Source organism: Paenibacillus lupini (genome assembly GCF_011761355.1).
GTDB lineage: Bacteria > Bacillota > Bacilli > Paenibacillales > Paenibacillaceae > Pristimantibacillus > Pristimantibacillus lupini.
This window is the reverse complement of the sequence record NZ_JAASRW010000016.1, coordinates 1-56944: the sequence shown is the minus strand read 5'-3', so window position 1 is coordinate 56944 and position 56944 is coordinate 1. Positions and strand designations below refer to the sequence as shown.

The window sequence follows — 56944 nt, the reverse complement described above, 5'->3', positions numbered from 1 at the left end:
ATCCGCTCGACTTGCATGTATTAGGCACGCCGCCAGCGTTCGTCCTGAGCCAGGATCAAACTCTCCATGAAATGGTGTTTGACTTGCTCAAACTTTGTTTTATCGCTTTTTCCGTTATTTCTAACGGGGCAGTTTTGCTCGTTGTTCAGTTTTCAAAGAACAATTTTTTTCAACAACGCTGTGTATCTTATCACGTTATCGAATTCAGTGTCAATCCTTATTTTTCATTGATTTCAATTTCTATCTATCAATGATATTCAGCTTTCCGTCCCAACCGCTTGTTTCTCTCGGCCAGAAATAGAATATACCATATGCATCTATCTCATTGCAAGACTTTTCTTGAAAAACTTTTCCGAAAACATATTGTTTTGTTCTAAACACAAGCCAAAAAACTACCCCTGCAATCACGTAAACTGTAACTCAAAATAATTACTTCATTATAAGCAATCATTTCAGAGCGTATATGGTGGCGGCGAATTGTGGCTGTGTGAATCCATAATTAAAAGAGCCTGGTCACTGAAGTACAGTGACCAGGCTCTTTTGCATCCGCGTGAGGACGGGGCTTCCACTTGCTCACTTGCTAATTCACCGTAATGACCAATGGATCACTAACTACCTTTTGAGCTTCTTTCGCTACCACTTTTATCGTCTTGCCAGTGACCAACTGAATCAAAGAAACATTGATCGAGAATAAACCGTCAGTCCAACATAGCTAGTTGCAATTGCATTGCCTTTATCATTGACTATCATAAATTATTGTCGGTATCCGTTCATCGACACTTGGACCATCGTTAGTTCCTTGTATATTTACCGTTTCGCCGCTAACATTACTTGAAACAACGGGCACTGTGCTTTTAGGCACTCGTTGAATTGTAATGTATACCGGATCGCTTGGCAGCATTCCTGCCTCGTCGGTGATAACATATTTTCGATCTCTGCCTCGCAGAACAGTAAACGCTAAACCGATCGACCAGTTACCTGAATTCATTTCGGAAAAGGTACCCGTATAATCTGCGTGCCATCTTCAAGATAGGCGCTTATTAAACCTGTCCCGTAATAGTAGGTGTACTGGACTTCTCTACTGACATAACAGTCGTGAGCACCAGCGCATTGCTCATTACTTTACCAGGCGCATCAGCTTTGAGCTGCAATGTTTCTCCAGCCTGCAACGGAGGATATGACGGCATCATAAAGCTAAACGTTCCGTCTTTATATATAGAAGAAGAAAGTAGCATGTGGCTCAATAACACCTTTTAAAATATAATTTGTATCCGTGTAGGCTGGAGCTGTAACAGAAGGAAAAGGTGTCTCTTCCATCGGAACGATGGTGGTAAACAAGAACGGCTGGCTGGCTTTCTTCCCTGCTACCTTGGCTGTTAATTGATATTGGGTTTCGGATTCCAAAGCCAATTTGTGTACAAATGTTGTTCCGCCAGCACCTGAATAAAACTCTCTAATTACGTTTTCGTAGCTTATAATCTACCAAATTTATAATAACAAAAATATCCAGATTTATATACTAACAATCCATTTACTAGAAATTAATATGTAACTAGGAATTTGCGAAAATCCACTATCTAATGAGGCTAAAAAGAATATCGAATACGCCCATCCTCTTCCCTCCGCTCTTACATACAATGTTTTAGCCCATCAAATAAGGAGTGACAAGATCATGTCATTTTTCCCACCTCCCGGCCCCCCAGGATTCCCTGGACAGCCGGGACCTCCAGGAGGACCACCAGGAGGACCTTCGGGACCGTCAGGGCAGCCAATGGCACCCAGCTCACCTCCGCCGGGATTCATCCCTCAACAACCTCAGTTCTCACAGTTTGCTGTTGACCCTGGCGCAATTTCTCGTTGTATGTTTAGGAATACGTACATTTGGCTCAGAAATGGAAACCAATTCTGGTTTTTCCCAGTATTCTTAGGGCGCACATCAGTTGCGGGTTTTCAGTGGAACGGACGGTTTTGGATGTACACTGGGCTGAGCTTGCAGTCCATTCAATCATTCACGTGCGTCTAACCAAACCACGAGAAAGAGCTCCGTCCCTCTAGGGATGGGGCTCTTTTCGATACAACCCATTATATGGGATATTGTATGGAGTTATCTCACCATCGGTCTTACAGGCGTCCGAATAGGCGCGGCTCCATCCTTAATGTTATAATGGCGGCAAATCCTAACTATCAACGAGAGAGGGCACGGGCGCTTGAGATTCCGGAAAATCTACCGCAGCTATATACAGAACAACCTGTTCGTCAAAGTCATTCTCGTCTTCGCGGTCATCGTGCATTTGACGATCATCACGCTCTCATACCTGCTCTTTGGTCTCATTTCCGATTCTATCGTGAACAGCGAGCTGAATAACCAGAAGCAGGCAATGGAACGGGTGAACCGCTATATGGAGCAGAAGTACGACTGGGTGCAGAACACGGTGCAGGACATCTACCGCAACAGCCTGCTCGCGAGCAACGCGTCCTACTTTCTCCGTCATTCCTACAGCGAATACGCGCAGTACATGCTCGACCAGAACTACGCGGGCGGCAACGAGAGCGCGGTCGATATCCTGAGCTATCTCGCGGACCGAATGGATGCCGATCCCGACATCCAGAACATCCTGCTGTACAGCACGGACATGCAGCAGTTGTATGCTTTCAATCGGAACGGCCCGCGACGGCTGTACAAGACCAATCCGACCCGCTCCTACATTCCCGAGATCATGGCAGCGGACGGGCCAGTTGCGGCGACGCCGAACATCTGGATCCGCGGGCTGATCGGCCAATGGAACTCGCAGCTGTATTCCATGCGCGTCCAGGTGAACGATAAGAATACGCTCAAGAACATCGGACAGCTGCTCATATACTTCGATTCCGGCATGGTGAGCCGATCACTTGACCAGCAGCGGACGCCGCTTAAGGGCGAGATTCTGGTACTGTCTCAGGACGGGCAGGTGCTGTCCGATTCGGCGAACCAATACTATGGACAGCTCTTCCCGTACATGAAGCAAATCGGATCCCTGAAGGAAACCGAACTGCTCGACGAGCCGTCGTACATCTCCACGCTGACGCAGAACAAAGCCGGGTACTTCGTGGTCGGCATTATGCCTAAAAGCGTGATGGCCGAGGCTTACGCAGGCCTCAAGCGGACGATCATTCTGATCAGTTCGATTTGCATCGTCGTCGCGGTGATCATTCCATCCATCCTGATTGTCAGTATCTCACGGCGGACGAACCGGATCGTACATTTCATGCGGAAGGTGGAGGGGGGCAACTTCACCGCCCGCCTGCAGGACGCCCGCGAGGACGAGCTTGGGCAGATCTCCCAGAGCTTCAACGAGATGCTCGACGAGCTGGGCCGGCATATCGACCGGGAATACAAGGCGGAGATACGGCATAAGCAGACGGAACTTGCCGCTCTGCAGGCCAGGGTAAACCCACATTTTCTTTACAACACGCTTGAGGTCATCCGAATGCGGGCGATGTCGCAAGGAGCGGTCGACGTAGGCGAGATGATCTACAGCCTCGCGGCGCTGTTCCGCAACTCGGTCAGTGCGAAAGCGGAGAACACCCTGGGCGAGGAGCTCGAGATGTGCAGGCTGTACCTCGAGCTGTTCCGAATCCGTTACAAAGACAAATTCACCTATGAGGTCGAATGCGACCAGGAGCTGCTGCGGGTTCCAGTTGCAAAGCTCCTGCTGCAGCCAATCGTAGAGAACTATATCGTGCACGGGATGGATTCCCGTCGTAAGAACAACAGCCTGACTATCGAAGCCGTGCAAGAGCATGGCCTGATCCGGGTTCAGATACGCGACAACGGCAAAGGCATCGAGCCGGAGAGGCTCGCGCGCATCATGCACCGGCTGAGGATGCCAGAAACCGAGGAACAGCAGTCCTTCGGGCTGCGCAGCGTGCACGAGCGGATCGAACTCGTGTATGGACCCGGCTACGGGATTAGCATAGAGAGCATGCCCGGGAAGGGGACATCGGTGACGGTGACCTGGCCCGAGGCCACACAAGGGGAGGAAGCTGGCGATGTATAAAGTATTACTCGTGGACGACGAGCCGTTTATCACGGAAGGGTTGAGCGACGCGATCGATTGGTCCGCTTTCGGTCTGGAGGTCGTCGGCAGCGCCGAAGACGGTGAGGAAGCGTTGGAGCGACTGCGCGAGTTGCCAGTCGACCTGCTCATCACTGACATCTCCATGCCGATCATGACCGGACTGGAGCTGATCCGCAAAGCGCGGGAGCTGCAGCCGCAATTGAAGGTGATCATCCTGAGTGGGTTCAACGAATTCAATTATCTCAAGGAAGGTATGCGCCTTGGCATCGAGAACTACCTGCTCAAGCCGATTAACTTCGGGGAGCTTGAGGCGACGCTGACGGATACGGTACGGAAGCTGGAGGCGGACAAGCCAGAAAAGCCGTTGGGGGAAGATGAGATTGGCATCCTGCGGGACAATGTCATGACCCGATGGGTAAACGGGCGGATCGCGTTACCCGAGCTGACTGAACGGACAACACTCCTCGACATCGATCTTTCGAAGCCATATGTGGCGCTGGCGATCATCCGTTTTCGCCCGGAACAGAGTGCCACAGGTTACGGCCCGGACGACTGCGTCGCGGATCTTCTGACCGAGGAGACTGACCGCCTGACTTTTGTTCCCTTTCGCAACGACGAGGACGAGCTGGTCGCCGTCTGCTGCATAAACGGAGACGAGCAGAATCAAGCTAAGGTAACGGAAGCCTTGGAAAGAGTAGCGGACAAATGGGAAACCAGGCAACTCGGCCCGCAGATCGCGCTCGGTGGGATCATGTCGACAGCCGACGCCCCTGCTAGCTACATCCAGGCTCGTAAAGCGCAGCAGTTTTTCCTGGTGCGGCAAGACCGGCATTTACTCGACTATACGGATATTTCCGCAGAAACGGCAGCTCTTCCTTCGGGATTATTCGAATGGGAGGCATATGCAAAGTCCATCCTCGCCAAGGACAAGGATGAGCTGGCGGAGGTTATCGACCGCGATTTCGCGGCTATACGGATGGCGGAGAGCTTGCATCCCATCCGGGCGAGAGGCGCCGCCATCGAGCTGATGATCCTGATGAAGATCGAAGTTGACAAGCTCGGACGCACGGATGCCGCGGAGGTGTTCCAAAGCGCACTCGACCAAGCGGTGACCGCGGCAACGCTCGAAGGCGTGGAGAAAGCCGTGCGGACGGCGGCATTCTTCACTGCCGATTCGTTCTCCGGGGAAGACATGAGTCCCGTCATCAAGCAGGCGTTGCGATACATCCACGAGCACTACACGGAGGCGCTGACGCTCAAGTCGCTTGGGTTGCAGTTCCACATTCACCCCAATTACCTTGGGCAGCTCTTTCACAAGCAGACGGGGGATACGTTCACGGATTACCTGAATAAATTTCGTATCGACAAAGCTAAGGAACTGCTGGCGGACAGCCGGCTTAAGGTGAATGAAATCGCAAGACAGGTCGGGTACTGGGAGACAGGCTACTTCTACAAGCAGTTCAAGAAGCATGTCGGGATGGTGCCGGGCGATTTTAAGGAGCTGCTATGACGCCGAGGCGTCATTCGTGGTTCCTTTCTTTATTTTGTACACTTATTCTTTGTTTTCTATTATTTTTGAAAATGTTTTCATCTTCTAAGATGAAGTAGCAAGAAGTCGCGACTACTGAAATGCTACACAGACAAAAGGGAGGAAACACAAATGGGAATCATCCGTAAAAAGGCAGCAATCGGCCTGACGTCCGCGATGGCCGTCATGCTCTTGCTGAGCGCCTGCGGAAGCAACGGCAACACTGCCACGAACAACAACACTTCGTCCGGCAACACAGGCAGCAACGCCAAACCGGTCGAATTGAACTGGTACACAATCGGCACGCCGCAGAAAGACGTCGACAAAGTTATGGAAGCGGTTAGCGAATACACGAAAGAAAAAATTGGCGCAACAGTCAAAATGACGATGATCGACTGGGGCGATTACAACCAGAAGATGCAAGTACTGACGGCTTCGGGCGCAGACATGGACATCATGTTCACTGCGGCATGGGCATTCGATTACGTACAAAACGCGCGCAAAGGGGCTTTCGCACCAATCGACGATCTGCTGACGCAATACGGCAAAGGCATTACCGATACGTTGAACCCTGCCTTCCTGAGTGGCTCTAAAGTCGACGGCAAAAACTACGGCGTACCGGCGAACAAAGAGCTTCCGACATCCGAGGTATGGCGCTTCAATAAGAACATCCTTGATGAGAATAAGCTGAGCATCACGGACGTGCGCTCCCTGGAAAGTCTGGAGCCGTTATTGAAGACGGTTAAACAAAATAACCCGGACGTGACGCCGCTGCAAGTGGACAAGACCTTCACGCCGTACATTCCATATGACTACCTGATTGAGAAATTCCCGCTGGCCGTTAAGCTCGACGACTCCAGCTACAAAATTGTAAACGTGTTCGAAACGCCGGAAATGAAGCAAGCGCTCGAAACCATGCACAAATACTACCAAGCTGGCTACATTCCTACGGAAGCCGCGACGCTGGAATCGTCTTCGGACGTGCAAGCGACGGGCAAATGGTTCACCGACAAAGCTACGACGCAGCCGTTCGCAGACAACGTATGGTCGACCAGCTACGGCTACCCGATCGTCTCGACGCCGATGAGCGACGCGCTGATCTACAACCAATCGGTTATGGGCTCCATGCAAGCCATCTCCGCAAACTCGAAGCATAAAGAGAAGGCGATGGAATTCCTTAACCTGCTGAACACCGATCCAGTTCTTCGCAACATGGTTGACTCCGGTATCGAAGGCACGCACTACAAGGTAACCGACGGCGACTACATGGAGAACCTGCCTGAGTCCAAGAACTACGATATGCCAACTTTCGCACTTGGCAACATTATGATCACGCACCTGAACCCAGGCGATCCTGCCGACAAATGGGAACAGTTCAAGACATACAACGATGCCGGCAAACCTGCGGCACTACTCGGCTTCAACTTCGATCCGACGAAAGTGTCGAGCGAGATTGCGGCCGTGCAAAACGCGAAGGAATCCTTCTGGGCACCGCTCATGACGGGTACCGTCGATCCGGATAAATACTTGCCGCAAGCGATCAAAAAATTGAACGACGCGGGTCTTGGTAAAATCCTGACCGAAGCGCAAACACAACTCGACGCTTGGAAAGCTACGCAAGGCAAGTAAAGCACTTATAGCACCGAAGGGCGAATGCGAACATTCGCCCTTTTTTCAAAAACAAGGAACCGAATGGGATGAGACATCCCGTACATTGTTTCTCGTTCTAAGGGATGAAACTTGCGCCGCCAATGGACGGCATCTGCCGTTTCATCTTGAATTCTAAGAGTCTATAAGTGTTTTTTTATAAACATGGCTTAGAATTCTCCGGATTGAAACGCGCGCCACCCCGCCTTGAGGACGGGGAAGCCGTTTCACCTTGGGACGAATTGCCGCAGGCCCTTGGTGCTGCAAACCGACTTCGCTTAGAAAGGGTGAACCCCATGAAGGCCTTTGGGCGTTTCTTCAAAGACATCAACCGTAATAAAGCCCTGCTCCTGATGGTGCTTCCGGCTAGTATCTGGTTTATTTTCTTCTCGTACCTGCCAATGCTCGGCACGGTGATTTCCTTCAAGGAATACCGCGTGCACGGCGGATTTCTCTCCAGCATCATCCACAGCCGCTGGGTCGGCTTCGATAATTTCAAGTTCCTGTTCAGCACAAACGACGCGTACATCATCACCCGCAATACCTTACTCTATAACATCGTGTTCATCATCATTGGTCTAGTTCTGGCAGTGGCCATGGCCATCGTCCTTTCCGAAATCGCAAACAAGCGGCTGGCGAAATGGTTCCAAACGGGGATGTTCATGCCTTACTTCCTGTCCTGGGTCATCGTCGGTTATTTCGCATATAGCTTCCTCAGCTACGACCGCGGCGTGATGAACAAGATCGTCCTGGCGTTCGGCATGGATCCGCAGCAATGGTATTCAGAGCCGAAGTACTGGCCGTTCATCATCGTCATCGTGTTCCTATGGAAGTCGCTCGGCTATAACAGCGTCGTTTATCTGGCCGCAATCATGGGTATCGACAAATCTCTATACGAAGCGGCAATGATCGACGGCGCGAACAAATGGCAGCAGATCCGCAACGTCACGCTGCCGATGCTGACACCACTCATGACCATTTTGACCTTGCTAGCCATAGGCCGCATTTTCTACGCAGATTTTGGCTTGTTCTACCAAGTTACCCGCGATTCCGGGACGCTCTACAACGTCACGAACGTTATCGATACTTACGTCTACCGTGGCTTGAAAACAACCGGGGAGATCGGCATGAGCACTGCAGCTGGCCTGTATCAATCTTTCGTCGGATTCGTACTCGTCATCACGTCTAACTGGATCGTCCGTCGTTTCAATAAGGACAACGCGTTATTTTAGGAAGAAAGGAGCATCATCATGGCATCCCTTACGAAATCCAAGGACTTCCACCGGCTGACGCCGGCCTGGAACATCATCTTCAACCTCATTGCCGGACTGTTCGCGCTAGCTTGCGTGTTTCCGTTTCTGCTCGTCATGGTTATCTCGTTCACAGATGAGAAGACACTGGCGCAGGACGGGTACTCGTTATTTCCGAGCAAATGGAGTACCGACGCCTACAGCTACCTATTCAAAGCGGGCGACCAACTATTGCGCTCCTACGGCGTGACCATTCTCGTCACGGTTGTCGGCACGGCGATCAGCTTGATCTTTATCTCACTTTTCGCGTACGCGATCTCCCGCAAAGGATTCAAATACCGTAAATTTTTCTCGTTCCTTGCCTTCTTCACGATGTTGTTTAACGGCGGACTCGTGCCGTCCTACATCGTGACGACGAAGCTGCTTGGCCTCGGCAATTCCCTGTGGGCGCTCATTCTGCCTCTTGCAGTCAACGCCTTCTACATTATGATCATGCGTACGTTCTTCTCGACCATGATCCCGGACGCAATTATCGAATCCGGCAAAATTGATGGCGCCGGCGAGTTCGGCATATTCTTCCGACTCATCGTACCGCTCGCGCTGCCGGGCCTCGCGACAATCGCGCTGTTCAACGTGCTAGGCTATTGGAACGACTGGTTCAACGCCCTGCTGTACATCGAGAACCCCGACCTGGTGCCGCTGCAATCGATGCTGATGCGGATCGAGAACAGCATGCAGTTCATTCTTGCAAATAGCAACAACGCCTCCTTGGGGACTTCCGTGCTGCAGTCGATGCCGCAGGATACATCACGGATGGCGATGGTCGTCCTGGCAACCGGTCCGATCGTGCTCGCGTATCCATTCTTCCAGCGCTATTTTGTGCAGGGGCTAACGGTTGGTGCCGTGAAAGAGTAATACCTTTTAGCATTTGAAGGTTAGAGAAGCGAAAGATCAACATCATCACGAACATTTCACACCGCAAGCGGCCCGCGGCGCGGACAACCGCCCACGGGCCGTTTGTGGTACGCATAAGTACGTATAAGCAACAACGCAATAAAGTAACGACAAAGGGGAAAAACACCATGGAACAATTCAGATTACCAAAAATCGACATGCCTCACCTCCCGCTCCCGCAATCCGTGCAAGCGGTGCTAGCAGAGGCAGAGACGCGCCTCGCGCACCGGCCGAAGCTGCTTCAGCTGTTTAAGAACTGTTTTCCGAATACGCTGGAAACAACAACCAAGCTGCTGAACGATGGCACGACTTTCGTCATTACGGGAGATATCCCCGCGATGTGGCTGCGTGATTCCGTCGAGCAGGTCATGCACTACGTACCGTTTGCCAAGGACGACGCCGACCTGCAGCGGATCATCGGCGGCCTGATCAAGCTGCACATGCGCAATATCGTCATCGACCCATACGCAAACGCGTTCAACGAGATGGCAAATGACTGGCACTGGAACACCGACGACAAGACGGACATGTCCCCTTGGGTATGGGAGCGCAAATTCGAGCTCGATTCCATCTGCTTCTCGATGCGCCTTGCATTCGCGTACTGGAAGGAAACCGGCCGCGCCGACATCTTTGACGCGGACTTCAAGATCGCCATGCGCGCCGCAGTTGACCTGTGGAAACGGGAGCAATACCATTTCGAGCGTTCGCCATACCGCTTCGAGCGGGACAATGGCATCATGACCGACTCACTCATGAACGACGGCATCGGCATGCCGGTCAACTATACAGGCATGGTCTGGTCCGGCTTCCGGCCGAGCGACGACGCCTGCGATTTCCATTACAACATCCCAGACAACATGTTCGCGGTTGTTACCCTCCGCCAAATGCGCGAGATCGCAGAGTTCGTCTTCCGCGACCTGTCGTTCGAGAAGGAAATGGCGAAGCTGGAGCGCGAGATCAACCATGGCATCCAGTTGTATGGCATCTACCGGCATCCGGAGTTCGGGCCGATCTACGCGTACGAGACCGACGGCTTCGGCAACTACTGCTTGATGGACGACGCGGGTACGCCGGGTTTGATCTCGATTCCATACCTTGGTTACGTGGATGGGGACGATCCGATCTACCAGAACACGCGCCGTTTCGCGCTGAGCAAGGAAAACCCGTTCTATTACGAAGGAACGGCCGCGAAAGGCATCGGAAGCCCACATACGCCGCCGGGGTATATCTGGCATATGGCCTTATCCATGCAAGGGCTGACGGCCAAGACGGACGAGGAGAAACTCGCTATGATCGCGGTCTTGGAAGCGACGGACGCCGATACCGGCTTCATGCATGAAGGCTTCCATTCGGACGATCCAACCGTATTCACGCGTAAATGGTTCGCTTGGTCCAACAGCTTGTTTTCGCAGCTGGTCTATAAAGCGATGAAAGCAGGATTACTCGATGCTAAATAAGACAATTATTTTCTACGATGGCGCCTTTCCGGGCGCCTCTGCCATTGGCGGGCCAGATTTGGAACAGCTGCGGGGCGTCGGCGAGGTGTGTGGCGCCGATGCGCTGGCATCGAGGCTGGAAGGTGCGGACGGCGGCGTATTCGTGTCGCTGCATGCGCCTTATTTTCCCGCCGCGGCTTGGGAAGCGCTGCTCGGGTTCTTGAAACGTGGCGGTGGCTTGATCAGCTTGGGTGGCGCACCTTTCCGAGTGCCAGTCCGCAAAGAAGCCGGTGAGTGGCTCCCAGAGCCGGAACAAACGGCGTATCACCGTCAGCTGCGCATACATGAGATGCTGCCTGTGAAGGCGGCGCCAGTCGCAAAGCTGGCATCTGTCGAGGAAATCCCTCTATTCAAGGGCCGGGAGTCGCTGCTCGACGTCACGGATACGTGGAACCTCGTGCCGCATGTGACCAAATCGAGCGACCTGCCGCAGCAGATGGGCTCGGCCGGTCCGATGGACGCGCATATTTACCCCGTGCTGAAGGGCATCTCCTCCGAAGGACGGGAAGTGGCTGCACCAGCCGTGCTGTGGGAGAACACGAAAGGTGATTTCGCCGGCGGACGCTGGCTCTTCGTCAACCAACCGCTTGGTGCGGATTTCTTCGCGCGCGGCGGAGCCGAGGCGCTGCAAGCGTGGACGGCATTCTGCGCGGCTGGCGTGACCGAGCTGTGGCTGAAGCCGAGCTATGCTTCCTACGAGCTGCATGAGCGTCCGATGCTGACGCTGCAGTCGCAGAAGCTGGGTCGAAGCACGGCGGGCAAAACGAACTGGACGTTTGACATCAAAGTCCGCCATGGCGATGACTCGGACGTGTTCACCTGCCGTCACGAGGCGGAAATCGGCCCCGAGCTCGAATTGAAGCGCATTCCGCTGCTCGGCGACATCCACGCGGGTTATTATCATGTGACTTGTGTCGCTAAATCCTCGGACGGCGAGACGCGCCTGCTTCACCAAGGCTTCTGGGGGATGGACGCCGATTTACTGAACGCTGGCGGTCTGCTGTCACGCGGCCGGGATTATTTCGAGAAGGACGGACAGCCGATGCCTGTCGTCGGCATGACCTATATGACCTCAGACGTTGCGCGCAAGTTCCTGTTCCTGCCTAATGTATCGGTGTGGGATCGCGATATGGCGCAAATGCGCAAGGCGGGCATCAACTGGATCCGCACGGGCATCTGGACGGCGTACCGCAACATCATGCAGGTGGACGGGCATGCGTCCGAAGAAGTACTGCGCTCGATCGACGCGTTCTTCATGACCGCGAAGCGGCACGGCCTGCAAGTAACGTTTACATTCTTCTCCTTTACTCCGGAGACATGGGAAGGCACAAACCCGTACCTTGATCCGCGCAGCGTGGAAGCGCAGAAGCGGTTCATCCGCTCCATCGTCAGCCGTCACCGCGAGACGACGAACGTCGATTGGGACCTGATCAACGAGCCGTCGATGTTCGATCCGCCGCGGATCTTCTCAGATGGTCCGCGTTCGAGCCGTGACCGGTTCGAGAAGGCGGCGTACGCGGAGTGGCTAGCGGAGCGCCACGGAGCCATCGAGAAGCTGCGCGAGCGCTGGGGCATGACCCCGGGTGAACTGCCGAATTTCGCATCCGCTGTCATTCCGGAACCGGAGGACATCAACTTCGACGTGCAGGACATGCACCAAGGCAAACGGGGCACGCGTTGGCTCGATTACGCGCTGTTCTCTATGGACATGCACAACCGCTGGGCAAAACAGCTTGTCAATGCGATTAAGGAAAGCAATCCGTCGCAGCTTGTGACAGTCGGTCAGGACGAAGCGCTTGGTGCGCAGCGACCGTCGCCGTTCTTTTACGGGGAAGCGGTCGACTATACGACCGTGCATTCCTGGTGGCTGAACGACCATCTGCTGTGGGACGGTATCTTCGCGAAGACGGCTGACAAGCCAAATGTCGTGCAGGAGACGGGTATCATGTACGTTGAAACACCGGCTGGATTCGCGAAACGGTCCGAGGAAGAGCTTCGCGCGATGCTTGAGCGCAAGTACGCGTATGCCTTCGCGGCTGGCGGAGCCGGCGCCGTACAGTGGATCTGGAACACCAACTTCTACATGGACAACGCAAATGAATCTCATATCGGCGCGCTGCGGGCGGATGGAACCGAGAAACCGGAGGCGGACGTGTCCTACCGGTTCGGCAGCTTCATGGAGCGGATCCGCGATTTGTTCCGGGACCGCGAGCTGGAAGATGTCGCCGCTGTGTTCCCGTACTCCAACGACTTCTCTAACCGCAAGCTGGCGTTCGACGCGACGACACGCCTGACGCGCGTTCTCGGCTACGAGTTGAAGACTCCATTTCGCGGCGTGTCGGAATACCATCTGGATGCGCTGGAGACAGCGCCGGCCAAGCTAATCATTGTACCGTCCGCGCATAACTTCGCCGACGAGGCATTCGCGCGGTTGCTGGACATCGTGGACCGGACGGCAGCGACGCTCTTGTTCACGGGCCCACTCGGGCTCGACGCCTACTGGCGGGAAGCGGACCGGCTCGCGGATACGTTCGGCCAGCGGAAGTCAGCCAACGTCGTCCGGGAAGAACGGCTCGCGATTGGGGACAAGGAGTATCCGGTATCATACGGTCACCGAAGGATCGCCGAAGTGTTCAAGGAAGCTGGCTACGGTGCCCCTGCGGGAGCGGACCAGGTCATGGAAACGGCCTACGGACAAGGACGCCTGATCTGGTGCCCGCTGCCCGTGGAGCTGAACGAACGCGCAGAACCGGTCGCTGCGCTCTATGCGCACGCGCTGGAAGTTTCAGGCGGGCGCCGAGAATTAGAATGGCTGAGAGGCGGCCACCTGGCCGGCGTATACGGCCGGAGTCTTCGTTTCAAGGAAGGCGAGCTCTTCGTGTTCGTGTCCGAATACGCGCATGACGCGCAGATCGAAGTGAGGTCCACCGTGACGGGTACGACGTATTCGTTCGTGTTGGAACGGGAGCGTGCGGTGCTGTTTGCCGTCGACCTGAACGGCTGCGTAACGGAAGTCTATCGCCCGGACGAAGTGGAAGTGCTGGCGCAGCCAGCCGAAGAAGGCTTGAAATCGAAAGGAGACGATCGCCATGGCGAACGCTAATAATAGAAAAACAGCACATATCATCTCGCACACGCATTGGGACCGCGAATGGTATCTGCCTTACGAGAAACACCACGTGCGGCTGATCGCACTCATGGATACATTGCTGGACACGCTGGAGAACGACGCGGAATACCGCAGCTTCTATCTCGATGGGCAGACAATCATCATCGAGGACTACCTGCAGGTACGCCCGGACCAACGGGAGCGCCTGGAGAAATGGATCCGCGAGGGCCGCATTCATATTGGTCCATGGTATGTCCTGCAGGATGCGTTCCTGACGAGCAGCGAAGCAAACGTCCGAAATCTGCAGATCGGGCATCAAGATGCCTCGCATTACGGCACGATCGCGAAGGTCGGGTATTTCCCTGACACCTTCGGCAACATAGGCCAAGCGCCGCAGCTCATGAAGCAGGCGGGCATCGACAACGCGGTGTTCGGCCGCGGCGTCAAGCCGACGGGGTTCAACAACATGGTCTCGGACTCCGCTTATGAGTCATCCTTCTCGGAGCTCGTATGGGAAGGACCGGACGGTTCGCAGGTGCTCGGCATTCTGTTCGCCAACTGGTACAGCAATGGTAATGAGGTGCCCGTGGATGAAGCGGAATCCAAGGAGTACTGGGACCGCAAGCTGGCCGATGCCGGCAAATACGCATCGACGGGACAGCTGCTGTTCATGAACGGGTGCGATCATCAGCCGATCCAGACGGATCTGGCCGAAGCGATCCGCGTCGCGCGCAAGCTGTACCCGGATATGGATTTCGTCCATTCGAATTTCCCGGATTACCTGGCGTCACTGAAGTCGTCGCTCGAAGACAAGCAATTGTCGGTCGTGCGCGGCGAGCTGCGCAGCCAGCGGACGGACGGCTGGTCAACGCTCGTGAATACGGCATCCGCCCGCGTCTACCTCAAACAGATGAATCAGGTCGGCCAGACGATCCTCGAGAAGGTCGCCGAGCCGCTTGCCGCGTTTGCGCATGTGACGGGCCGGGCCAAGTACCCGCATCATCTATTGAAGTACGCTTGGAAAACGCTCATGCAGAACCATCCGCACGACAGCATCTGCGGCTGCAGCGTCGACGAGGTGCACCGCGAGATGGTCACCAGGTTCGATAAGAGCCGTCATGTGGCGGAGACAATCGTCGACGACAGCAAACACGCGGTCGCAGGTACGGTCGATACAAGCGTATTCGCGGGCTACGGTCAGGATCCGCTGCCGCTCGTCGCGTTCAATACGACGGGATGGACGCGCAGCGGCGTCTTGGAAATTGAGCTGGACATTACGCGCGTGTATTTCCGTGAAGGCATCGCCCCGAATGATATGATTCGTATGATGAAGGAAATGTCCATCGAGGGCCGGACGCTCGTGGATGCGGACGGCAACGCCGTTGCTCATACGGTCGAGGATCTAGGCTTGCAGTTCGGCTACGACCTGCCAGATGACAAATTCCGTCAGCCGTATTGGACACGCCGCGTGAAGCTGACGTTCGAAGCGACCGCCGTGCCGGCGCTTGGCTTGAAAACTTACGCTTGGGTGCTCGGAGCTGCAAATGACGCTTCGTCGCCGTCAATGGTGACCGGTCCCCGTACGCTTGCGAACGCCAACCTGTGCATCGAAATTGCCGAGGACGGAACCTTGGCGGTAACGGATATCGCCAGTGGACGCACGTACCGCGATCTGCTTATCTATGAAAATGTCGGAGATATCGGCAACGAGTATATGTTCAAGCAGCCGGACGGCGAGCCGGTTCTCACGACCAAGGGCCTAGCTGCTGACATTCGCGTCATCGAAGACAGCGCGTTCCGCGCCGCGGTCGAGATCGTGCATCATTGGTCGATCCCGGCATCTGCCGATGAGCTGTTCGAGCAGGAGAAGCAGGAAGCTGTCTATTATCCCGAGCGCAAAGCCGGCCGATCGACAACATTCGTGCCGTTTACGATTCGCACCGTCGTCAGCTTGGAACGCTCCGGGCGCGGCGTAGGCATCAGCACGACGTTCAATAACCAAGCGAAGGACCATCGCGTGCGCGCCTTGTTCCCGACCGACCTGGCTGCGTCCGTCCATCGGGCTGACGCGATCTTCGAAGTGGCGGTTCGGGGCAACGAGCCGGCCGTCGAATGGGAGAACCCGAGTAACGCGCAGCATCAGCAAGCCTTTGCCGATGTCAGCGACGGTACGCAGGGCCTCACGATCGCGAATCTGGGCTTGAACGAATACGAAGTGCTTCGCGACGGCCGCAATACGATTGCCGTCACGCTGCTTCGTTCCGTCTCCGAGCTGGGCGACTGGGGCGTCTTCCCGACGCCGGAAGCGCAATGCCTCGGTGAGCATACGACCCAACTGTTGATTCTTCCGCATGGCGGCGATGGCGCGGCAACAGGCGCGTACGCGGACGCGTATCAGTTCCAAGCGCCGTGGACAAGCGCGCAGACCGGCGTACACAGCGGAACACTATCGCCGACGCACTCGTTCCTGGCATGGGAAGGAGAAGGCATTGCGTTCTCCTCTGCCAAGATCGCGGAAGCGACGGGCGACCTCATGCTGCGCTGGTTCAACATGCGGCCTGAAGCCGCGAAGCTGCAGGCGCAGCCGAACGTCGGCGCGGCCGCAGTGGCGTATGCGAGCGACGTGCTCGAACAGGCAGGCGAACGCCTGCAGCCGTCCGGTGAAAGTGCGAACGGCTCGTACGCAGCGGAGCTCGGGCCTTGCGAGATCTATACGGTAGGCATCACGGCAGCGAAGTGACGCCGTTGTGAACTGGCTTTTAACGAAATGAGAAAGAGGATGAACCGGCCATGGCTGGTTCATCCTCTTTTTTACTTGCGCTCGCTTGTTGAATGCTAATCGGACCGATTCGGTATCCATTGCCTTGGCAATCATCCTTAAATATATAGTTCTCTATGGCCCACTCTAACCGTTATAAACGCCTTCTACAACTCCAATGAGAGTTTCAGCCGCCTCATTACCCATACCCGTCATATCGCCGTTCTAGAAGGCACTACAACGCTTCTGTGCCAAATTGATTAAAATACAAAAGGTCGACAGAAAAATTTTGCCGAACTTTTAGAGGCTAGGACTCAACACCTTGCCCTAATGATTTCGCACGAAACCTCGTTCTCGACGGTATGATAATCTTTGTATTATATCCACTCTCACAAGCAGTTAAATTAGCTTACGACCTTCTCAGACAATAATAAAAAACATTCATTTTTTAATATTAACAATCCAATTATTAGGAATATTTATCAATTTAAAACAAAGCAAAAACCCGACCTCATGCGGTCGGGTTTTTCATGGTGGAGGCGAGGGGATTTGAACCCCTGTCCGAAGACAACGCCACACAGGCTTCTACGGGTGTAGTCACAGTATTGATGTCACCCGAGCGTCGTCCCGTAACCGACTACGCGTTGGGTCAGCCTGATTATCTTCTTCCGTCGACCCCAGGCGGAGACCGAACGGCGTATCCCACTACTTGTTAGCCCCTAGTCTAGTCACATGGGCGATGCTAGGTAGGAGCACGCTCACAGGTTATTAAGCTGCGAAAGCGTAAGTTTGTTGTTGTTTGCCATTTAATAGGCTTTAGCGTTGATGAAGCAGACGACTCCCTGCTACCCGCAACCCATGCTCGTACTATCCCCGTCGAATCCATAAACGCCCCCAATATCGCATAAACGGCATATTGCCGATTAGCTTCAAGAACGCCTGGAATGAGGTGTAGCGCACTTACACGCTATTTCATTACAAGCAAGCATTACCTTACCTTGTATAACTTCTAGATCAGCGCCTCGTCTTTCCTTTAGCGCTTCTCTAGTATAACACGAACTCAATGACAATTGCTTAGCTTCTTGATACCAGTACATACAGGATGCACCATAAAAGGTTATCTTGCAACCTTCTGCTTCTCACGAAGCACACGCTGGATATCACGCTGTGCATCACGCTTGGCAGCAGTCTCACGCTTATCATACTGCTTCTTACCTTTACCAAGGCCAATCAGCAGCTTCGCGTAGCCATTGCGTACATAAATCTTAAGCGGTACGATCGAATAGCCTTCCTGCTTGGACTGGCCGAGCAGTTTGTGAATTTGCTGCTTATGAAGCAACAGCTTCCGAGCGCGTGTTGGATCGGTTGGATTGTGGCGGTTGCCTTGTTCAAAAGGACTGATGTGCATATTATGAATGAACATCTCGCCGTTCCGGATCGTCGCGAACGCATCACCAATATTCGCCTTGCCCATTCGGAGTGCTTTAATCTCCGTACCCATAAGCACGATTCCCGCTTCATACGTATCCTCAATGAAGTAATCATGGGAAGCTTTCTTATTCTGAGCGAGTTGCTTTCCGTCATTTTTCTTACTACCCACAGTCTTTCACCTCATCTTTGTTTACGTCATTCAGCTCTAAATGCGCGCTATTAGGAATTCATTGTAACAACTTTAAAAGCCTAAAGCAAGAGACCTGTCCGCGGAAATACATCGCTTACATAAATAAAAAGACCGCCCCATTAAGGGCGGTCTCCGTTCGTTAAATTAAGCTATTACAGCTTAACAACGTTCTCAGCTTGTGGTCCACGGTTGCCTTGAACAACGTTGAACTCAACGCGTTGGCCTTCTTCAAGAGTTTTGAAGCCTTCGCCAACGATTGCGGAGAAGTGAACGAATACGTCATTGCCGCCTTCAACTTCGATGAAGCCGAAACCTTTCTCAGCGTTGAACCATTTAACAGTACCTTGTTGCATGTGTATTACCTCCAAAAATGTATTAATATGCGCCTATTTCGTATCGAAACAAAAAATTCACACATTGAAAAAGGTCCATGACTTTAATGACACCCTTTTCAATATGTGAATTCAGGTTCATATCATCAATTGCTTTGAGTGTACTATACCCAAATTCAAAATGCAAGCGACAAGCTTAAATATATTTTCCCAGCTTATCCTAAGAAACGGTGCTGCTTACTCGCAGACCGCGCCGCTTCTGGCAGCACCATTTTCCCAGGTTTAGTACTATATATGTTCCATATTTATTTACTTTTATTTACGTTTCTTGCGGACAAACGCTGCGGTGGAGTTGCCTCCTCCGTTGTTATTACTGCCGTCTCCGCTATTTCTTTTTCTTTTCTTATTTTTCCCTTCTTCGCTGGAATTATTCACTCCACTCGAAGAATTTGTGCCGCCGCTGCGCTGACCAGTACCACGCTGGCCTCCACTGCGATCTCCGCGTTGACCTCGGCCACCACGATTACCGCCTGAGCGCTGCCCTTGATCCGGATCTTCGCCCGTATCGGCATCGCGACCTCGGCTGCCGCTAATCGGCAGCCCCCACATATCCGTGCGCGATCTTGCTCCGCGCACTTGACGCCCTTGCTCGAGCGGCTTCGCCGGCTCTTGCCATGGCGTGCGCTCCGCCGCGCCTTCGGCTGGGCGATTCGCGCCCTGCGCCGCTCCGCGGTCAGCGCCTCCGCGCTTCCGCTGCGCGCCACCGGCTTCGCCGGCCTTGCCGCGGCCCGCATTTGCGCCGCCGCGAGAACCACCTTGCGCACTGTTTTGCCCGGCGCGCTTATCTCCGCCGCGGCGTCCGCCGCTAGCGCGGTCGCCTCCGCGACCAGCCACAGCTCCCGCATCACCACCGCGGCCAAAACCTCCGCGTTTGCGGCCATTGTTGCCTCGGCCAGCACCAAAGCCTGCATCCGCTACGCCTTTGAAATCGCTGCGCGGCTTCATATCAACCATCTCAAAGTCGATCGTATGGTCGTCCATATTTACCCGCGAGACGCGGATTTTCACTTCATCACCAATACGATAGACCTTCGAGGTACGTTCGCCGATCAGCACCATATGAAGCTCATGGAAGTGGTAATAGTCATCCGACATATCGCTTAGACGAATAAGCCCTTCCACCGTATTACTCAATTCGACAAACATGCCGAAGCTTGTCACACTGCTGATAATACCGTCGAATTCTTCTCCGACTTTATCCAGCATGTATTCACATTTTTTGAGCTTATCCGTATCCCGCTCTGCATCAACCGCTACACGCTCACGTTCGGATGAATGCTGCGCAATATCCGGCATGCGTGCTGCGAGTGCTTCGTTGCGCGCTTCCGTTAATGCACCACGGTTGTCCAGCACTTCGCGGATCACACGGTGAATCACAAGGTCCGGATAACGCCGGATTGGCGAGGTAAAGTGGGAATAAAACTCAGCCGCGAGACCAAAGTGACCTAGGCTCTCAGCATCATATTTCGCCTGCTTCATGGAGCGCAGCATCACTGTTGAGATAACTGTCTCTTCTTTCGAGCCGCGAATCTCTTCAAGCAGTGTCTGCAGAGCGCGAGGGTGAACCGAATTCCCCTTACCCTTCACGACATAACCAAAGTTCGAAGCGAATTGCATGAAGTGAAGCAGTTTTTCTTGATCCGGATCTTCATGGATCCGGTATAGGAACGGAACGCGCAGCCAGTGGAAATGCTCCGCCACTGTCTCATTCGCCGAGAGCATGAATTCCTCAATAATCTGCTCAGCGACAGAACGCTCTCTTTTCACAATATCAACCGCTTTGCCCTGCTCGTCCACGATTACCTTCGACTCTTGGAAATCAAAGTCAATCGCGCCACGCTTCATCCGTTTCTTCCGAAGCTTCATCGCCAGCTCTTCCATCAAGCTGAACATATCAAGAAGATCTGCATAACGTTCCTTCAGCTCGGTTTGCGGTTCCTCTTCCGTTGCTGTCAGGATCTTCTTCACATTCGTATAGGTCATACGTTCTTTCGTCTTGATCACACTCGTGAACACATCATGACGAACGCGCTTTAGCGTCTTCGCTTCAAATTCCATTTCGCAGGACAGCGTCAGACGGTCAACCTGAGGATTCAGCGAGCAGATCCCATTCGACAACCGATGCGGCAGCATTGGAATAACCCGATCAACGAGATATACGCTGCAACCACGGCGGAACGCTTCTTGATCAAGCTCCGATTTCTCTTTCACGTAATACCCGACATCTGCGATATGAACACCAAGCAGGTAGTTACCATTCTCAAGCCGCTTCACATGAACAGCATCATCAAGGTCTTTCGCATCTTCACCGTCAATCGTAACAATAACTTCACCGCGCAGGTCGCGGCGGCCCTGCTCGATAATCTCTTCCTCAGTAATGGAATCCGGGGCTGCTTCAGCCTCCGCCATTACTTCATCGGGGAAGCTCTCTGGCAGCTGATGCTTGCGAATAATCGACAGGATGTCGATACCCGGATCATTTTTATGCCCTAGAATCTCAACGATCTCACCTTGCGCAGCAGAACGTCCTTCCGGATAAGATACAATACGGACGACAACCTTTTGTCCCGACACCGCACCTTGGAACTCGCCTTTCGCGATAAAAATATCACGGTTAATCCGTTTGTCATCCGGAATCACAAAGCCATAAGCTTCATGACTGTCGAAGGTACCGACAACCTGAGTGACCGCACGCTGCACAATGCGGACAACCTCGCCTTCCATTCGTCCTCCGCCTTCGCTTTGCGAGGTAATCCGTACCAGTACGATATCACCGTTCATCGCACTCTTCTGATCGTTAGCATGTATGTAAACGTCAGGGTGATCCTTCTCATCCGGCAATAGGAATGCGAACCCTTTCGCATGCGCCTGGATTTTACCTCTCAGCAGGTTCATTCTCTCTGGAACGCCATAGCGCTCGTTGCGCGTCCGAATGACCTTACCTTCTTCCTCCAACTGGTTTAACATCTTCAGGAATTGTTTAAACTCCGTCGCATCGGTTATGCCGAAATGCTGTTCCAGCTCCTGATAAGTCATTGGCTTATAAGCCGTTTCCCTCATAAAATCAAGCAGTTCCTGCTCTTGCATCATAATTCTCCTAGTCACCTCATACACCGGAGGCCTTTTCTACCGTTATTTTGACTACCGGCTGATAGAATATCATATACCGTAAGTATACACGAAATCATTCCCCAGCATCCGTAAAACCCCGGAAAAAACAAAAAACGGAGGTATCCCTCCGTTTTCGAGTACGAATCATGAACATTAAACTTTAACGACGTATGCTACAACCAAAGCTAAGATGAAAAATCCAGAAGCCAGGCCTACTGTCAGACGCTGAAGGAACAAGTCCAAACCGCGAGCTTTCTGCTTACCGAACAAATGCTCAGCACCGCCAGAGATTGCACCAGACAAACCAGCACTTTTCCCTTTTTGAAGCAATACGACCGATATCAAGCCAACTGCGAAAATAACGAGCAAAATCTTCCAAAAGATTTCCATTTGATCCACCTCCAGCATAGGAGCTCCGTAAAACACATAAATTTATTTTATCATAGGCGGACAAGTAATTCAATAGTTTCAAATTTAACTACAATTTCCTTCATCTAGCAAAAAAAAAAGGCGTCCGCTAAGCGGAACGCCTTCTTCTATTTTGACCTTTAAAACTTATTTGAAGTTTTTCAGGTTGTAGAATGCCGATTTACCTGCATATTGAGCAACCGAACCCAGTTGGTCTTCGATGCGAAGCAATTGGTTGTATTTCGCTACGCGGTCCGTACGGGACGGAGCGCCTGTTTTGATTTGGCCAGCGTTTGTAGCAACAGCGATGTCAGCAATTGTGCTGTCTTCGCTTTCGCCGGAACGGTGGGAGATAACTGCTGTGTAACCAGCGCGTTTTGCCATTTCGATTGCATCGAATGTTTCAGTAAGTGAACCGATTTGGTTAACTTTAACGAGGATGGAGTTACCCACGCCTTTTTCGATACCATCGGATAAACGCTCTGTGTTTGTAACGAACAGATCGTCACCAACGAGTTGAACTTTGTCGCCGAGTTTATCAGTGAGCAATTTCCAACCTTCCCAGTCGTCCTCGGAGCAGCCGTCTTCGATTGTGATGATTGGGTACTTCTCAACCCACGAAGCAAGCAGGTCAACGAATTCAGCGGATGTGAACGATTTGCCTTCGCCTTCGAGATGGTATTTGCCGTCTTTGTAGAACTCAGTGGAAGCTACGTCCATACCGAGGAATACGTCAACGCCTGGTTTGTAACCAGAACGCTCGATAGCAGAGATGATTGTTGTGATTGCTTCTTCATTGGAACCAAGGTTTGGAGCAAAGCCGCCTTCGTCGCCTACTGCAGTGTTCAGGCCTTTATCTTTCAGAACCGATTTCAGGTTATGGAAGATTTCAGCGCCGATACGAAGAGCTTCTTTGAATGTTGGTGCGCCAACTGGCAGAACCATAAACTCTTGTACGTCAATGTTGTTGTCAGCATGCTCGCCGCCGTTGATGATGTTCATCATTGGAACTGGCAGAACTTTTGCATTGAAGCCGCCCAGGTAAGTGTAAAGGGACACGTTCAGAGCGTCAGCTGCAGCGCGAGCAACAGCCATCGATACAGCCAGGATTGCGTTAGCGCCCAGTTTAGCTTTGTTAGGCGTACCGTCAAGCTCGATCATTTTACGGTCGATTGCTACTTGATCAAGTGCGTCCAGACCGATGATTTCAGGTGCGATAATTGCGTTTACGTTCTCAACCGCTTTTTCTACACCTTTGCCCAGGTAACGGCCTTTGTCGCCATCACGAAGCTCAACAGCTTCGTAAGCGCCAGTGGATGCGCCGGATGGAACGATTGCGCGACCTTTGCCGCCGGATTCCAGGGATACTTCTACTTCTACAGTTGGATTCCCGCGGGAATCCAGCACTTCGCGTGCGTATACGTCAACGATAATAGACATTTTAAGTAACACTCCTTATTAAGGTTTATTTATAGGGTTGAAGCATGGAAAACAACTCTTTTGAGTTTACCTTGAAACTTACTTCTGAATCAATGTTGTACCTGTCATTTGTTGCGGTTTAGCCAGTTCCATCAGATCAAGAACCGTTGGAGCCAGGTCAGCCAGAATACCGCCTTCGCGAAGCTCTCCGCCTGCCACTGTAACAATACAAGGAACAGGGTTCGTTGTATGTGCTGTGAACGGACGGCCGTTCTCGTCAAATACCATATCCGCGTTACCATGGTCAGCTGTAATGATCGCTACGCCACCTTTTGCAAGAATAGCTTCGACCACTTGGCCAAGGCAATCATCTGTTGCTTCTACCGCCTTGATCGTTGGCTCCAGCATGCCGGAGTGACCAACCATGTCAGGGTTAGCAAAGTTCAGAATAATCGCATCATGATTGTCGGCTTCGATTTCTTTCACCGCAGCTGCTGCAACTTCATATGCACTCATTTCTGGTTGCAGGTCATAAGTTGCAACTTTTGGCGAATTAATCAGAACGCGTGTCTCGCCCGGAAGCTCAACATCGCGGCCACCGCTGAAGAAGAACGTAACATGCGGATATTTCTCAGTTTCCGCGATGCGCAGCTGCTTCTTATTGTTCTGAACAAGCACTTCACCAAGCGTGTTATCCAGGTTCTTGGGCGAATAAGCCACATAACCGCCAATTGTCTCACTGAACAGCGTCAGGCAGACAAAATGCAGGTTTTTAGGGCAGCTCTCGCCACGGTCGAAACCACGGAAGTCTTCGTTCGTGAATACTTGTCCAAGTTGGATCGCACGGTCAGGACGGAAGTTGAAGAAGATGATAGAATCTTCCGATTCAACAAGCCCTACCGGCTTGTCATTCTCACCTACGATAACCGTTGGCATAACGAATTCATCATAAACGGATTTCTCATAGGATTCAACTACTGCCTTGATCGGATCCGTGTACTTAGGACCATCGCCGTAAACCATGGCGCGATAAGATTTCTCTGTACGCTCCCAACGTTTGTCACGGTCCATCGCATAGTAACGCCCTTGTACCGTTGCGATTTGGCCTACGCCCACTTCTTCGATCTTCGCTTGCAGTCTTTCGAGATAACCTTTCGCGCTGTCAGGAGCAACGTCACGGCCATCAAGGAAAGCATGAATGAATACTTCGTTCAGCTCTTCCTTCTTCGCCAGATCAAGCAGAGCGAAAAGATGTTCGATGTGACTGTGAACGCCGCCGTCTGACAGGAGACCGTACAGATGAAGCTTCTTGCCGCTTCCTTTCGCATGGCGAACTGCCCCAAGAAGCGTTTCATTGTCGTAGAACTCCCCATCACGGATCGACTTGGAGATCCGTGTCAAATCCTGATAAACGATACGGCCAGCGCCGATGTTCAGGTGACCTACTTCAGAGTTGCCCATTTGCCCTTCCGGCAAACCAACAGCCTCACCGCATGCTGTCAAAGTCGTATGCGGGTAAGTCGACCAATAGCGGTCGTAGTTAGGCTTTTTCGCTTGCGCTACAGCATTACCTGTTACGTCATCACGAAGACCAAAGCCGTCAAGAATAATCAGTGCAACTGGTTTCGGAGCCATCTTACTTGGCCCCCTCAACTAGTGCAATATAGGAAGCTGGCTCAAGCGATGCGCCGCCTACAAGTGCACCGTCGATGTCCGCTTGGCTCATATATTCTGCTACGTTGTTAGGTTTTACACTGCCGCCGTATTGGATACGAACCACTTCAGCTGTTGCTGCATCATACAGATCAGCAACTACGCTGCGGATGTAACCGATAACGTCTTGTGCATCCTCGGAAGTCGAGGATTTGCCAGTGCCGATCGCCCAGATTGGCTCATAAGCGATAACCACTTCAGCAGCTTGTGCAGCTGACAGGCCTTGGAAAGCTGCTTCTGTCTGCACTTTACAAACATCTTTCGTTTGGTTCGCTTCACGCTCTTCAAGCTTCTCGCCTACGCAAACGATTGGCGTAATGCCATGTTTGAAAGCTGCATGCATTTTTTTATTAACGATTTCGTCAGTCTCAGCGAAGTAAGCACGACGCTCGGAGTGGCCGATAATGACATATTTCACGCCAAGATCCTTCAGCATTACGCCGCTGATCTCGCCTGTGAATGCACCATTGTCTTCGAAGTGCAGGTTTTGCGCACCGATTGCAATCGATGTGCCTTTAGCTGCTTCAACAAGTGCTGGAAGTGTTGTGTAAGGTGCGCAAATCACGCTCTCTACACCAGCAACCTCAGCTTTGCCTTTAACTTCGGAGAAGAACGATACGGCTTCGGAAACCGTTTTGAACATTTTCCAGTTACCTGCAATGATTGGTGTTCTGCTCATCGTAATCCCTCTTTTCTATTAATGATAATTCTATAAACTTCTTATTTATCGTTAAGAGCTACAACGCCTGGAAGTGCTTTGCCTTCCATGAACTCCAGGGAAGCGCCGCCGCCAGTCGAGATATGATCCATTTTGTCTGCTACGCCGAATTTCTCAGCTGCTGCAGCAGAGTCGCCGCCGCCGATAACCGTATAGCCAGCTGTTTCTGCACATGCGTTAGCAACTGCAATAGTACCATGGGAGAATGGCTCGATTTCGAATACGCCCATTGGTCCGTTCCAAACAACCAACTTCGAGTTTTTAATTACATCAGCATAGATTTCACGCGTTTTTGGACCGATGTCGATGCCTTCCCAATCAGCAGGGATGCCGTCAACGTCAACGATTTTTGTGTTCGCGTTTTTGCTGAATTCGTCAGTAACTACGATATCTACTGGAATGTAGAAGTTTTTGCCGAGCGATTTCGCTTTCTCGATGAACTCAAGAGCCAGATCCAGCTTGGAGTTATCAACGAGCGATTGGCCGATTTCATGACCTTGTGCTTTGAAGAATGTGTAAGACAAGCCGCCGCCGATGATGATGTTGTCAGCGATCTCGATCATTTTGTTGATAACGTCGATTTTGTCTTTTACTTTCGAACCACCAACGATAGCTGTGAAAGGACGCTCTGGATTGTTCAGCGCTTTGCCGAGTACATCCAGCTCTTTCTCCATCAGAAGGCCGGATACTGCAGGCAGGTAGTGAGCGATGCCTTCTGTCGAAGCATGCGCACGGTGTGCCGCGCCAAATGCATCGTTTACGTACAGGTCAGCCAGCTCAGCGAATTGCTTAGCCAGTTCCGGATCGTTTTTCTCTTCACCAGCATGGAAACGAACGTTTTCAAGCAGCAATACGTCGCCATTGTTCAGAGCGTTTACTTGTGCTTTTACTTCTTCGCCAACCGAATCGTTAGCTTTAACAACTGGTTTGCCCAGAAGCTCGGAGAGACGAGCAGCAGAAGCTGTGTGGCGCAGTTCTTCAACTACTTCACCATTAGGACGACCCAAGTGGCTCGCGAGAATAACTTTAGCGCCTTTTTCGATCAAGAAGTTAATCGTAGGCAGTGTTTCACGGATCCGTTTGTCGTCTGTAATTTTGCCGTCTTCCAATGGCACGTTAAAATCGACGCGTACAAATACGCGTTTGCCTGCTACTTCTACGTCACGAACACTTTTCTTATTCATTGGTGTTGCCTCCCTGATTATGAAGTTGAAAGCATAATGCATATATACAGCAAAAAAGGCGCCCCTTCTCGCAGGAAGGAACGCCTTTGCCTTAAATTCCACCCAAGTGGAGCCGCAGACTAAGCGTATCCCGGGGCATTAACCCCGGGACCTCCATGCCATTGTGGGGAATGCTAGATTATCTTACAGACCTTTAGATGCAACAAAAGCTGCGAGGTCAACTACACGGTTCGAGTAGCCCCACTCGTTGTCGTACCAAGAGATAACTTTAACCATGTTGCCTTCTACTACCATAGTCGACAGAGCGTCGATTGTGGAGGAAGCTGGGTCGGAGTTGTAGTCGCTTGATACCAATGGCAGTTCGTTGTAGTTCAGAATGCCTTTAAGAGCGCCTTCGGAAGCTTCTTTCAGAGCTGCGTTTACTTCTTCAACTGTTACGTTAACTTTCAGTTCAGCAACCAGGTCAGTTACAGAAACGTTAGGCGTAGGAACGCGCATAGCCATGCCGTTCAGTTTGCCTTTCAGTTCAGGCAGAACCAGGGATACTGCTTTAGCAGCGCCAGTCGACGAAGGAATGATGTTCTCAGCAGCTGCGCGAGCACGGCGCAGGTCTTTATGAGGAACGTCCAGAACGGATTGGTCGTTAGTGTACGAGTGAATTGTAGTCATCATACCTTTTACGATACCGAATTTGTCGTTCAATACTTTTGCAAATGGTGCCAGACAGTTAGTTGTGCAAGAAGCGTTCGAGATAACAGTGTGCGATGCAGCATCGTACTTGTCTTCGTTTACGCCCATAACGATTGTGATGTCTTCGTTAGTTGCTGGAGCGGAGATGATAACTTTTTTAGCGCCGCCTTTAAGGTGAAGCTCAGCTTTTTCCTTAGCTGTGAAGATACCAGTCGATTCAACAACGATTTCAGCGCCTACGGAGCCCCATGCCAGGTTCTCAGGGTTACGCTCAGCAAATACTTTGATTTCTTTGCCGTTAACAACGATTGCGCCTTCTTTAGCTTCAACTGTAGCATCAAGAGTGCCATGAGTTGTATCATATTTCAGCAGGTGAGCCAGAGTGCTAGTGTCAGTCAGGTCGTTCACCGCTACTACTTCTACATTAGGGTTGTTCAGCGCTGCGCGGAACACGTTACGGCCGATACGGCCAAATCCGTTAATACCAATTTTAACCATTTTAAATTCCTCCTAAGCTTTTTTAAATGACTATGGTATATATTTCAAAACGGTCTGCAGCAAGACTTGCCGCAAATCGTTAAGATAACGATTGTTGCTGTGCGTCGATAATGGCGGACAACTCAAGAGCAGCCGCTTCATCTGTAATCAGTACATCATCGTGCCCAAACTTCATTATGGCACCTATCGCTTCAGCTTTACTTTTGCCGCCAGCGATACCAATAACAACTTCAGTCTTCACAATATCATCGAGTCGTAATCCTACTGTCTGCATTTTGTGAACAACCTCGCCATTACGGTCGAAATAAAAACCAAATGCCTCCGCCAATGCGCCATCAGCTGCCATTGCATTCACAAACTCAGGCTTCAGCTTTCTGCGTCTGGCCATCACCATAGCGTCCCCGATCCCGTGCACTACGATTCGAGCACTACGAATGACTTCAACAATATCTCGGATACTCGGCTCTTGCATCATGGATGCATAAGCTTCATCACCAAGATGATCCGGCACATGCAGCATACGGTAATTTGCACCCGTGCGCTTGGCCATCGTTGAGGCAATCGTATTCGCCTGATAATCAAGGCTTTCTCCAAGCCCGCCTCTTGCCGGCACGAACCAATTGTTCTTCAGCGGCGTTGTTGACGTTAAGTGGTTGGCAACCTGGGCGATTGTCGTTCCACCGGTTACGGCTACGACATCGTTAGGCTCCATTACTTTGGTGAGCACTTGGCAAGCTGCTCTTCCGAGCTCCCGCTTCGTTTGCTCAGACTCTTCGGAATCGCCTGCTACAATAACAACCTGCGATAAACCGAAATGACTTCTGATCTTCTCTTCCAGATCGGATAATCCGAACAACGTTTTGTAGAAGGGCTCCAATTGCTCAAGCAGTTGTTTGCCTGATTCGCTGATTCGCATTCCAGCCGTATGAATATCGAGCAGGCCCTGCGATTTCAGAAAATCTGTCTCCGCCCGGAGTACCCGTTCCGTCATCCCTAAGGAATTCGCGAGTGTTCGACGACCGATGAGATCAGACAACATAACTTGGCGCAATATCGAGTATCGCTTCTTCATTACGTCAAGCAGATCTGGGAGAAGCTGCTTCTGCAGCTCAATAATGTGACGCATCCTCTACTTTTCACTCCACCCGTCAATAGGCGTAATGGGCTTTCAGGGGATGGACGTTAAACGTCCCGCATACTCACTTTAAGTCCCACCTTTATTCTAGCTAAAAACAGTTCACATGGCAAGTAAGCAAATGTTGATGTAAGCGTTTGTATTCACGATTTGCTCAAATTTATTTTTCTCATCTATCTTGCTTTCTACAAATGATTCGCGTATACTAAGTTTTGCTGTTGCTTTACATTGTGTAATGCGCCCGTGGTCCAATGGATATGACGTAGGCCTCCGGAGCCTGAGATCTAGGTTCGATTCCTAGCGGGCGCGCCATTCAAACTATTAATATCGCCTATACATAAACGATAAACCGCCTTCCTGATGAAGGCGGTTTTTTTATTTGTTTCAGGTTTTAGCTTTTCCAAAACCGAGTTTGACTTTCTTTGACTTTTGAATAGCAATCCGCTATTATGAAATTATTGCAATACCATCTTTTTTATTATGAGGAGGGGACTTGGTTGGATATGAATTTCGTTCCTATGGTCATTGAACAGAACAATCGCGGAGAGCGCGCTTATGACATTTACTCCCGTCTTCTGAAGGATCGCATCATCTTCCTCGGGTCAGGCGTAAACGACATAGTGGCCAACTCCATTATCGCCCAATTGCTTTTCCTGGCAGCTGATGATCCTGAAAAAGATATTTCTCTCTACATTAACAGCCCAGGTGGTTCCATTACAGCGGGCATGGCAATCTATGATACGATGCAATACATTAAACCCGATGTTTCGACGATTTGCGTAGGTATGGCTGCTTCGATGGGTGCTTTCTTGCTCACAGCCGGTGCTAAAGGCAAACGTTATGCACTTCCGAACAGCGAGGTTATGATCCATCAGCCGCTTGGCGGCGCTGAAGGCCAGGCTAGTGACATCGAGATTCGGGCTCGCCGCATTATTAAGATGCGCGATAAGCTGAACGGTATTCTCGCTGAACGTTCCGGCCAGCCGCTTGAACGGATCGAGAAGGATACAGACCGCGATTACTTCATGAGTGCAGCGGAAGCGCAGGAATACGGCTTGATCGACAGAGTTATCGAGAAAGTATAATTTATACAAAAAGAGCGCCCCGGTATTCGAAATGAATACCGGGGCGCTCTTTTGTTATTCGCTATTATTGGTTCTCCAGCTCTTCTTTGCTGACGAGAGCGACTAAAGCGTTTACAGCCTGCTCTGCATCCGAGCCTTCTGCGCTGATGAAAATCTCTGTACCCGAGCTAATAGCAAGGCTCATAATACCCATAATGGATTTTGCATTTACTTTCTTGTCGTCTTTCTCAACAAATACTTCGGAGGAAAATTTGTTCGCTTCTTGAACGAATAATGCGGCAGGTCTTGCGTGCAGACCTGTTTTAAGACGAACGACAACCGGTAGCCTTGTCATGGTAACCATACCCCCTATACTATAATAAGTCCGGCAAGCAGCCCTCCATACAAACGGACATTTCGCTTCATGCTCAGCCTGACATGACTAATAATTTTCAATAAGACTTTTTGTTCATATTATATCATTATACCATCTGATGCACTAGGTTAAAAGTTTAGCCATTGCGTATTTTTTCCGCAAGCTCATCAATCTTCCTAAGCCGATGGTTAACGCCCGATTTGCTCACACTGCCCTTGAGCATTTCGCCAACTTCCTTCAGATTCATATCGGGATGCTGAAGCCTGACTTCTGCAACTTCTCTCAGCTTATCCGGCAAATTATTGAGCCCGATCTCCCTCTGAAGCAATCTGATGTTGTCGATTTGTCGAACGGCTGCACCAATCGTTTTGTTCAAATTCGCCGTTTCACAATTAACAATCCGATTAACGGAATTACGCATGTCACGCATAATACGTACATCTTCGAATTTGAACAGTGCTTGGTGAGCGCCTACAATGTTCAGCAGCTCGATAATTTTCTCGCCCTCTTTGATATAGAACACAAAGCCCTTCTTGCGCTCAATACATCTGGCATTCAGATCAAACTTATTTGCAAGCTCCACCAAAGCCTCACAATGCTCTTCATACATCGAAGAAATCTCAAGGTGGTAGGACGAGCCTTCTGGGTTATTAACAGAGCCCCCAGCAAGGAATGCTCCCCGCAAGTAAGACCGTTTACAGCAAGACTTCTTGATAATACTCTTATCAATGCCATCATTAAATACAAAACCCTCAGATACAATTCGAAGCTCACTTAGTATTTCCTGTACCTTCGTCGGAATTCTGACGATGTATACATTATTTTTTTTAAGCCGCATTTTTTTACGAACGAGCAGTTCCGTATGCACTTCAAAATGCTTTTTCAACAAGGAATAGATCCGACGGGCAATTGCTGCATTTTCGGTTGAGATGTCGAGGACGACTTTGCGGCTGGATACACTGACGGAGCCGTTCATTCGAATGAGTGCAGACAATTCAGCCCGCTCGCAGCAGGTGTCCGCCTCAACCATTGTCAGCTCTTTCTTTGTTTGCGCCGCAAATGACATCGCTAGTTCACCTCTTTCTTAACATCCAGTTTTCCACTAATTTATAAATATGATGACTTAACCGTTCTGCGTCATGCCTTAAGAAAGTCCGATACAGGACAAGGCGGTCGGAGATGACCTCCGGCCCCATTTTGGCAACCTCGTCAAAATCCAGCCCCACAGGGGTTGCACCCATCTCTGCATATTTATCCGATACCTCTGGCGGAATCTCTCCGTCATTAACGAGTACATAATCGAACAGGCTATGTCCAATATGATCATGAATCGCCTTAAGATGATCACTGACGGAATAGCCATCCGTCTCACCAGGCTGAGTCATCACATTGCATACAAACAGTTTAACCGCTGTCGAATCCACGATCGCTTGCGCCAGCCTAGGCACGAGCAAATTCGGAATGATGCTCGTGTATAAGCTGCCGGGACCGATCAGGATCGCATCGGCTTGTTCAATTGCCTCTATCGCTTCCGGAAGCGGCTCTACATCATCGGGCTCAACAAATACCCGTTTAATCTTCTTGCCTGCCTTCGGAATAAGCGATTCTCCGACAATAATCGTACCGTCGGTCATTTCCGCACTTAGCACAATAGCTCGGCCTGCAGCTGGAAGAACACGCCCCCGTACAGCCAGTACCTTGCTAAGTTCACGGATACCCGTTACGAAATCGCCTGCGATATCTGTCATTGCCGCCAGCATGAGATTGCCTAGACTGTGGCCAGCCAAGCCTGTGCCGCTTGAGAAGCGGTACTGCAGCACCTCAGTCAGAAGCGGCTCGGCATCTGCAAGAGCCATAATAACGTTACGAATATCACCAGGCGGAGGGATCTGCAGCTCATTGCGCAGAATCCCCGAGCTCCCACCGTCGTCGGCGACCGTTACAATCGCCGTAATATCAAGCGGCTTCTCCTTAAGTCCACGGAGCATAACCGACAGGCCGGTTCCGCCGCCAACAACGACGATTTTAGGTCGCCTTAATATTTTATGCCTACTCTGCATCCAATCACCCCGTCAATGCTTATCGCGGTCAGCATCGCGGTGGCTGACGCGTACCCGTTCTGTATCACTGCTGCCGAGCATGCGACCTAAATATTCCGCAATCGCAACCGAGCGGTGTTTGCCACCCGTACACCCGATGCCGATAACAACTTGACTCTTACCTTCTTTATGATAAAGAGGAAGAAGAAACTGAAGCATATCGAGCAGCTTGGTTAGAAAGGCTTGCGTCTCCGGCCATTTCATCACGTAATCATAGACGTCCGGATTTTGCCCGGTGTTCGGGCGCAAATGGTCCACATAATGAGGATTAGGTAAAAACCGTACATCATAAATCAAATCGGCATCAATCGGAATGCCGTATTTAAATCCGAATGAGGTAACATTCACCGATAGACTGTTGCTTTCCAAATTAGTAAAGCGGGAAATAATACGTTCTTTAAGCTGCGTAGGCTTAATGCTGCTCGTATCAATAACTTGAGAAGCCGAGCCCTTCAGGTCCTCCAGCATCCTTCTCTCCAGACGAATGCCTTCAAGCGGCATACCTTCCGGAGCAAGCGGATGACGGCGTCGGCTTTCCTTGTATCGCTGAACAAGCACTTCGTCTGTCGCATCCAGGAACAAAATCTCACAGCTGATTGTAAAATGTTCTTTTATAAAATTTAATGATTCCGATAAAGCGGTAAAAAACTCACGTCCACGCAAATCAATAACAAGAGCTACTTTGCCTATTTTGCCGTTCGACTGCTCAATCAGCTCTGCAAATTTAGGAATAAGTACCGGCGGTAAATTATCGACGCAGAAAAAGCCAAGATCTTCAAGGCTTTGAACGGCAATGGTCTTGCCCGCGCCGGACATCCCTGTAATGATAACGAGCTTTGACATTGCTCCCGTTTCCATAGCTGCACCCTCTTTCTCCATCGTAACGCCGCAGTTCATATTCACTACGAACGCAAGATGAGTCCTGCCGCACCTACAACGCCGGCATTATTTCCAAGCGTAGCTGCAACGATCTTCACGCCTTCTTGTGCCTCTTTTTGTGTGTATTTCGCGAACACTTCGCGAATTTGGTCGAACAGGAAATCGCCTGCTTTCGACACGCCGCCGCCAATAATAAAACATTCCGGATTCAGCACAACCGCCATAAGCGCCATTGACTTGCCCAGATAATAAGCAGCACGGCTAACGATACGCGCTGCAACTTCGTCGCCAGCTTTCGCAGCGTCAATAACGTCTTTCGCCATAATATCTTCAACTTGCGTCAGCGATGTACGATCGCCGCGCTCAACAGCGTCTTTTGCCATACGGATGATGCCCGTTGCAGACGATACCGTCTCGAGGCAGCCCATTTTGCCGCAGCCACATTGAATAGCTTCCAGATCAGGCACAATTGCGATATGACCCAGCTCGCCAGCCATACCTGCGAAGCCTTCTACGATTTTGCCGCCGATAATAATACCGCCGCCAACGCCAGTACCAAGGGTATAGCATACGCAATTATCGATGCCTTTGCCCGCGCCAGCCCATGCTTCGCCAAGTGCGGCAACGTTTGCGTCATTATTTACAAGAACTTTTACTTGAAGCTCCTGCTCGAGGTAGTCTTTCAAGTGAACATTCTCAATCTTCAAATTGCCCGAAAATTTCACAATACCGTTCGGGATATCAAGGAAGCCGGCAATACCAACGCCAACGCCTTCTACTTGCTCCCACGCGAACGAAGATTCATCAACGATGTTACGCGCATATTGCGCAATATTATGAAGGATGGTGTCCGTACCTTTACTTGTTTCCGTCGGCCCTTCGTAAGTATGGAGCAACTCTCCCTCTACATTACAAATCCCAACTTTAATAGCGGTGCCGCCGACATCGACTCCAACGTAAATCTTCTCAGACATTACTAGTCCACCTCATTAATATGTTATCTACTCTGTTACCAACTATAAGCCAATGCCCAATTCCGGTCAAGATAACCGCTTACCCAGTGTTTGCCTATGGATCCGTGCCGCTGCGTAAGTTTGGCGTGAAAAAGCCCTCTCCAACATGCAGGAAAGGGCTGACCGAATACGCCTCTTATACTGGATTGCTGCATTTGCAATCAAATGCAACGATTAATGTGAACCGTTGCTCTCGAGGAATCGTTCGCAATCGAGTGCTGCCATACATCCGCTGCCCGCTGCCGTAATGGCTTGACGGTACTTATTGTCCTGTACGTCGCCGCAAGCGAATACGCCTGGTACATTTGTTTCTGAGCTGCCTGGCTTCACTATAATGTAGCCGTGGTCATCAGTATCGATTTGGCCATTGAGGAACTTCGTGTTTGGTGTATGACCAATTGCGATGAAGACACCATCTGTTTCAATAACTTCCTCTTCACCAGAAACGTTGTTACGAACTTTAAGACCAGTAACCCCCATGCCGCTCGCTACAACTTCAAGAGGGGTACGGTTCAAGCTCCAGCTAATCTTCTCATTCTCACGTGCACGGTCCTGCATGATCTTCGAAGCGCGAAGTTCATCACGACGGTTTACCAGCTCAACGTTTGTCGCAAAGCGAGTCAGGAAGTTCGCTTCTTCCATAGCAGAGTCACCGCCGCCAACAACTATAATCTTCTTGTTACGGAAGAAGAAGCCATCGCAGGTTGCACATGTACTTACGCCGCGTCCAACATTGTCTTTTTCGCCCGGGATGCCAAGCCATCTAGCGGACGCGCCAGTCGATATAATAATGGATTCACCAACGAACTCGCCTTTGCCCTCCACTTGAAGCTTGAATGGACGCTCCGACATATCAACGCTGTTAACCCAGCCTGTCACAAACTCGGCACCAAAACGCTCAGCCTGCTTCCGCATATTTGCCATCAGTTCAGGCCCCATAATCCCTTCAGGGAAACCAGGGAAGTTCTCAACCTCTGTAGTCGTCGTCAACTGGCCGCCTGGCTCAGGACCTTCAATAATAAGAGGCTTCATATTCGCACGTGCAAGGTAGATCGCTGCTGTAAGGCCGGCTGGGCCGGTGCCAATAATGATGGATTTGTACATGGTTGTCCTCCTAAATGTGATGTAAGTTTATTGGCTGTTTAATGCCGCTACGCGAAAATAACGTCCTTCCGATCGCTGTTGTCCCCGAATTTCTTCATTTCAATAACCACTATAGTGGTTGAAATTCGGAGACAAAGGCGAGCGCTGCGCTTCTCCAGTACGTTATTTCCACTTCGCTCCCAAATGCCACAACTTACAGGATTTAAGTCGTTTCAACCACTTAACAAGTGGTTGAGTAGGGAAAGATAAGGGGAAGAGCAAAACAAGGGAAAAGCTTATTACTTTATTATATATAAGTTTGCCCGGCAAAGACAAAACGCACTTAGGGAACCATATCCTTCAGTGCGCTGCGATGACAAGGCGTATTTAATGAATGTGCCTATTCGAGATGGTCTAAAGAGAAGACAGAACTGATCGATTTCATCTTTTCTTTAATTCCGCAAATCTCGTCGATTTTTTTGGCGTTCTTGCTGACTGTCGCAATCGAGATACCATAACGCTCTGCTATTTCAGGATACGAAGTCGTTCGACGATGCATCTTAGCCGTTAAATATTCAAGTGCTGCTGCCCAGCCCTCCGGCTTCGTCAGCTTTGGCACTTCCGGATACAGACGTGAGAGGAATTCAACCCACAGTGTCATCAGGTCGTACTGCTGTACGAGGTCAAACCGTTTGTTGACGCGGGATAGCGCTGCCTCAACAACCTCCTGCCATTTGTCTTCCCAAACCGGAAGACGCGATGGAACACGATTAGGTTCAATGACTGTTGCCTTTCCTTCCAGCACAGCATGAAGCGGCTCCTGTACACCGAGTGTACGAAGCACGAATACGGCAATTCGCTTCAAGTAGTCATCTTCGTCAGCCTCAAGCAGGAAGGCGCGAAGCACATCTTTTACTTCATTGTCGGCAATCATGCCAAGCGCTTGAATGACCTGCAGCTTCGTATTCTGATCGCCATGACGAAGCGCCCAGAAGAACGATGAGCGGACTAGCGGATCCCGCTTCAAATGCTCAGGAAGACCATCGGAGGAATTTTCCCACAGTTTAAACTGCTCCTCGAACGGTAAATGATAATGATAGCTCACCGTCGCTGACTGGTCACCGATCTTAATCAACGATAACTGTTCCATGTAATAGCGAGGAATATCCGATTCAGGATCAAGCTTCGCCGCTTGCTTCCAGAGACGCTCTGCTTCCACGTATCGATTAATATTGCATGCCGCTACCGCAGCATAATGGTACAAGCATGGATCTTGATTAAGCTCCGAATCTTTCAGTAAGCGTGTGAAATGGCGATAAGCCGATTCATGTTCGCCCAAGATCCCCATCGTTGTTGCAAGCTTAAACACATGCTCCTGATGGAATGGTGCTGTTTTGCGCAGAAGATCTAGCAATGGGGCAAGGCTCGCCGTATCCCCCGAATGCTGATAGAAGATCCCCAGATTACAAAGGGCATGCAAATTGCCGGGTTCTAGTTCAAGCGCTTCATGAATCGTTGCCATCGCTTTGTCGAACATGCCCATATAGTAATAAGCCAATGCCAAATTATTTCGTGCCGCCAGAAACTCTGGCTGCTCCTCGATAATCTTCTCGAGAATACGAACAGCTTCCGTAAACTTACCTTCCTCAAGCAGCTTACGGGCCTGATCATGTTCGAACATACCTTCACGTGCTTTAATATTCGTAAGCGGCGCAGGGCGCTCCAGCTCATACTGGAGAAGCTCCATCATCTCATCGGCTTCGTCGAGATATTGTCCATCCGCGTCTTCTTCAAGATATTTAACAAGCGAGCCCTCGGCTGCTTCATACATCTCCATATTGGCATAGTTATTGGCCATGTAGAAATGACATTCCGTCATCGTCGGATCCAGCTCATCGACAATCCATTTCAAAATCCGATTGGATTCTTCATAATTGCCCATCTCCGACATGATGCCTGCCATGTTGCAATGATTTACCGGATTTTCCGGTTCATACTCCACGGCACGCCGGAAATATTTGAGTGCCTTGTCATAGTGGTAACGATCCAACGAGCGAACCGCCCGTTCGAAAAAGAACGTGGCGTCCCATTGAATCGGTATGATCTTGGCTGTCTGTTCTATGGCTTCACGTTTCTTTTCTTTCACCTGGCAAGGCACCTCCCGGAACTTGATTTTCTACGATTATACCATAGCAATGCCTATCCTAACACGAAAGAATATGTGGGAAAATCGCGAACGTTAGGTAAAACGCCCGCGATTTTCTGTCATTGCCTTATTTAATTAAACGCCGCCGTTTGTCTTGAAGAGCGTGCTGATCGAACCGCCTTCAATGATAATGCGAGTCGCTTCCGCAAGCAGCGGAGCTACCGACAATACGGTGAACTTCTCCGGATGATCCTCTGGCAGAGAGATCGAATCCGTTACGATTATTTCTTTGATATGAGGATGATTCAAACGCTCAATGGCATTTCCCGAGAACAGCGGGTGAGTTGCGCATACATAGACGTCTTCTGCTCCACGCTCTTTCAAGCTTTCAACAACGTTGACAATAGTAGAGCCCGTATCGATCAAGTCCTCGATAATAATCGCAGTTTGTCCCTCAACATCGCCGATAACGTGAGTAATCGAAGATTCATTGTGTGCAGGACGCTTCTTGATCATAATAGCAAACGATGTGTCCAGGTTGTTCGCAAGTTTCTCTGCGGTGGAAGCACGTCCAGCGTCCGGAGATACGACTACCGGGTTTTTAATGTTCTTCGATTTCAGATAGTCACTGATCAGATCCAGCGCTGTCATGTGGTCTACCGGAATATTGAAGAAGCCTTGAATTGCCGGCGCGTGAAGGTCAATAGTGATAACACGGTTTGCGCCAACCGTAGTCAGTACGTCTGCAACCATTTTAGCAGAGATAGGCTCCCGCGGAGCTGCTTTGCGCTCTTGGCGCGCATAGCCGTAATACGGCATGATGATGTTAATCGTCTTCGCGGATGCCCGCTTCGCTGCATCGATCATTACGAGCAATTCGACAAAATGCTCATTGATCGGATGCGAGAACGATTGAACGAGGAATACGTCACAGTTCCGAATCGTTTCTTCATAGTGAACGTAGATTTCCCCGCTCTTGAAACGGGACATTTTGATGGCGCCGAGTGTCAATCCCAAATCACTGGCGATCTTTTGAGCCAATATCGGATTGGACGAACCCGAAAAAATACGCAACTTGTCGCTAAACATGATACCCTCCTGAGCGTTTTAAACCAATAATTTGACATGAAGTGCTTCTTTGCATGGGCAAAGTCTTCGTCGTTTGCTCAACACTTTCGTACAGCGTCAAGCTTGTTCCATATCATTATACATCTAATTTACTATAATTCAAAAATCGACAAATACCAATTTTCGCCGTTCAAACGTCGCCAGCTGAGAAAAACCGACATCTTTCAACACCGCACGCGCTTGATCTAAATATTGCCCCAGTCGCTGCGGCTGATGCGCATCCGAGCCAATAGTGATTGGAATGTTCAATTGTTTGGCATATTCGAGCATTCTGCGGCTTGGAAACATCTCCTCAGCGGGGGTCCGAAGACCAGATGCATTAAGCTCGATCGCCATCCCATGACGCTTAACAGCATCTAGAGCAGCCCTCTCCAGATGAGTCACATCACCTTCTGGCTTGAAGCCAAAACGCTTAATGACATCGATATGCCCGATGTAGTCGTAGAATCCCGTTGCTGCTGCTTTCGCCACCGCGTCGTAATACTGCTCATATACCTTCATAGGGTCTTTACCTTCCCAGCCATGTGTCTGCCGGAAGTCCGTAATATCCCATTCACCCAGAAAATGAACCGACCCAATCACATAGTCGAATGGATATGCGTTAATAATGGCTTCGATCTTCTCTTCTTGACCTTCGATATAGTCCCCTTCGAGGCCGACACGAATGTCGATCTGGCCTTTATATTTCTCCTTCAGAGCCAGACACTCTTCCACATATCCGGAAAGCTCCTCCATCGGCATCGCCATCTCCGGATAATACGTAGCAGGATCCACATGAAGAAGCGGCATATGGTCAGAAAGACCGATCTGCTGAAGACCGATTTCTATCCCCTTCTGCACGTATTCCTCCAGCGAGCCGACAGCATGCCCACAGCGGGCATGATGGGTATGATAATCGATAAACATGTGCATACCGGCCTTTCTTTTGAAAAAATAGGTTATTTGCCTGCCTGCTCTCTTCTCATCGCATTATTAGTGGCAGGCTTGCCGTGACGGCTTTGCAGCTCATTCATCACATCATCAAGCGGCAAACCGCGTTCACGCAGCAGGACAAGCAGATGGAACAGCAGGTCGCTTGCTTCCGAGCGAAGCTCGTCGTTGTCGCTGTTTTTCGCAGCAATAATCGCTTCCGTAGCTTCTTCGCCGACCTTTTTCAGGATCTTATCAAGACCTTTCTCGAACAGATAAGTCGTATAAGCGCCTTCGGGGCGTTCTGCATAACGCGCAGCGATAACGCTCTCCAGCTCGCCAAGAATCGCAAAGCGATTATCTGCGGATGCCTCAGCCTCTGCTTCCGCTGTGCTATTGTCGGCTACTTCAATCTCGTTGAAGAAGCAGGAGTACGCACCCGTATGGCAAGCCGGGCCTTTCTGATCTACACGTACGAGCAGCGTGTCGGCGTCGCAATCATACGACATCGAGCGAATACGCTGCGTATGGCCGCTTGTTGCCCCTTTGTTCCACAACTCATTGCGGGAACGGCTCCAGAACCAGGTAACACCTGATTCCACCGACAACTTTAGCGACTCTTTGTTCATGTAAGCAAGCATAAGAACTTCTTTGCTCTGCGCATCCTGCACAATTGCCGGAACAAGACCGTCCTCGCTCCATTTGATGCGTTCTGCCAGTTCCGTCATCGTACTTCCACGCCTTTCTGCCTCAGATCATCCTTCACTTCGCGGATCGTCATTTCTTTGTAGTGGAAAATGGTCGCCGCAAGGCCTGCATCGGCATGACCTTTCTCGAATACGTCAGAGAAATGCTCAATCCGTCCCGCTCCGCCGGAAGCGATCACTGGAATGCTAACCGAGTCCGATACTGCACGAGTCAGCTTCAGGTCAAAACCGTCTTTTGTACCGTCTGCATCCATGCTAGTGAGCAAAATCTCTCCTGCTCCTAAACGTTCAATCTCCTTCGCCCATTCGAGAACCTTAATACCAGTCTCCTTGCGTCCGCCGTGGGTGAACACTTCCCACTCGCCCCAAGCCTCGTTGTACTTCGCATCAATGGCTACAACAATACATTGCGAGCCGAATTTGCGAGCACCGTCGCTTACAAGAGATGGATTAAGAACCGCAGCTGTGTTGATTGCGATTTTGTCCGCGCCAGCACGAAGCAGCCGCTTCATATCGTCAACATGGGAGATACCGCCGCCAACTGTGAACGGAATCGTAATCTCTCCAGCCGTTCTTTTAACAACTTCAATCATTGTTGCGCGTCCTTCTACCGATGCCGAAATATCGAGAAAGACGAGCTCATCGGCGCCCTCCTGATCGTAGGTGGACGCAAGCTCAACCGGATCCCCTGCATCACGCAGGTTCACGAAGTTGACTCCTTTTACAACCCGTCCGTCCTTCACGTCCAGACATGGAATAATACGTTTCGCCAGCATATGTGCACGCTCCCCTCTCGTTAATCGCTGGAATCTAATCTATATCGTAGCGAGTAATCGCCTGTTAACGCTGTACAACCGGGCTTCCCGTTAAAGCAAGGAAGTTACCCAGCAGCTTGATGCCAAGCTCACTGCTCTTCTCCGGGTGGAACTGCATCCCATACACATTGCCACGTCCCACAATAGCCGTTACCTGCTGATGATAATCCGTTGTCGCTAGCAGGTCAGAAGCAACCTCCGGCTTCGCATGATAGGAGTGTACGAAGTACACATGCCCTTCCTCGAGGCCTTTGAACAGCGGGCTGTCTTGCAGGAAGTTCAACTTGTTCCAGCCCATATGCGGCACTTTGTAGTCACCTTGGAACCGAATTACTTTGCCCGGGAGCAAATTAAGACCCTCATTTACGCCATGCTCTTCGCTTTGAGTAAACAGCAGCTGCATACCGAGGCAAATACCGATAAGCGGCTTGCCGGAAGCTGCATAAGCTTTTGTTGCCTCATCAAGCTTCGTCTCACGCAAATTGTCCATTGCATCGCCAAACGCGCCAACGCCCGGCAAAATTGCACCGTCCGCTGCAGCAATAACCGCTGGATCAGCTGTTACGACTGCCTCGTAGCCAAGACGCTCAACCGCCTTGCTGACGCTGTGCAGATTGCCCATGCCGTAATCGATGATCGCGATCATACTACAGCACTCCTTTCGTTGAAGGCACTCCTTGTACACGAGGATCGATGCTAGTAGCTTCGTCGACCGCACGTCCCAAGGCTTTGAACACCGCTTCGATCATATGATGCGTGTTCTTGCCGTAGTGAACGATGACGTGCAGCGTAACACGTGCTTCAAGAGCAAACTTCCACAGGAATTCATGAACCAGCTCCGTCGAGAAGCTGCCGACTTGTGGAGATGGGTACTCCGCGCGGTATTCAAAGTGAGGACGGTTGCTGACGTCGATAATGACTTGAGCAAGTGCCTCATCCATCGGTACAAATACGCTCGCGTAACGCTTGATGCCGCGTTTGTCTCCAAGCGCTTCACGAAGAGTTTGACCAAGGCAGATGCCGATATCTTCTACCGTGTGGTGATCATCGATGTCGATATCGCCGCGTGCTTCAACATTCAAGTCGAATTGGCCATGCTTGGCGAACAGGTCCAGCATATGGTTCAGGAAAGGAACATCCGTCTCGAGCTTCACTTCACCCGTACCGTCTACTGCAAAGCTAAGCTTAATATCTGTTTCATTTGTTTTACGTACAAGTTCTGCTTTCCGTTGTGTATCCGCCACTATAATTCCTTCTTTCTATATGAATGGTCTGTTACTTTCCTTCTTGCTCTAACCGAATCTCAATCGCACGGGCATGCGCCTCAAGCCCCTCATGACGGGCCAGCGTCATAATGCTGCTGCCGTTCTTCAGCAAAGCTTCCTTGCTGTAGTAGATAAGACTCGACTTCTTCAGGAAATCATCCACGTTCACCGGTGAGGAGAAGCGTGCTGTTCCGTTCGTCGGGATAATATGGTTAGGTCCGGCAAAATAATCACCAACCGGCTCCGAGCTGTATGGTCCGAGGAAAATCGCACCGGCATTCTCGATGAGACCAAGCAGGCTCATCGGATCAGCCGTCAGCACCTCCAGATGCTCTGGTGCCAGTTTGTTCACAACGTCGATACCTGCTTCGATGGAATCGACTAGCAGTACCGCGCCGTAGCTGTCGATTGACGCGCGTGCAATCGCTTCACGCGGCAGAGTTGCTAGCTGGCGCTCTACTTCGGCAGCGACCGCTTGACCAAGCTTCTCGGAAGGTGTCACAAGAATTGCCGAAGCCATCTCATCATGCTCTGCCTGCGACAGCAGGTCAGCTGCGATATAAGAGGCATTCGCCCCTTCATCCGCCAGTACGATGATTTCGCTAGGTCCAGCAATGCTGTCGATGTCGACTGCACCAAATACGGAGCGCTTCGCCAGCGCTACATAAATATTGCCCGGTCCACAAATTTTATCAACCGGTGCAATCGATGCTGTACCATAAGCGAGCGCTGCAATCGCCTGAGCGCCGCCAACCCGGTACATCTCTTTAACGCCTGCTTCTGCAGCGGCTACAAGAATATACGGGTCAATGCCAGCCTTGCCGCCTGTTGCTGGCGGTGTTACCATCACGATCTCCGGCACGCCGGCTACCTGGGCCGGAATGACGTTCATAAGCACGGACGACGGGTACGCCGCCTTGCCTCCGGGCACATACACGCCGACCCGCTTCAGGGGCCGGAGAATTTGCCCGAGCATCGTACCGTCCGGCTGCAAATCCATCCACGAATTACGCTTCTGCTTCTCGTGGAATACCCGAATATTCACGGCTGCCTCGCGGATTGCCGTGAGGAAATCGGCGTCGACCTTATCGTACGCCGCCAGAATCTCCTCTTGCGTCACACGAAGCGATGACGCATCAAGCTGGACGCGGTCCAGCTGCTCCGTATACCGCAGCAGTGCCGCGTCTCCTTCCGCCTTGATCGCTTCTACGATCTGACGCACCGTTTCATTTTGCTCCGGTGTTCCGTACTCCACCTCACGCTGCAGTCCAAACTGCTCCGCCTGCATAATCCGCATAAGCTTTCGCCCCTTCCTCACCTATATCGCTCTATCTATCGTGCTATACTTTGGCTGTAATCGTATTCTGCAGACGGTCACACAAGCCTTGAATCACTTCATTCTTCATCCGGTAGCTGACACGGTTCGCAATCAGACGGCTTGTAATTGGGAAGATGGACTGCATCTCCACAAGACCATTCTCACGTAGTGTTTGACCCGTCTCTACCATATCTACGATGCGGTCAGCAAGACCAATAAGTGGTGCAAGCTCGATTGAACCATTCAGCTTGATAACTTCAACCTGCTGCCCCAGCTCACGGAAATATTGCGAAGCCACATTCGGATATTTCGTCGCTACCCGTGGATTAATAGCCGGCTTCCAATCCGCAAGACCAATAACCGACATCCGGCATTTTGCGATGCCCAGATCAAGAAGCTCATAGACGTCTTTGTTCTCTTCCATCAGGACGTCTTTGCCCACGATTCCGATATCGGCAACACCGTATTCCACATAAGTTGGAACGTCAACCGGCTTCGCCATGATGAACTCCATGCCAACCTCCGGCAGCTCGATAATGAGCTTACGTGTATCATCGAAGTCGCTTGGAATCGGCAGACCCGCTTCACGGAACAGCTTCGAAGCCTGCTTATAGATGCGGCCCTTTGGCATCGCAACCTTCAAAATATCTTTTCTCGCTTCGCTCATTGTCCGCTGCCTCCTGTCGCCTTTTCTACACCTCTGATGAACGGCATTCCTTTCGTATACGCTACACCTTTATAAGTAAACGAGCCTTCTACAACAAGCCCTTTCCAATCCTCTGCTGCCATACGTTCTGTAACAACAGCTTTTCCCTGCTCACGAAGCTGCTGAGCCGCTCCGAGCGCTTCTGCACGGCCTTGACCATCATAGCCAATTAGGACACGCTCATTACCCGCTGTGTCTTCTTCTGCACCAACAAGCTCCAGAATGCGTGTTGTCTTTAGGGCAAAGCCTGTAGCCGGTGCTGGACGTCCAAATTGGCTGAGCAGATTGTCATAACGTCCACCGCTTGCCACTGGGAATCCTAGATCCGCCGCATAACCCTCAAACGTCATGCCTGTGTAATAAGAGAAGTCACCAATCATCGTCAGATCGATCAGTACATGCTCGCATACGCCATATGCCTTCAGCACATCCCAGATCTCACACAAATGGCGAATGGACTTCTGCGCCGTCGCATCTGCGCTCAGCTCAAGTGCCTGTTCGCAGATTTCCTGCCCGCCGCGTAGACGGAGAATACCTTCCAGCTCACGCTGTACCGGCTCCTCTAGCTCAAGCTCACGCAGGCTCTCACGATAGCCGACATAGTCACGGTTAAGCAGGCAGGACTTCAACTGCTCCTGCGCTTCCTCACGTCCAGCCAGCGTCTCCTCAAACAAACCGTTCAGGAAGCCGACATGACCAATCGCAATTTTGAAACGGTTAACACCAGCTGCCTTAAGGGAAGCAATGGCCAGTGCAACAACCTCTGCATCCGCTTCAGCGGAAGCATCACCAACAAGCTCTACACCTGTTTGGAAAAACTCAGCCTCGCGGCCCGACTCTTCTTCAATAGAGCGGAATACGTTGCCATGATAAGACAAGCGCAGCGGGAATTGCGATTCCTTAAGGAGGGAAGACACCACACGAGCAATCGGTGCTGTCATGTCCGAGCGCAATACAAGCGTCGTACCACGGTTATTGAGCAGCTTGAACAGCTTCTGATCCGAAGTCGAGCTCGCGACCCCTACTGTATCGTAGTATTCCATCGTTGGAGTAATAATCTGTTCGTAGCCCCAGCCCTTCATACAGGCCAGTACATCACGTTCAATATGACGCAGCTTTGCTACTGCGTTTGGAAGATAATCTTTAACGCCAATTGGCTTCTCGAATACTTTTGGTTTAGACATCATTATTCACCTTCGGTTACTTTAGTATATTAAAGTGCTACCATGTTACCATACTAACAAAATAAAGTATTAGACGTAATATTAGCATGAACATTCGCTTCCGTCAAGATAGCTGGGCATCTCTTCCAATAGTGTGCTATCCAGCAAGAAAGCCCCGCTATTCGCGCTCTTTCGAGTGTTCGCGAATAGTGAGGCTTTTCCCCTTGTTATAAAGATCCTGGATCAGTTCAACTCGGTATCCGTCCGCCTAATCTCCCGAATGGGATTGCCTCCAACAAACGTATAGGCTGGTACATCCTTATGGACGATCGAACCAGCAGCGATTACCGCATGATCTCCAATTGTTACACCAGGAAGGATGGTCGTGTTAGCCCCAATCATAACATGAGAGCCTATCTTCACATTGCCCAGCCGATATTCCTTGATTAAGTACTCATGCGTCAGAATGGTCGTGTTATAGCCAATAATCGTATTATCCCCTATTTCAATCTTCTCTGGGAAAAACACATCAACCATAACCATCAGCGCAAACGCGGTCTGCTTGCCGACCTTCATCCCAAGGATCCGGCGGTAGATCCAATTCTTAACCGTAAGCTCCGGACAATAACGAGCAGCTTGAATCGCGATAAAATTCCGTACCGCCTTGAGACGGCTTACCGTATGATATACCTGCCACAGTGCATTTGGTCCTTCCACCGGATAACGCTCAACGTTTCGCAACGGCTATCGCTCCATTCCTGCGAATGCATACAACTCGCGCATATCTTCAATGATATACTGCGCTCCGCTCTCCTTCAGCAGCTCCTGGCCTTTCAGCGACCAGGCAACACCCACGGGGATTACTCCCGCTTCCTTCGCGGAGATGATATCAACGGTACTATCACCAATCATAATCGTAGTTGCCGGGTCAGCCCCAAGCTGCTCTAACGCCATAAGTACTGGCTCAGGATGCGGCTTCGGATTCGTAACATCATCAACCGTAACAAACGCATCGACATAATCATACAGCCCGCAAAATTTCATTCCGCGTTCTGTCGACATCCGAATCTTCGTCGTAACAACGCCAATCTGAATGCCTTGTTCATGCAAATTCTTCATGACCTCATTCGTATAAGGGAATGGCCGGAGCAGCTCGTCATGAAGTCTTGTATTCACCGTACGATAAGCTTTAATCAGGTGGTCAACATCCTCAAGCCCTGTAAAATGTCTAAACTGCGCTTGAAGTGTAAGTCCCATACTCGGGATAATATGTTCTCTGCCGAATCCCTCAGGGACATGGCCCTTCAGTGATTCCAGAAACGAGCGAATAATAAGCTCATTGGTGTCCATAATCGTGCCATCCAGATCGAACAGCATTGTTCGTATATTGCCCGTCATGCTTATCTTCACTCCTACTGCTTATAAAAGCTTACAGGTTGTCCGTCTTTACATCCGTTACAGGCACCGCTGTCTCCTTCGTGGACACAATCGGATCCTGATAGCGGATAGATGCTGCCCCTGTTGAACGGCGCACAACGATGAAGATGATTGCCGCGATGATCAGGATAACCGCGAGAAGCTGCGAGACACGTACATCGCCATAGGCCGGATCAAGGAAGCCTTGTTCAAAGCCAAACCAAGTCATCGGTGTCCATAGTGCATCCATCAGGGAACCCAGTGCCCCTGGACCTTGGAAAGCCAAGCTGTCCGTACGCATTCCTTCAATGAAGAAGCGGCCGATTGAGTACCAGATAAAGTAGTACGCAACAAGCTCACCAGCGCGAAGGAACTTTTGACGACGAATAACCATCAAGAGGATAATACCGACCAAGCTCCAGAGCGACTCATAGAGAAACGCAGGGTGATGGTAAACGCCTTCACTTGCAACATACATTTGATTCACAATGAAGTCAGGCAGATGCAGCGTATTCCGCAGGAAGCTCTCATCCACCGGACCGCCGTATGCTTCCTGGTTCATGAAGTTGCCCCAACGGCCAATCATTTGACCCGCTAGAAGCCCAGGTGCGCAAATGTCTACCATTCGCCAGAAAGAGTAACCCTTATAGCGGAAATAGAAAAAGCCACATGCAAAAGCCCCGATCAAGGCCCCATAGATGGCAATCCCGCCATTCCAAATTTTAAAGACATCTACCCAATTGTTCTTATACTCGTCCCATGTGAATGCTACATAATAAATTCTCGCGCAAATAACGGCCGATGGCACGCCAAGCAGCAAGAGATCCATGAAAAACTCCGGCTTAATGCCGAATCTTTTCCCTTCCTGTACAGCCAGCAGCAAACCGACCAATGCAGCCGTACCAAGAATGATGCCGTACCAACGCACATGAATGTCCCCAAGGGAAAACGCCGTTGGATCAATCAACAGATTCATTGTTCAATGCTCCTTCTATAATAGGTCTATTCCTGCAACTCTTTCAGCTATCAATCGAAATCATCGGTATCTTCCGCAATCGTTTCGGTCAGCTTATTCGTAAACTGCAGAGCCGCATTGTAGCCCATACGTTTTAGACGGAAGTTCATCGCTGCAACCTCGATAATAACTGCTAAGTTTCGGCCAGGACGAACCGGCACTGTAACAAGCGGTATATCCGTATCAATAATCCGAGTCTTCTCCTCGTCAAGGCCAAGACGGTCATATTGTTTATCCTGCTGCCAGTTCTCAAGCTTAATAACCAGGGTAATACGCTTGCTCGTACGTACAGCACCAGCACCAAACAAAGTCATCACGTTGATGATCCCTAAGCCTCGAATTTCAAGCAAATGGCGAATAAGCTCCGGCGCACTGCCGAACAACTGTCCATCCGACGTCTGACGAATTTCAACCGCATCATCGGCTACCAGACGATGGCCGCGTTTCACAAGCTCAAGAGCGGTTTCACTTTTACCAATACCACTTCCGCCTGTAATAAGCATGCCAACACCATATACGTCTACAAGGACGCCATGAATCGTAGCAGTTGGAGCAAGCTTCTTCTCCAGGAAGTCTGTAATCCGGCTTTGCAAAATAGTCGTTGCCACATTACTGCGCAGCACTGCAATTTGTGCTTTGTTCGAGTGTTCCACCAGCTCGGCTGGTGCCTCAAGTCCCCTTGTCAAAATAATACAAGGTGTGTTCTCATGACATAGCTGCTCAAAACGGCTTCTGCGTTCCTCACTCGTCAGCGTATCGATAAATGTAAGTTCTGTCTTACCAAGCAGTTGTACCCGCTCATGTGGGTGATAGTCAAAATATCCTGCCATCTCTAGGCCCGGACGATAAAGATCATCAACCAGAATAGAACGCTTCAAGCCGTCTTCGCCGGAGACAATCTCCATTGAGAAATGTTGCACTAGTTCCGCTACTTTTACTTTCTTAGCCATCGAACGGCCTCCTCACTTGCGTTCCCAATAGGTTATATGAAGTAAGTAAATCTATTTCCAATGACTTCATCGTAAAGGAAAAAAGCGCCGAAAGCAACGTTTCTCCGTCGCTCAGCGCTTTTCGTCATTTTATAACCACATTCACAGGTTCTTCGACATATCCCGGGTATTGATACAGCTCAAAAGTTAATGGCTGCTTATAAGGTTTATTAGGGATTGTGTAGTATGCTTCGTACATGAAGGCCGATCCATCTGCATCGCTTCCTGAAGTACTTTGTGTGCCATCATGATCTAGTAATGTATACTCCTTCCCCGATGCGTCATGGAATACCGCCTTATGATTAAACAACCAGTAGCCATACCCCCGTTCCAGCTCATTCAGTTGCTGTGCTTTAATAGATAACTCAAAACCCGAAGGATTTTTCCGGACTTTTGTCAATTGGATACGGTCATCCGGTGTTTCCAGCGTTTCTCCCGTTTCGGTATTAATAACAAATTCCTGGTCTTTCGGAGATAGTAGCAGTCCATCGGCTACCAAGCGAAGATGCTCCGGCTTCTCGAAGTAATTGCTTTGGAACGTCAGTGTCGTTGTCCCGTCATCCAGCATGCCAAAACCACCTTTTGTCTCCCAACGCCGTCCCTTCTCATCCATCAATGCCAGCTTCAAAAAAGAATTTGCGCGAATCCTTGCATCCGGTTCCCGTCGGATCGTGACTGATGCCTGCAGCGGTGTAACGAGAGCTTTCTCTATGATGAAATGCTGTCCCCCAACCTCTATTTCTTTGTTCAACGTGATCTCTTCCCTTAACTCTTCAAACCGGCTATGATCAATTGGAATATCGACATTATGCCATTCGCCGCCGAGCTTCAAGTTGAACTTTATTATGTCCGGCACTTCGACACCATCACCCAACATAATATCAATCATATCGTGGACACTTGTCGCTTCTTCCTTCTCCGACTCTGTCTGCCCAATACTATAATAGTTACTGCCGATCATAGCTTCCAATTGCTCACCATTACCGTCGGTAATCTTGTAGTCTGAGGTAAGAGCATCTTCGCTCACATTCGGACCATCTGCCGTATAAAAAATCACAATCCTCTGCTGATCCGCCATTATGCCATCAACTGTGAGAGTATAACCATTCTTACTATCTGACTTGTTCACAGGCTGAATAAATTCATGATTCATTGCACTAGTCAGTGTGTTATCGCCTTTTATCAACTCAACGACTCCATTCAACCCCGGAATCTCACGCACCAGATTCGCAAAGGCAGGGGATACCCGAATACATGCTGTAAGAAGAACAAGTACGATAGCCGCCGAAGCTGCCATTTTGAAGGTCAGTCTGCTTCTTCTCCTCCTCCTTCCTTGCTGACGCGCCCTTTCTACTCCTGTCCGAATGGCTGACGAAAAGGAATTCTCCGATGCACTTTCTAATAACAGGTTCACCTGTGCCTTATCCTCTGCAAACATCTCATCCAGTGCTTGCTCGAACTCCAACCTATTCCCACTCAACCGTCATCCCCTCCTTTCCGTAAGACTCATTACTTCTTAATTGCTTCAAAGCTTGATGCAGCCACGTTTTTATCGTCCCGTCCGGCTTCTCCAGGAGCTCAGCAATCTCCGTAATCGTCATGTCCCGATAATATTTCAGCACAATGACCATCCTGTATTTCGCAGTTAACTTCTGCAGTTGAACAGCCAAATCCATTCTATCCACGCCATTTTCCGTGGCAGCTAACGTATCTCTCTCGATAAGCTCGTTATTTAGAGGCTGCTCACGTCGCCGCTTCTTTTGCTCATCCAGACAGACCCGGATAAGAATCCGTGTCATCCAGGTCGTAAAGACCTTGGGATCACGCAAAGTACGGCGTTTATTCCAAACCCTAAAAGTAGTCTCCTGTATAGCCTCGAGTGCATCCGCTTCATTCCGCATATAGGAGTAGGCAATGCCATATAAGCGGCTCTGATCCATCTGAATTCTGGCAATAAGCGCCTCATCGTCACCTTTTATAGCAGCCGCTGCATATTCATCTCTATCCATTTGCCCCTCCTTCCCCAAACCCTCATCTTAAGCTTAATTACGTATTAGACGGCGCTGGTGCCATTTCGGTTTTTTTATTTATAAAAACGTAAAAAAGACTGCCCCCCAATCGGGAGACAGCCTTGTTGTAAATGTTAAGGATTAGTTTTCGAAGATGTTCAGCTCGGACTCTTTGTCGAACATATGAACTTTGTTCATGTCCAGAGCAAGCTTAACGCTGGAACCGTCACGAAGTGTCGAACGACCGTCAACACGAGCGATTACTGTGTCAGAACCGATACCATTCAGGTACAGGTACATTTCATGACCAAGGTTCTCAGCTACTTCAACGTTAGCGTTAACGATTGTGTTCGGGGAAGCTTCCAGGAACACAGGCTCTTCGTGAAGATCTTCTGGACGAATACCCAGAATTACTTCTTTACCAATGTAACCTCTGCCACGAAGATCTGCTGCTTTACCTTCAGGTACAACAACGTCTACGCCAGTAGTTTTGAATTTCACAACGCCGCCTTGATCAACAAGCGTACCAGTAATGAAGTTCATCGAAGGAGCGCCAATGAAGCCCGCTACGAAGATGTTTACTGGGTGGTTGTACAGCTCTTCAGGAGAAGCTGTTTGTTGAATGAAGCCGTCTTTCATAACTACGATACGATCGCCCATCGTCATTGCTTCGATTTGGTCATGCGTTACGTAGATAGTAGTTGTTTCAAGACGTTTTGTCAGTTTGCTGATTTCAGCACGCATTTGACCACGAAGTTTAGCGTCCAAGTTGGAAAGTGGTTCGTCCATCAAGAATACTTGTGGTTCACGAACGATAGCGCGTCCCAAAGCTACACGTTGACGTTGACCGCCGGAGAGTGCTTTTGGTTTACGATCCAGCAAATGCTCGATATCAAGAATTTTAGCAGCTTCACGAACACGTTTGTCGATGTCTGCTTTTTTGAATTTACGAAGTTTAAGGCCGAAAGCCATGTTTTGATAAACGTTCATGTGTGGGTACAACGCGTAGGATTGGAATACCATCGCGATGTCGCGGTCTTTCGGTGCTACGTCGTTTACGACGCGGTCGCCGATGTACAGCTTGCCCTCGGAGATTTCTTCAAGACCTGCGATCATACGAAGAGTTGTCGATTTACCACAGCCGGAAGGTCCTACCAGTACCAAAAACTCTTTGTCCTTAATGTCAAGGTTAACATCAGTTACCGATGCTTTGTCGGAACCCGGGTATTTTTTGTAAATGCCTTCTAAACGTACGCCTGCCATTTGAATGTCCCCCTAAAAGAAAATTTCTTATGGGTATATCTTATCGCACAGGCCCGTTTGTGACTATGCACAAACTATACAAAAAAACTAATTCCTTTTCGTAACTTTGTACAATAGTAAAATAATTTTGACTAATACGGCATCACGGAACTGTCGAACATCAAGTCCAGTTTCCTGTTTTAATTTATCTAAGCGATATAATAATGTATTCCGATGGATATAAAGCTTTTTTGCCGTTTCACTTACATTACAATCAAGCGAGAAGAAAGTTTCAAGTGTTGCCAGCATTTCCGATTCAACGAACAACTCGGTCCGTTTTAAAGCATGCTCCAAGTAACGAGAACGTTGAACTTCTGGAATCGCATTCAAGAGCCGCTCCAACTGCAGATTCCAAGGCAAATGAATACTTGTTCCTACATGGAACTTACGGCCAAGATTAATCGTCTCACGCAGCAGTACGGTCGTTTCCACGATTCCTTTAGCCGGACTTACAGGATGAGCGACAGCCAGATGACATTCACCGATCCATTCGCTTGCCAGCATCTCGTATAAACCATGACATATAGAAGACAAACTGTCTTCCACCGTCTCCTCATCTTCGTCATCCATAAACTCACTATCGGCTTCCTTCAATAAAGAGACAGGTCCCCATATGAGCCATTCCTGATTTTTAAGTGGAATAAGCAAAATATCCTCCGCAAGAAATGAGCGGAGCAGCTTTTCTAGTTCCGAATAAGAAGCCTGTTTACCATTCGTGTATTCTGTTACTAATAAGAAAGGGATCATTTCCGCAAATAACTTGCCGCCTGCAGTCAAATGATCGGGAATCGAATAAGAAGGCTCCTCCGAATCAACCTGCTGTTGAATCCACTCGCTTAGCTTGAGGGCAAACGATTCGCTTTCTGATAAGTTACCTGGTTTCACCGCTTGCTGCTGTTGAGCTTGATTCCATTGCAGTGTCCAAGTCAATAACTCCGCTTCAGCCCGCTTGAGTTCCCCTTCGATCTCTAAGGCTTCCACATCGTTGCCCATAACCTTAACAACGATCCATGTCTTTCCGTTTTGCTCTACACGACTGCCTTCCACAATCTTATCGTGCTTGTCATCTCCGCTCCAGCTTGTCCAATCAGATAACGAGAACGTAGTGAACCGTACCGGACAGTTCAAAATGTGCTGCAGCGGGGTTAGCCAATCTGTCGTGCTCATTTCACATGTCTCCAATCTCCAGCTCCAAGAATGACGCTTTTTTTCGTCATTGTATCACAAAACCACTGCTTAGTTCAGCCTTTCATGACAAGCAGCAGGATAGACAGCAAGGAGAACAGCGCTGCAATGAGATACATAAAGGAAACCGTTTGAACCTGTGTCAGCCCCCAACGCATAAGAGCATGGTGAGTATGGAGCTTATCTGCCTGATGGAGTCCCTTACCAGTAGCCAGCCTGCGAAGCATAACGATTATCGTATCCAAGATAGGTAATCCTAATGCCAGTAGAGGCACTAATATCGTGATAAACGTAGCCTTCTTGAACGCACCATCTATAGCGATAACCGCAAGGGTATAGCCTAGAAAGGTTGCTCCAGCATCACCCATAAAAATTCTCGCAGGGTGGAAATTATATAGCAGAAAACCGATACAAGAACCACCAATAATAATGGCGATTACTCCTATATCCCCTTGCCCTTTAATAAGGGCAGTAATAAACAAAGTAATTGAAGACAATGTACAGACTCCTGAAGCAAGGCCATCTACACCATCAATGAAGTTGATCATATTAATAAGGGCGAAAATCCAGATGATTGTTCCAATCCAATCTACCCAGGCAGGGAAGCTGACGAACAATCCATTAGCAGGATTCATAACGCCATCCATATGAATACCAAAAAACAGCGGAATAGATGAAACTCCCATATAGATAATGACACGGGGCCACACCGGAAAGTCTTTTCCTTTCGCCTTCGATGCATCATCCATCAATCCAATTGTAACAAGCAACGCCCCACCCACTATAATGCATAGACTAAGCGGAGTTATCCCCTGAAAAGTAAGAATCGTCACAACACAAGCAATATATAGCGCAGCCCCGCCCATAAGCGGAATCGGGCGATTATGAATTTTACGCCAGTTTGGCCGGTCAACAATCCCGTACCTGATAGCAATTCTCTGCATGATGGGTACAAACAAAACCGTCAATACAATAGTCATCCCGACAGCAAGCCAATACGTCATTCGAATGTTCCCCTTCGTCAGTCACATCATTTGTTTTAACTGTTCAACATTGTTCCCTATCGAGAGGAAAAAAATGATTAAAATCTCTTCTTACAGCATTATAATGTGTTTGACGACTGGAAATGTTCATGATAGGATAAATTCATACTTATCTTATCGGAATTAACGAAAATTAAGGAGTGAATATAAGATGCCGCAAGTTGTTATTTTGAATGGCAGTCCTAATCCTGGTTCACGTTTGACAGGTATTACGCAATATGTTGAATCACACTTGTCTAAAGAAGGCATTTCTTTCAACCATATTACGGTTGCTTCCCTTCCTGCAGAGGATCTCATCCATGCACGATTCGACAGTCCTGCAATTGTTGAAGCTTCTTCCTTAGTTGAGTCAGCAGATGTAGTGATTATTGCTAGCCCTGTATATAAAGCATCCTTTACCGGCGTACTCAAAACATTCCTTGATCTGCTTCCTCAAAAAGGACTATCCGGCAAATTCGTCACTCCTCTGTTCATTGGCGGTACGATTGCTCACTTGCTCTCAATTGACTATGCCCTTAAGCCAGTCCTTTCCGCATTAAATGCTAAGCATTTCGGCAGCGGAGTATATGCCACTGATTCTCAAATCGCACGCGTTGATAACGGTGAATTCGAGCTTAACGAGGAATTACAAGAACGGTTAAATTCTTCTGTAGCAGAAATCATTGAAGAACTTAAATTCCGGAAAAACAGATAACAAAAAAGCTTGAAGGGACACTCAATCCTTCAAGCTTTTTCTATTATTAATTAAGCATCAAAAAACCCACATACCGAAGTATGTGGGTTGGACGTTTAAATAAATGGTGAGCCATGAAGGACTCGAACCTTCGACACCCTGATTAAAAGTCAGGTGCTCTACCAACTGAGCTAATGGCTCTCAACAAAGAGAAATGGTGGAGGGCGATGGATTCGAACCACCGAACCCGAAGGAGCAGATTTACAGTCTGCCGTGTTTAGCCACTTCACTAGCCCTCCACAAGCTAAATGGTGGCTCGGGACGGAATCGAACCGCCGACACGAGGATTTTCAGTCCTCTGCTCTACCGACTGAGCTACCGAGCCTTATTTACACATAAAAAAATGGCGGAGCTGACGGGATTCGAACCCGCGGTCTCCTGCGTGACAGGCAGGCATGTTAGGCCTCTACACCACAGCTCCATGCTACTTCCGGATCTTGTCCGAAAAAATTGGTTGCGAAGACAGGATTTGAACCTGTGACCTTCGGGTTATGAGCCCGACGAGCTACCGGACTGCTCCACCTCGCGGCATTATAAAACTTATATGGTGGAGGCTGAGGGGATCGAACCCCCGACCCTCTGCTTGTAAGGCAGATGCTCTCCCAGCTGAGCTAAGCCTCCGAAAAGTATGGTAGCGGCGAAGGGGATCGAACCCCCGACCTCACGGGTATGAACCGTACGCTCTAGCCAGCTGAGCTACACCGCCACACTTATCCCACTAGTGTCACTTACAGCGCGTGGGAACGACTGCAAGATCAGGAACTTGTGCCCTGAAAACTGGATGCGAAAGTGAAACATCTTAAGCGATGTTTATGAATGAATCATAAACGTTTTAGGATAAGCCCTCGACCGATTAGTATTCGTCAGCTCCACACATTGCTGTGCTTCCACC

At 50.1% G+C, this 56944-nt stretch carries 47 protein-coding genes, 8 tRNA genes, 1 rRNA gene and 1 other RNA gene; 12 read left to right on the top strand and 45 right to left on the bottom strand.

Features of this window, described 5'->3' with window-relative positions:
• Both FHS17_RS30130 and FHS17_RS30125 read right to left on the bottom strand, forming a co-directional pair.
• Window positions 1-71: ribosomal RNA gene (locus FHS17_RS30130) — 16S ribosomal RNA — on the bottom strand; the annotation flags it as partial.
• 969 nt (window positions 72-1040) lie between these two features.
• Window positions 1041-1235: a hypothetical protein gene (locus FHS17_RS30125; protein ID WP_167283148.1), complete on the bottom strand. Its 195-nt coding sequence runs from the start codon at window positions 1233-1235 to the stop codon at window positions 1041-1043.
• Window positions 1236-1672: 437 nt separating this feature from the next.
• Here FHS17_RS30125 and FHS17_RS30780 point away from each other — a divergent pair, with 437 nt between their 5' ends.
• The 9 genes from FHS17_RS30780 (at window position 1673) to FHS17_RS30080 (ending at window position 16782) form a co-directional block, all read left to right on the top strand.
• Window positions 1673-2023, top strand: a complete 351-nt coding sequence (locus tag FHS17_RS30780; protein WP_243865606.1) for a hypothetical protein — start codon at window positions 1673-1675, stop codon at window positions 2021-2023.
• 184 nt (window positions 2024-2207) lie between these two features.
• Window positions 2208-4037, top strand: coding sequence for a cache domain-containing sensor histidine kinase (locus tag FHS17_RS30115; RefSeq protein WP_167283146.1), 1830 nt, complete (start codon window positions 2208-2210; stop codon window positions 4035-4037).
• Window positions 4030-5568: a response regulator transcription factor gene (locus tag FHS17_RS30110; RefSeq protein ID WP_167283144.1), complete on the top strand. Its 1539-nt coding sequence runs from the start codon at window positions 4030-4032 to the stop codon at window positions 5566-5568. The genes FHS17_RS30115 and FHS17_RS30110 overlap by 8 nt, the downstream gene beginning before the upstream one ends.
• A 150-nt stretch (window positions 5569-5718) precedes the next feature.
• Entirely contained in the window at window positions 5719-7215 is a 1497-nt protein-coding gene (locus FHS17_RS30105) for an ABC transporter substrate-binding protein (RefSeq protein WP_167283142.1), read from the top strand.
• Window positions 7216-7529: 314 nt separating this feature from the next.
• On the top strand, window positions 7530-8465 hold the full coding sequence (locus FHS17_RS30100; protein ID WP_167283155.1) for an ABC transporter permease: 936 nt from the start codon (window positions 7530-7532) through the stop codon (window positions 8463-8465).
• Window positions 8466-8483: 18 nt separating this feature from the next.
• Window positions 8484-9398 carry a carbohydrate ABC transporter permease gene (locus tag FHS17_RS30095; protein WP_167283140.1) on the top strand — a complete coding sequence of 305 codons (915 nt, stop codon included), beginning with the start codon at window positions 8484-8486 and terminating at the stop codon, window positions 9396-9398.
• 167 nt (window positions 9399-9565) lie between these two features.
• Window positions 9566-10894 (top strand): glycoside hydrolase family 125 protein, encoded by a 1329-nt coding sequence (locus FHS17_RS30090; protein ID WP_167283138.1) that lies wholly within the window; start codon window positions 9566-9568, stop codon window positions 10892-10894.
• Window positions 10884-14036 carry a beta-galactosidase gene (locus tag FHS17_RS30085; RefSeq protein WP_167283136.1) on the top strand — a complete coding sequence of 1051 codons (3153 nt, stop codon included), beginning with the start codon at window positions 10884-10886 and terminating at the stop codon, window positions 14034-14036. The genes FHS17_RS30090 and FHS17_RS30085 overlap by 11 nt, the downstream gene beginning before the upstream one ends.
• Complete coding sequence (locus FHS17_RS30080) at window positions 14023-16782, top strand: alpha-mannosidase (protein ID WP_167283134.1); 2760 nt, start codon at window positions 14023-14025, stop codon at window positions 16780-16782. Before FHS17_RS30085 ends, FHS17_RS30080 begins: the two co-directional genes overlap by 14 nt.
• 549 nt (window positions 16783-17331) lie before the next feature.
• Here the strand turns inward: FHS17_RS30080 and ssrA are convergent.
• The 11 genes from ssrA to FHS17_RS30025 form a co-directional block, all read right to left on the bottom strand.
• Window positions 17332-17696, bottom strand: a transfer-messenger RNA (tmRNA) gene (gene ssrA, locus FHS17_RS30075).
• Window positions 17697-17917: 221 nt separating this feature from the next.
• Window positions 17918-18400, bottom strand: a complete 483-nt coding sequence (gene smpB, locus FHS17_RS30070; RefSeq protein ID WP_167283131.1) for an SsrA-binding protein SmpB — start codon at window positions 18398-18400, stop codon at window positions 17918-17920.
• A gap of 173 nt (window positions 18401-18573) precedes the next feature.
• A complete protein-coding gene (locus tag FHS17_RS30065; RefSeq protein WP_012772186.1) occupies window positions 18574-18774 on the bottom strand; it encodes a cold-shock protein in 201 nt (66 codons plus the stop codon).
• A 294-nt stretch (window positions 18775-19068) separates the two neighbouring features.
• A complete protein-coding gene (rnr, locus tag FHS17_RS30060; protein ID WP_167283128.1) occupies window positions 19069-21903 on the bottom strand; it encodes a ribonuclease R in 2835 nt (944 codons plus the stop codon).
• Window positions 21904-22077: 174 nt separating this feature from the next.
• Complete coding sequence (gene secG / locus FHS17_RS30055; RefSeq protein ID WP_167283125.1) at window positions 22078-22314, bottom strand: preprotein translocase subunit SecG; 237 nt, start codon at window positions 22312-22314, stop codon at window positions 22078-22080.
• 165 nt (window positions 22315-22479) lie between these two features.
• Complete coding sequence (gene eno / locus FHS17_RS30050; protein WP_167283123.1) at window positions 22480-23772, bottom strand: phosphopyruvate hydratase; 1293 nt, start codon at window positions 23770-23772, stop codon at window positions 22480-22482.
• 78 nt (window positions 23773-23850) lie between these two features.
• Window positions 23851-25386 carry a 2,3-bisphosphoglycerate-independent phosphoglycerate mutase gene (gene gpmI / locus FHS17_RS30045; RefSeq protein ID WP_167283120.1) on the bottom strand — a complete coding sequence of 512 codons (1536 nt, stop codon included), beginning with the start codon at window positions 25384-25386 and terminating at the stop codon, window positions 23851-23853.
• 1 nt (window position 25387) lies between these two features.
• Window positions 25388-26143, bottom strand: a complete 756-nt coding sequence (gene tpiA / locus FHS17_RS30040) for a triose-phosphate isomerase (protein WP_167283118.1) — start codon at window positions 26141-26143, stop codon at window positions 25388-25390.
• Window positions 26144-26184: 41 nt separating this feature from the next.
• Complete coding sequence (locus tag FHS17_RS30035) at window positions 26185-27366, bottom strand: phosphoglycerate kinase (RefSeq protein WP_167283115.1); 1182 nt, start codon at window positions 27364-27366, stop codon at window positions 26185-26187.
• A gap of 183 nt (window positions 27367-27549) precedes the next feature.
• On the bottom strand, window positions 27550-28554 hold the full coding sequence (gene gap, locus FHS17_RS30030) for a type I glyceraldehyde-3-phosphate dehydrogenase (RefSeq protein WP_091190982.1): 1005 nt from the start codon (window positions 28552-28554) through the stop codon (window positions 27550-27552).
• A 79-nt stretch (window positions 28555-28633) separates the two neighbouring features.
• Complete coding sequence (locus FHS17_RS30025; RefSeq protein ID WP_167283113.1) at window positions 28634-29680, bottom strand: sugar-binding transcriptional regulator; 1047 nt, start codon at window positions 29678-29680, stop codon at window positions 28634-28636.
• 246 nt (window positions 29681-29926) lie between these two features.
• On the opposite strand from FHS17_RS30025, the gene FHS17_RS30020 reads away from it, so the two are divergent.
• Together FHS17_RS30020 and clpP are read left to right on the top strand one after the other, a co-directional pair.
• Window positions 29927-30001 (top strand) — tRNA-Arg (locus FHS17_RS30020).
• Between the two features lie 191 nt (window positions 30002-30192).
• Window positions 30193-30774, top strand: a complete 582-nt coding sequence (gene clpP / locus FHS17_RS30015) for an ATP-dependent Clp endopeptidase proteolytic subunit ClpP (protein WP_208420642.1) — start codon at window positions 30193-30195, stop codon at window positions 30772-30774.
• Window positions 30775-30838: 64 nt separating this feature from the next.
• Here the strand turns inward: clpP and FHS17_RS30010 are convergent, their stop codons facing one another.
• From FHS17_RS30010 to FHS17_RS29890, 25 genes are all read right to left on the bottom strand, one after another.
• Window positions 30839-31108: an HPr family phosphocarrier protein gene (locus tag FHS17_RS30010; RefSeq protein ID WP_167283107.1), complete on the bottom strand. Its 270-nt coding sequence runs from the start codon at window positions 31106-31108 to the stop codon at window positions 30839-30841.
• A gap of 157 nt (window positions 31109-31265) precedes the next feature.
• Window positions 31266-32195, bottom strand: coding sequence for a DNA-binding protein WhiA (gene whiA, locus FHS17_RS30005; RefSeq protein WP_167283104.1), 930 nt, complete (start codon window positions 32193-32195; stop codon window positions 31266-31268).
• 7 nt (window positions 32196-32202) lie between these two features.
• Window positions 32203-33189 (bottom strand): gluconeogenesis factor YvcK family protein, encoded by a 987-nt coding sequence (locus tag FHS17_RS30000; protein WP_208420641.1) that lies wholly within the window; start codon window positions 33187-33189, stop codon window positions 32203-32205.
• Between the two features lie 12 nt (window positions 33190-33201).
• A complete protein-coding gene (gene rapZ / locus FHS17_RS29995) occupies window positions 33202-34086 on the bottom strand; it encodes an RNase adapter RapZ (protein WP_208420640.1) in 885 nt (294 codons plus the stop codon).
• Between the two features lie 44 nt (window positions 34087-34130).
• Window positions 34131-35081 (bottom strand): ROK family glucokinase, encoded by a 951-nt coding sequence (locus FHS17_RS29990; RefSeq protein WP_167283100.1) that lies wholly within the window; start codon window positions 35079-35081, stop codon window positions 34131-34133.
• 213 nt (window positions 35082-35294) lie between these two features.
• Window positions 35295-36224, bottom strand: coding sequence for a thioredoxin-disulfide reductase (gene trxB / locus FHS17_RS29985; protein ID WP_167283098.1), 930 nt, complete (start codon window positions 36222-36224; stop codon window positions 35295-35297).
• A 379-nt stretch (window positions 36225-36603) separates the two neighbouring features.
• The gene (locus tag FHS17_RS29980; RefSeq protein WP_167283095.1) at window positions 36604-38349 is read right to left on the bottom strand and encodes a tetratricopeptide repeat protein; all 1746 of its coding nucleotides are present in this window, start codon (window positions 38347-38349) and stop codon (window positions 36604-36606) included.
• Window positions 38350-38484: 135 nt separating this feature from the next.
• Window positions 38485-39438, bottom strand: a complete 954-nt coding sequence (locus FHS17_RS29975; protein WP_167283093.1) for a ribose-phosphate diphosphokinase — start codon at window positions 39436-39438, stop codon at window positions 38485-38487.
• A gap of 138 nt (window positions 39439-39576) precedes the next feature.
• Complete coding sequence (gene hisJ / locus FHS17_RS29970) at window positions 39577-40383, bottom strand: histidinol-phosphatase HisJ (protein ID WP_167283091.1); 807 nt, start codon at window positions 40381-40383, stop codon at window positions 39577-39579.
• 32 nt (window positions 40384-40415) lie between these two features.
• Window positions 40416-41114, bottom strand: coding sequence for a bifunctional phosphoribosyl-AMP cyclohydrolase/phosphoribosyl-ATP diphosphatase HisIE (gene hisIE, locus FHS17_RS29965; protein WP_167283088.1), 699 nt, complete (start codon window positions 41112-41114; stop codon window positions 40416-40418).
• On the bottom strand, window positions 41111-41869 hold the full coding sequence (gene hisF, locus FHS17_RS29960) for an imidazole glycerol phosphate synthase subunit HisF (RefSeq protein WP_167283085.1): 759 nt from the start codon (window positions 41867-41869) through the stop codon (window positions 41111-41113). The genes hisIE and hisF overlap by 4 nt, the downstream gene beginning before the upstream one ends.
• A gap of 64 nt (window positions 41870-41933) precedes the next feature.
• On the bottom strand, window positions 41934-42554 hold the full coding sequence (hisH, locus tag FHS17_RS29955) for an imidazole glycerol phosphate synthase subunit HisH (RefSeq protein ID WP_167283082.1): 621 nt from the start codon (window positions 42552-42554) through the stop codon (window positions 41934-41936).
• Window position 42555: 1 nt separating this feature from the next.
• Entirely contained in the window at window positions 42556-43152 is a 597-nt protein-coding gene (gene hisB, locus FHS17_RS29950; RefSeq protein WP_167283080.1) for an imidazoleglycerol-phosphate dehydratase HisB, read from the bottom strand.
• 31 nt (window positions 43153-43183) lie between these two features.
• Complete coding sequence (hisD, locus tag FHS17_RS29945) at window positions 43184-44470, bottom strand: histidinol dehydrogenase (protein WP_167283078.1); 1287 nt, start codon at window positions 44468-44470, stop codon at window positions 43184-43186.
• A 43-nt stretch (window positions 44471-44513) separates the two neighbouring features.
• Window positions 44514-45158: an ATP phosphoribosyltransferase gene (gene hisG, locus FHS17_RS29940; RefSeq protein WP_167283074.1), complete on the bottom strand. Its 645-nt coding sequence runs from the start codon at window positions 45156-45158 to the stop codon at window positions 44514-44516.
• Window positions 45155-46381: an ATP phosphoribosyltransferase regulatory subunit gene (locus FHS17_RS29935; protein ID WP_167283150.1), complete on the bottom strand. Its 1227-nt coding sequence runs from the start codon at window positions 46379-46381 to the stop codon at window positions 45155-45157. The genes hisG and FHS17_RS29935 overlap by 4 nt, the downstream gene beginning before the upstream one ends.
• A 222-nt stretch (window positions 46382-46603) precedes the next feature.
• Window positions 46604-47101 carry an acyltransferase gene (locus FHS17_RS29930; protein ID WP_167283071.1) on the bottom strand — a complete coding sequence of 166 codons (498 nt, stop codon included), beginning with the start codon at window positions 47099-47101 and terminating at the stop codon, window positions 46604-46606.
• 3 nt (window positions 47102-47104) lie between these two features.
• Window positions 47105-47758 (bottom strand): pyrophosphatase PpaX, encoded by a 654-nt coding sequence (gene ppaX, locus FHS17_RS29925; RefSeq protein WP_167283069.1) that lies wholly within the window; start codon window positions 47756-47758, stop codon window positions 47105-47107.
• 31 nt (window positions 47759-47789) lie between these two features.
• The gene (lgt, locus tag FHS17_RS29920) at window positions 47790-48752 is read right to left on the bottom strand and encodes a prolipoprotein diacylglyceryl transferase (protein WP_167283067.1); all 963 of its coding nucleotides are present in this window, start codon (window positions 48750-48752) and stop codon (window positions 47790-47792) included.
• A 50-nt stretch (window positions 48753-48802) separates the two neighbouring features.
• On the bottom strand, window positions 48803-49741 hold the full coding sequence (gene hprK / locus FHS17_RS29915) for an HPr(Ser) kinase/phosphatase (RefSeq protein ID WP_167283065.1): 939 nt from the start codon (window positions 49739-49741) through the stop codon (window positions 48803-48805).
• 124 nt (window positions 49742-49865) lie between these two features.
• A complete protein-coding gene (locus FHS17_RS29910; protein ID WP_167283063.1) occupies window positions 49866-51260 on the bottom strand; it encodes a DUF4179 domain-containing protein in 1395 nt (464 codons plus the stop codon).
• Complete coding sequence (locus FHS17_RS29905; RefSeq protein ID WP_167283061.1) at window positions 51247-51789, bottom strand: sigma-70 family RNA polymerase sigma factor; 543 nt, start codon at window positions 51787-51789, stop codon at window positions 51247-51249. The genes FHS17_RS29910 and FHS17_RS29905 overlap by 14 nt, the downstream gene beginning before the upstream one ends.
• A gap of 141 nt (window positions 51790-51930) precedes the next feature.
• Window positions 51931-53052: an ABC transporter ATP-binding protein gene (locus FHS17_RS29900; RefSeq protein WP_167283058.1), complete on the bottom strand. Its 1122-nt coding sequence runs from the start codon at window positions 53050-53052 to the stop codon at window positions 51931-51933.
• 87 nt (window positions 53053-53139) lie between these two features.
• Complete coding sequence (locus tag FHS17_RS29895; RefSeq protein ID WP_167283056.1) at window positions 53140-54258, bottom strand: PucR family transcriptional regulator; 1119 nt, start codon at window positions 54256-54258, stop codon at window positions 53140-53142.
• A gap of 74 nt (window positions 54259-54332) precedes the next feature.
• Window positions 54333-55280 (bottom strand): MraY family glycosyltransferase, encoded by a 948-nt coding sequence (locus FHS17_RS29890; protein WP_167283054.1) that lies wholly within the window; start codon window positions 55278-55280, stop codon window positions 54333-54335.
• A 190-nt stretch (window positions 55281-55470) separates the two neighbouring features.
• Here FHS17_RS29890 and ssuE point away from each other — a divergent pair, with 190 nt between their 5' ends.
• Window positions 55471-56013: an NADPH-dependent FMN reductase gene (gene ssuE, locus FHS17_RS29885; protein ID WP_167283052.1), complete on the top strand. Its 543-nt coding sequence runs from the start codon at window positions 55471-55473 to the stop codon at window positions 56011-56013.
• Between the two features lie 104 nt (window positions 56014-56117).
• Here the strand turns inward: ssuE and FHS17_RS29880 are convergent.
• The 7 genes from FHS17_RS29880 to FHS17_RS29850 form a co-directional block, all read right to left on the bottom strand.
• Window positions 56118-56193, bottom strand: a tRNA-Lys gene (locus tag FHS17_RS29880).
• Between the two features lie 14 nt (window positions 56194-56207).
• A tRNA-Tyr gene (locus tag FHS17_RS29875) sits at window positions 56208-56291 on the bottom strand.
• Window positions 56292-56301: 10 nt separating this feature from the next.
• Window positions 56302-56377, bottom strand: a tRNA-Phe gene (locus tag FHS17_RS29870).
• Window positions 56378-56396: 19 nt separating this feature from the next.
• Window positions 56397-56473, bottom strand: a tRNA-Asp gene (locus FHS17_RS29865).
• Between the two features lie 30 nt (window positions 56474-56503).
• Window positions 56504-56580: transfer RNA gene (locus tag FHS17_RS29860), tRNA-Met, on the bottom strand.
• A gap of 17 nt (window positions 56581-56597) precedes the next feature.
• Window positions 56598-56673 (bottom strand) — tRNA-Val (locus FHS17_RS29855).
• Window positions 56674-56681: 8 nt separating this feature from the next.
• Window positions 56682-56758 (bottom strand) — tRNA-Met (locus FHS17_RS29850).
• Between the last annotated feature and the right edge of the window lie 186 nt (window positions 56759-56944).

Bases quoted from the DNA above. Each gene is read 5' to 3' on its own strand.
- FHS17_RS29990 (WP_167283100.1), bottom strand. From the start codon at position 35,081: ATGTCTGAGAAGATTTACGTTGGAGTCGATGTCGGCGGCACCGCTATT.
- rnr (WP_167283128.1), bottom strand. From the start codon at position 21,903: ATGATGCAAGAGCAGGAACTGCTTGATTTTATGAGGGAAACGGCTTAT.
- FHS17_RS30025 (WP_167283113.1), bottom strand. From the start codon at position 29,680: ATGCGTCACATTATTGAGCTGCAGAAGCAGCTTCTCCCAGATCTGCTT.
- tpiA (WP_167283118.1), bottom strand. From the start codon at position 26,143: ATGAGCAGAACACCAATCATTGCAGGTAACTGGAAAATGTTCAAAACG.
- hisD (WP_167283078.1), bottom strand. From the start codon at position 44,470: ATGCGGATTATGCAGGCGGAGCAGTTTGGACTGCAGCGTGAGGTGGAG.
- lgt (WP_167283067.1), bottom strand. From the start codon at position 48,752: ATGAATCTGTTGATTGATCCAACGGCGTTTTCCCTTGGGGACATTCAT.
- FHS17_RS29905 (WP_167283061.1), bottom strand. From the start codon at position 51,789: ATGGATAGAGATGAATATGCAGCGGCTGCTATAAAAGGTGACGATGAG.
- hisIE (WP_167283088.1), bottom strand. From the start codon at position 41,114: ATGACGGAACTGGCAGAACGCATCAAATGGAGCGAGGACGGTCTTGTT.
- FHS17_RS29975 (WP_167283093.1), bottom strand. From the start codon at position 39,438: ATGTTTAGCGACAAGTTGCGTATTTTTTCGGGTTCGTCCAATCCGATA.
- hisJ (WP_167283091.1), bottom strand. From the start codon at position 40,383: ATGTTTATCGATTATCATACCCATCATGCCCGCTGTGGGCATGCTGTC.
- trxB (WP_167283098.1), bottom strand. From the start codon at position 36,224: ATGTACAAATCCATCATTATTGGCACCGGCCCAGCCGGCCTTACAGCA.
- FHS17_RS30100 (WP_167283155.1), top strand. From the start codon at position 7,530: ATGAAGGCCTTTGGGCGTTTCTTCAAAGACATCAACCGTAATAAAGCC.
- FHS17_RS30090 (WP_167283138.1), top strand. From the start codon at position 9,566: ATGGAACAATTCAGATTACCAAAAATCGACATGCCTCACCTCCCGCTC.
- hisG (WP_167283074.1), bottom strand. From the start codon at position 45,158: ATGAGCGAAGCGAGAAAAGATATTTTGAAGGTTGCGATGCCAAAGGGC.
- FHS17_RS29900 (WP_167283058.1), bottom strand. From the start codon at position 53,052: ATGGCAGGCGTACGTTTAGAAGGCATTTACAAAAAATACCCGGGTTCC.
- gpmI (WP_167283120.1), bottom strand. From the start codon at position 25,386: ATGGCTCCGAAACCAGTTGCACTGATTATTCTTGACGGCTTTGGTCTT.
- ppaX (WP_167283069.1), bottom strand. From the start codon at position 47,758: ATGACGGGCAATATACGAACAATGCTGTTCGATCTGGATGGCACGATT.
- clpP (WP_208420642.1), top strand. From the start codon at position 30,193: ATGAATTTCGTTCCTATGGTCATTGAACAGAACAATCGCGGAGAGCGC.
- FHS17_RS30035 (WP_167283115.1), bottom strand. From the start codon at position 27,366: ATGAATAAGAAAAGTGTTCGTGACGTAGAAGTAGCAGGCAAACGCGTA.
- whiA (WP_167283104.1), bottom strand. From the start codon at position 32,195: ATGTCATTTGCGGCGCAAACAAAGAAAGAGCTGACAATGGTTGAGGCG.
- FHS17_RS30010 (WP_167283107.1), bottom strand. From the start codon at position 31,108: ATGACAAGGCTACCGGTTGTCGTTCGTCTTAAAACAGGTCTGCACGCA.
- FHS17_RS30105 (WP_167283142.1), top strand. From the start codon at position 5,719: ATGGGAATCATCCGTAAAAAGGCAGCAATCGGCCTGACGTCCGCGATG.
- secG (WP_167283125.1), bottom strand. From the start codon at position 22,314: ATGGAAATCTTTTGGAAGATTTTGCTCGTTATTTTCGCAGTTGGCTTG.
- FHS17_RS30000 (WP_208420641.1), bottom strand. From the start codon at position 33,189: ATGCAGAGTAGGCATAAAATATTAAGGCGACCTAAAATCGTCGTTGTT.
- FHS17_RS30065 (WP_012772186.1), bottom strand. From the start codon at position 18,774: ATGCAACAAGGTACTGTTAAATGGTTCAACGCTGAGAAAGGTTTCGGC.
- FHS17_RS29895 (WP_167283056.1), bottom strand. From the start codon at position 54,258: ATGAGCACGACAGATTGGCTAACCCCGCTGCAGCACATTTTGAACTGT.
- FHS17_RS30095 (WP_167283140.1), top strand. From the start codon at position 8,484: ATGGCATCCCTTACGAAATCCAAGGACTTCCACCGGCTGACGCCGGCC.
- FHS17_RS30125 (WP_167283148.1), bottom strand. From the start codon at position 1,235: ATGCTACTTTCTTCTTCTATATATAAAGACGGAACGTTTAGCTTTATG.
- FHS17_RS29935 (WP_167283150.1), bottom strand. From the start codon at position 46,381: ATGTCTAAACCAAAAGTATTCGAGAAGCCAATTGGCGTTAAAGATTAT.
- FHS17_RS30780 (WP_243865606.1), top strand. From the start codon at position 1,673: ATGTCATTTTTCCCACCTCCCGGCCCCCCAGGATTCCCTGGACAGCCG.
- FHS17_RS30080 (WP_167283134.1), top strand. From the start codon at position 14,023: ATGGCGAACGCTAATAATAGAAAAACAGCACATATCATCTCGCACACG.
- FHS17_RS29890 (WP_167283054.1), bottom strand. From the start codon at position 55,280: ATGACGTATTGGCTTGCTGTCGGGATGACTATTGTATTGACGGTTTTG.
- ssuE (WP_167283052.1), top strand. From the start codon at position 55,471: ATGCCGCAAGTTGTTATTTTGAATGGCAGTCCTAATCCTGGTTCACGT.
- rapZ (WP_208420640.1), bottom strand. From the start codon at position 34,086: ATGGAAACGGGAGCAATGTCAAAGCTCGTTATCATTACAGGGATGTCC.
- gap (WP_091190982.1), bottom strand. From the start codon at position 28,554: ATGGTTAAAATTGGTATTAACGGATTTGGCCGTATCGGCCGTAACGTG.
- hisF (WP_167283085.1), bottom strand. From the start codon at position 41,869: ATGCTGGCGAAACGTATTATTCCATGTCTGGACGTGAAGGACGGACGG.
- hisH (WP_167283082.1), bottom strand. From the start codon at position 42,554: ATGATCGCGATCATCGATTACGGCATGGGCAATCTGCACAGCGTCAGC.
- FHS17_RS30085 (WP_167283136.1), top strand. From the start codon at position 10,884: ATGCTAAATAAGACAATTATTTTCTACGATGGCGCCTTTCCGGGCGCC.
- eno (WP_167283123.1), bottom strand. From the start codon at position 23,772: ATGTCTATTATCGTTGACGTATACGCACGCGAAGTGCTGGATTCCCGC.
- FHS17_RS30110 (WP_167283144.1), top strand. From the start codon at position 4,030: ATGTATAAAGTATTACTCGTGGACGACGAGCCGTTTATCACGGAAGGG.
- hprK (WP_167283065.1), bottom strand. From the start codon at position 49,741: ATGGCTAAGAAAGTAAAAGTAGCGGAACTAGTGCAACATTTCTCAATG.